This is a genomic window from Rhodopila globiformis, assembly GCF_002937115.1.
GTDB lineage: Bacteria > Pseudomonadota > Alphaproteobacteria > Acetobacterales > Acetobacteraceae > Rhodopila > Rhodopila globiformis.
The window spans coordinates 1-48,143 of the sequence record NZ_NHRY01000226.1 but is presented as its reverse complement, the minus strand read 5'-3'; the positions used below and the strand labels follow the sequence as shown (position 1 = coordinate 48,143).

The window sequence follows — 48,143 nt, the reverse complement described above, 5'->3', positions numbered from 1 at the left end:
ACCAGCGCGACATGGCGTCCATCACGTCACCGGATTATCCCGGCGAGCGGCTGGTGGTCTGCCGCAATGCCGATCTCGCCGCCGAGCGCGCCCGCAAGCGCGAAGAGCTGTTGACGGCCACCGAGAAAGACCTCGCCGCCATCAAGGCCAGGGTCGAGCGCACGCGCAAGCCGCTGCGCGGCACCGCCGAGATCGCGCTGGCCGTCGGCGAGGTCTTCAACGCGCACAAGATGCGCAAGCATTTCGATCTGACGATCACCGACGACGCCTTCAGCTTCGCCCGCAAGACTGCCGAGATCGCCGCGGAGGCGGCCACCGACGGGCTTTACGTCGTGCGCACCAGCCTGGCCGAGGCGACGCTGGGAGATGCCGATACGGTGCGTAGCTACAAGTCCCTGAGCCTGGTGGAGCAGGCGTTCCGCTGCGTCAAGACCGTCGATCTGCACGTCCGCCCGGTGTATCACTGGCTGGAGGGCCGGGTGCGGGCGCACGTGTTCCTGTGCATGCTGGCCTACTACCTGGAGTGGCACATGCGCCAGCGCCTGGCGCCGATGCTGTTCGACGACACCGATCCGGAAGAGGCCGAAGCCCTCCGCCGCAGCGTGGTGGCGCCGGCACAGCGGTCCAAGGTCGCGATCAAGAAGCAGACGACAGGCATGACACCGGATGGATTGCCGGTGCACAGCTTCCGCACGCTGCTGGCCGATCTGGCGACGCTGGCGCGCAACACCATCACCACCGCAATCAACCCGCTGTATCCGCTGACCGTGGTGACGCGGCCGACGCCGGTGCAGCAGAAGGCGTTCGATCTGCTGGGGCTCGCGGTGTAGCCAGTAGCAAGCGGCTGAAACGGCATTTTATACAATGCTATCAACGGTTTATGTAAAACTAAAGGCGGAAGCTCGGTATAAGAGCCGGTTTGAGTCAGTGTTTCATAGTCAAGCGGCACGAATTGGCATTGGATTGAGCAGTGCCTGAAAGCCGGACAGGATGGCGACGAAGGCCGGCCGCCCGGCTGAGACATCAAGCCGTCCGGCACGGTCGCGCAGCAGACCACCCCAGTGCGCCAACCAGCCGAAGCTGCGTTCGACCATCCCCGACCGCGGCATGCCGCAACAAGAAGCCCCCAATGCGGTGCCGTACCGGTTTCCAGCCGCACAGCAGGCGCACCACAATTCAAGGCCCGTCCGATCGAACAGGCTCTGAATGAGGAACCCAGCCAACCAGGATCCCGGACATTTCATCACTAAAAAGGAACATTCCTCCACCGTCACGGCCCACCCAAGAACCGGACTGCCCCGGCACGCCCCCGCCAGCCAGTAGACCGCACACGCACGAGTATGCTTAGCTTACCCATCAGTATCATCGGAAAGGACCGGTAATGGACGGCACCGTGCTCGAAATCCCCGAAATGGTCGGCATTCTCCTCTCGCCCGCCCGCACCGCGCAGGCCGCGACCCGTGCATGGCCCGAGGGCACCGTCATCGTCTCGGCCGACAGCCACATGCTGGAGACCGATTGCTGGGTGGACCGTTTCCCCGAGCACCTGAAGCACCGCGCGCCACGCATGGAATTCCGCGACGGCGGCTATCACATCACGGTCGCCGGCGAGGAAGTCGGCAAGCGCCCCGGCCGCACCTTCGACGCCGCGGCGCTGTGCATGGCGCTGGAATGCACCCCGGGCTTCACCAGCATCGAGGCGCGCCTGGCAGATCTCGACACCGAAGGCGTGGAAAAGGAACTGGTCTTCCCGCAGCGCCTGTTCAGCCTGTTCATCCTGGGCAAGCTGATGGACCGCGCGGAAACGTTCTCGGCCTATAACGAGCACATTGCGGAAATGTGCGCGAAGGGCAGGGGCCGCCTCTATCCGGTGATGGTGCCCAACTACTGGGACCCCGCCGAGGCCAAAGCCTCGGTCGAGCGCTGCCGGCAACTCGGCGCGCATGCGCTGATGATCCCGATCAAGCCGGGCAACGACGTCGACGGCGAGCCGATCTACTACAACGATGCGAAGATGGACAAGTTGTGGGAGGCGATCGCCGCCTCCGGCATCCCGCTGTGCTTCCACATCGGCGAGAATTTCCTGACCAGCGCGTCGGGCGCTGCAGGCTCCGCGGTGCTGGTGCAGATGCAGGGGTTCCGCCAGATCTGGGGCCCGCTGACGTTCGGCGGCGTGTTCGACCGCTTCCCCGCGCTGAAGGTCGTGTTCACCGAGGGCGGCATCAGCTGGGTCGCGTCCATGCTGCACGACGCCGACATGATCTACAACTCGTTTCCAACGGTGATGAATCCGCAGCTGCGGCACCCGCCGAGCTGGTACTGGTTCAACAACTGCTACGCCACCTTCATGACCGATCCGGCGGGGCTGGAACTGCTGCACCGCATCGGGCCGGACCGCGTGATGTGGTCGTCGGACTATCCGCACCAGGAATCGACCTTCGGCTACACAAGCAGCGCGATCCAGGCGGTGTTCGACGCGACGAGCGTCGGGAACGCGCAGAAGATCCTCGGCAAGACCGCGATCGAGGTGTTCAACCTGCGCTGACGCGCATCGGCGCCCGCTCCGCCCGCCGGGCACCGGAGCGGCGCCTGCATGACTCCGCCGCCGAACCCATATACACTCCTGTCAACCAACGGGGAGCACGCGAGACATGAGCGCGACACAGGAAACAGCCACCCTCGGTGGCGGATGCTTCTGGTGCCTGGAGGCGGTCTTCAAGGACCTGCGCGGCGTCACCGCGGTGATGTCGGGCTATGCCGGCGGCCACGTGGCGAATCCGGACTACCACGCGGTCTGCACCGGCCGCACCGGCCACGCCGAGGTGGTGCAGCTGACCTTCGATCCCGCGCAGGTCAGCTATGCCGACATCCTGCGGGTGTTCTTCACCATCCACGACCCCACCACCAAGGACCGCCAGGGTAACGACGTCGGGCCGCAGTACCGCTCGATCATCCTCACCCACTCCGACGCCCAGGCCGAGACGGCGCGGGCGGTGATGCGGGAGATCACCGACGAACAGCTCTGGCCCAACCGACTGGTGACCGAGATCGAGCCGCTGACCACGTTCTATCCGGCCGAGCCCGAGCACCACGACTACTTCGCCCGCAACCCCTACAGCGGCTACTGCCAAGTCGTCATCGCCCCGAAGGTGACGAAATTCCGCAAGCACTTCACCGACAAGCTGAAGCGCGAGGCGGCGGAATAGCCGCTCCATCCCCTTGGCGGCTTCCTGGCCCCGTGACAGGCTGGTGCGGCCAGGAAGCAGGGGGGTAACGAACATGGTCACCTTGGGCAGCGGCGACTATCGCTACGAGCCGGTGGAGGACTGGGCGAAGCTGCCGCCGGGCTGGTCGTTCCGGGAAATCGGCGGCATCGGCGCGGACAGCCGGGACAACGTCTATGTCTTCAACCGCGGCGAGCACCCGATGATCGTGTTCGACCGCGACGGCAATTTCCTGCGGTCCTGGGGCGAGGGCGTGTTCCCCCGCGCCCACGGCGTCCATGTCGGGCCGGACGACACGCTGTGGCTGACGGATGACGCCGATCACTCGGTGCGGCAGTGCACGCCGGAGGGCAAGGTGCTGCTGACGCTCGGCACGCCGGGGAAGCCGGCGCCGTACATGGGCGGCGAGCCGTTCCACCGCTGTACCCACACCGCGCTGTCGCCGCAGGGCGACATCTATGTCTCGGACGGCTACGGCAACGCGCGCGTGCACAAATACGCGCCGGACGGCCGGCTGGTGCTGTCCTGGGGCGGCTCTGGCAGCGACCCGGGCGAGTTCAACATCGCCCACAACGTCACCTGCGACGCCGACGGCTGGGTCTATGTCGCGGACCGCGAGAACCACCGGGTGCAGGTGTTCGACGGCAACGGCAGGTATGAGACGCAGTGGAACAACCTGCACCGTCCGTGCGGCCTGTTCATGCCGCCGGGGAAATGTCCGATCTGTTACATCGGCGAACTGGGGCCGGTGATGGCGGTGAACCGCGACGCGCCGAACCTCGGCCCGCGCGTGTCCATCGTCGATCACACCGGGCAGCGCCTGTCGCGCCTCGGCGGGCTGTGCGCCGGGCTTGGCGTCGACCAGTTCATGGCCCCGCACGGCCTGTGCGTGGACAGCCGCGGCGACCTGTATGTCGGCGAGGTGTCCTGGACGCAGTGGCCGCAACTGTTCCCGCAGGACCCGATCCCGGCGGGCCTGCGCTCGCTGCGCAAGTTCCGGCTGCTGGCGTAGCGCTACGGTCGCATCCGCGCGGCCACGGTCATCCACGTGGCCTTGCCGTCCTGCGGCCGCTGACGCAGGCGTGTCGGCAACCTCGCATGCCCTCCCACAGTTCTGCCCCTGTGCACGACCCAGCCTGGGAGGAGTCCCATGATTATCAGCGCAATCGCCCGCCCGATACTGGCGGCCTTGGTGCTCGGCATCATTGCCGCCCTGGGCATCTGGACGCAGGAGGCCTGGCTGGCACCCAGCCTTGGCTCGGCCGTGTTCACCCAGGTCCTGACGCCGTCCGAGGCCAGCGCCAGGCCATACAACCTCGCCGTCGGCCAGTTCCTGGGTGCCGCCGCCGGGTTTGCCGCCGTGTTTGCCACCGGGGCTGCCGGCATGCCGCATTTCATGAGCGGCCAGCCCCTGGTCATCTGGCGCCTGGCGGCCGTGATCATCGCGACCTTGTTCGCGGCCGTGCTGCAGCTTCTCTTCCGGGCGATCACACCGGCGGGTGGCGCAACGGCGCTCGTCGTCGCCGTCGGCGCCGAGCCCACCAGGTGGATCGGTGTGCTTCACCTGTCCGTGGGCATCCTGCTGGTGACCGTACTGGGCGAGGCCGTGCGGCAGGTCATGGTGCGCCTGCAGTACAGGGACCAGCGGGCCGGGTGAAGCGCGTGCCGCTTTGGCCGAAGCGCTTCAGCTTGTGCAGGACATGGGTTGCCTGCCTTCATACCGGGCGCCGGTGAGCCCGACCGTTGGGCGGCTGCGTCCCAACGTGATGGCGCTCGTCGGGCCGCCATCCAGGCCTTATGCCAACCGGCATAGCGTTTGACCGCCGGGTGTCGGCGCCGCCCCGTCATGGCCGGGCTCATTCGCACAGGCGCTGACTTAGCGGGGCCAGCCCGCTAAGTCAGCGCCTATGCGGCTCGTCCGCGCCAGGAGCACCTGCGTCAATCCCCTGCCTGCACGTCCATCGCGACGTTGAATGAGCCTCGGGCAGGGGCTGCGATACCGGTTCCGGCTCTTGCGCGGCCTTGCGGGCCTCCGCCGCGGCCGCCGGGGTGCGGCAGAACAACGGGGCCACCACGCCCGCCTGCGGGATAGCGCGCAGCATCGGCTCCGGCGCGCCCAGCCGCCACGGTCGCACATGCGGCCACAGCTTCAGGTACACCAGGCCGCTGCCCGGCTTCGGCCGCAGCGTGATGTCGCCGGTGCCGGCCCGATGGACGCGCACCGACAGTTCCGCCACGCGATGCAGCGGGATCGACAGCGTCGCCGGCAGCGCCGTCACCGACTGCACCGAGATCGGCGTGTCGTTCAGCAGGTACAGGTCCCAGCTGGCATCGGGGAAGAACCTGCGCACGTTGTCGCCCGACTCGCGCCAGTTCTCCTGCCTGGCGACGATCGCACATTCCGGCGGCGGCGCGCTGGGGAAACAGGTCTCCGCCGGCACCGGCTGCCCGCGGTGGCAGGTGAAGCAGGTGACGCCGCTGTCCTTCACGTGGCTGCGCCAGTCGGCGTTGACGTGGCGCACCATGCGCAGCATCAGCCGCGCCACCTGCTTCTGCGGCTTGGCGTCCGAGGCGTCGTTGCCGGCGACGTGGCAGAAGGCGCAGCCCTGGTGCGGCGACACCCACTGCGTGATCGCCTGCTGCAGCCGCATGAACTCCGCGGCGCTGAGGTCGGTCAGCACCTGGACGTTCTGGTAGGTTGCAGTGGTCGGGGCGCCGCCCGCGGCTGCCGGCGGCAGCGGCGCCGGCACGGCCTGCGCCACCGGCTCCGGCATCTGTCCGCGGCCGAACTGGATCATCGAGGCCGGCGGCGCGGCAAGCTGCCGGCTGGGCATCGGCGGATAGGTCCAGTCCGGCAGGACCACGAACATCGCGCCGAGGATGATGACGAGGGCGCCGATGATGATCGTTGCCCGGCTCATCACGGCGCGTCCAGGGACAGGGTCTTGTGGAAGCCCGGCGGCAGCGTCGCCGGCAGGCCGGGCACCGGGGGATACGCCGGCGCGATGCCCTGCTTCACGCCCCACAGGTACCAGTTGTCCACCAACGTGCCGGTGATCAGGATGCCGATGCCGCCGGTCAACGTGGTCAGGATGGCGAACCAGTAGATCCAGCGGTGGATCGATTCGAAGTTGGCGTTGAAACCCATGGTCCAGCGCCAGAACAGCGCCGCCCGCTCCATCGCCGTGCCGCGATCGGCGATCTCGTGCGTCTCGCGCTCGCCGCCGAAGCGCGCCACCGCCAGGATGGTGCCGGCGTGCATGGCGAACAGCAGCGTCGAGCCGTACAGGAACACGATCGACAGCATGTGGAACGGATTGTAGAAGATGTTGCCGTACCGCAGCGAGAACGTTGCCGTCCAGTTCAGGTGCGGGATGATGCCGAACGGCACCGCCTCGGCCCAGCTTCCCATCGCCAGCGGCCGGAAGAAGCCCAGCACCAGGTACAGCCAGATCGCCGAGGCGAACGCCCAGGCCACGTGCGTGCCCATGCCGACGGCCACGGCGCGGTTGTACATCCGCACCCACCACAGCAGGATCGACACGGTCAGGAAAAAGCCCGCCAGCATCCACCAGCCGCCCTCGTGCAGCGGCGGGAACGGGTACAGGCCGTATTTGGCCGGCGGCGGCTCCAGCGCCAGGAACGGCAGCATCTTGATGAAGCGGACCGGGTTCCAGTTCACCGACGCCCACATGTTCAGGCCGATGATCTCGAACGCAATGAAACCGCATATCACCGACAGGATGCCGGAAATCCCCAGGTAGGTCGGCCCCACCTGGCTTTCGCCGATGCGGCCCAGCAGGCGGGAGTGGAAAATGCGCTTGGTGCGGCGGTCGGAGCCGAACCGGACGGGAATGCCGGGCTCCAGCGGGCCGTGCATCTCGATCGAGGTGTACAACGTGTGGAAGCGTGCCATGTGCCTGTCCCCCTCAGCTGAAACCGTGGGGGCCCCAGATCGGGATGTTGAGCCACCAGCCCCACCAGTACGGCCAGCCGCGGGTCCAGAACGGGCCAGAAATGATCATGCACAGCGCGCTCCAGATCCCGGCGTTGATCGCCAGGAAGTAGCCCAGGCGGTGGATGCCGAGTTCACCGATGGAATAGGCGATGGTGTCACGGAAATACACGCTTTCATGGCCGCCATACTTCAGCGGCTGGCCGCGCCCGGGATTGGCGGCGGCCAGGATTTCACCGCCGTGCAGCGCCAGTCCGAAAGTCGTGGCAAAGAAGAACGACACCGCCACCATGTGAAATGGATTGTAATGGAAATGCAGATACTGGTAGCCGACGTTCGATACCCAGTCGAGATGGGCCATGATGCCGTAGGGAAATCCGTAGCCCCAGGCGCCCAACAGCAGCGGGCGGATCACCACCAGCGAGGCATAGGCGAAGATCGCGGCGCTGAAGGCGGCGGGCAGGTGCAGCCCGATGCCCAGCTTGCGGGCGATTTCCACCTGCCGCAGCGCCCAGGAACAGAACGCGCCGAGCGCGCAGATGGTGATAACCTGCCACAGCCCGCCTTCCCGCAGCGGCGCCCATCCGAAGCCGTAGCTTATCGGCGGCGGACTGATCGTGATCCGGAACAGGATCCAGGTCCCGCCAAGGGCCGCGCCATAAATGACCAGTGCGGTTCCGAAACCGGCAAAGATTGCGGTGGTAACGCCGAAGAATCCGACATAGAAGGGGCCGATTCACCAATCGAACAGTTCGCCGCCGATAAGGGTTCCGCCTCGAACGCAATATTTTTCTTCGTATGACAGCATCGCCATGCTGCATCTCCTCGCGAAGTTGCGAATGCGACCAGTCCGTCTACCAGACAACGTGATGACATGAACTGCAAGATGTCCACTGGCATTGACGTGTGGCGTCAACCGGACAGGACACGATATGCTGAGCACAGGCCGCAGGATGCGTCAGCTTTGCGGGCTCGCAACATTAACCGCCGTCGCCGCGCTGCCCCTGTCGGGCGCCGGGGCCCGGCCGGGCACGGTGTACTGGACAGCCTATCTCCGTTCCGGCCCGGGAGTGAAATACGCCGTCATCGACGAGGTGTCGCCGCAGAGCCGGGTGGACGTCCAGGACTGCGCCCGGGGCTGGTGCAAGGTGACCGCCCGTCACGCCAACGGCTATGTCGAGGCGGCGCTGCTGTCGGCCCCGGACATCCACGCCGTGCCGCACCAGGCCGGGCCGAAGGCGACCTGCGTCGACGCGGTGCTCAACGGCCTGCCCCGCGGCGACGACGTCCGCTTCTGCGCCCGATGAGCAACCGTGCGGCCCCATGGCCATGAGCGACCGGCAGGCCCGGCCACCGGGCGCCCCTCGGCGGCGCTCGCGATCGGCCCGCCGGCTGTCGCCGCGGTGCTGGTGGCCGGCTCGCTCCTTGGAGTGTTCCTCGCCCCACACGACGCGGCGCATCGGTCCGCGCCGCCCGGGCCGGTCGCCCAACAGCGCCTGCTGCGCTTCGCCGATCGGCCGGACGAAGCGGTGGTCGTGACGGACGCAAGCGACGGCCGCGTGGTCGCGGTCATCACCGGCGCGAGCGGCTTCCTGCGCGGCACGCTCAGTGGCCTGGCGCGCATCCGCATGACGCAAGGACTGGGTCCCGCCATTCCGTTCAGGCTGACCTCCTATGTCAACCGCCGGTTGACGCTCAGCGACCCCGCGACCGGCCAGACGATCGAGCTTGAGGCGTTCGGCGCCACGAACGAGGCTGTCTTCGCGCGGCTGCTGGCTTCGGATGCGGCTTCCTCCGCCGATACGGGCGACGGCGCGGAGGCCGGACCCACGCCCGGCGCGACGCGGTAGCAACGACCGCCGCCGGCGCGGCATCGATCCGGCGGCAAACGGAACCGGACGCTCAGAAGCGGTCAGGAAATTACTGCGCTATTGGGTGTGGGGCACCGTCCTCTCCCATAGGCGCCAGTTCAGGCGGCCAGCGGCACGGCCGTTGCTACCCCGTCATGACGCGGAGGGGCCGGTGTCTTGCACCCAATGATGCGGTTATTCGCAACCAGGCCCTCAGCCCACCCCCGGCTCCCGCCCTCGCTTCAGCGCCGGGTGCACCGTCTTGTTGATGATCCGCAGGTCCTTGCCGATGACATGGGCGATGTCGCCGACGATCAGCGGATCCGGCCCGGTGACGATGGACGGGTCCTTGCCGTCATAGGGCAGCATCGCCAGCAGATGCTGCATGGCGTTCAGCCGGGCACGCTTCTTGTCGTCCGACTTGACGATGGTCCAGGGCGCGTCGGCGGTGTCGGTGTAGAAGAACATCGCCTCCTTCGCCTCGGTGTAGTCGTCCCACTTGTCCAACGAGGCGCGGTCTATCGGCGACAGCTTCCACTGCTTCAGCGGGTCCCGCTCGCGCTCGCCGAAGCGCCGCCGCTGTTCCTCGCGGCTGACCGAGAACCAGAACTTCACCAGCGTGATGCCGGAGCGGACCAGCATCCGCTCGACCTCCGGGCACTGGCGCATGAACTCCAGGTAGTCGCTCGGCGTGCAGAAGCCCATGACGCGCTCGACCCCGGCGCGGTTGTACCAGGAGCGGTCGAACAGCACGAGTTCCCCGGACGCCGGCAGGTGCGCGATGTAGCGCTGGAAATACCACTGCGTCTGCTCCCGCTCGGTCGGCTTCTGCAGCGCGATGATGCGGGCGGTACGGGGGTTCATGTGCTCGGTGAAGCGCTTGATGGTGCCGCCCTTGCCGGCGGCGTCGCGGCCCTCGAACAGCACGACGACGCGCTGCCCGGTCTGCTCGATCCAACGCTGCGCCTTCAGCAGCTCGCGCTGCAGCTCGAGCATGTGCGCCTCGTACGGCGCGGTGCGCATCTTGACCCGGTAAGGATACTCGCCGGTCTCGAACAGGTGGCGGATGGCCGCCGGATCGTGCCGCATGGCCGCGAGGCTGTGCACCACGGACGCATCAGGCGGCGGCGCGGCCGGCGCGGGCGACGGTTCGGCGAGGCTGACGCCGGTCGCCTCGGCCGGTTCGGTATCGGTTTCCGCCAGGTCAGACTGCTTGGGCATCGTCAACTCCCGTATCGGGCGGCGCCCGGGATGGGCGCGGATCAGGCGGCTCCGGCTTCCAGCGGATAGTCGCGCACCGGATCGATGCCGGCGGTCTCCAGGAACTTGCGCAGCGCCACGACCTCGTCCTTCGACAGGGCGTGATGCGGCTCGTGGAAGCCGTGCGTGTGGCCGTTCAGCCTGACCACGACGTGGCGATGGCCGCCATGCGTGACCTCGCCGCCCAGCGACTCGATCAGGGACAAGACCACCCTGGGATCGATGTTGCCGCTGACCGGGTGGGCGAACAGGGCGTGCAGGGTGTGGCGTTGCTTGTGGTTCATCCGATTGTGACTCCTAGGCTGGAGGCATGTGGGGCGGATCACCGCCCAATCTCCTTGATTCAGGTCAAACTACCATACTTGAGCGTGAAGCCACGCCGATTCGGCGCGCCGCTGCCGGGCCGGGAGCGCGTCTGTGCCCCAACCGGCCGGCGGCCAACGCCGGGTCCGTTGTCACTTTGCCGCCATGACAATGCATCAACGGTTCTTGTTGCGGATGTTTAATCGGCGCGCAGATTGTAACAGTGTGTATCGCCGCTTTTGACGGTGATCCATGCGGAAGCGAATCGCGTAGCAGGGACTGTGAGCGCAACCTGTCTGCCGTCCGGGCCTCTGCGCCGCCGGTACGTCGCCGCCACGCGCGGCCGCAACCGGCGGCATTTGGTGCGGCCTGTCGCGTGCCGTATAGCAGTACTCGACATGGCTCAGGGGACTCCGATCCCAGACGATCATGCTGCCCTGCTCCAGGCCATCGCGCGGCATCGCGAACGCGCTGCCTTTGCCGTGCTGTTCCGCGTCTTCGCGCCGCGGGTGAAGGCCTGGATGATCCGCAGCGGCGCCGCCGACACCGTCGCCGAGGAGCTGGCGCAGGAGACCCTGCTGGCCGTCTGGCAGAAGGCGGACCAGTTCGATCCCGGGCGCGCCGGGGTCTCCGCCTGGATCTTCACCATTGCCCGCAACCAGCGGATCGACGCGCTGCGGCGCGAGCGGTATCCCGGCACCCTGCTGCCCGATCCCGACTCTGGCGGCGCGGCCGAACCAGTGCCACCCGAAAGCGCGGTGGCCATGGCCGAGCAGGAGGCGCGGATCCGCGCGGCCCTGGCCGGCCTGCCGGCGGAGCAGGCGGCGGTGGTCCGCAAGGCCTACTTCGAGGACAAGGCGCATGCCGAGATCGAGCAGGAACTGTGCATCCCGCTGGGCACGGTGAAGTCCCGGCTGCGGCTGGCGATCACCCAGCTGCGCGCGGCGCTGGCCGATCGGCCATGATCACGCGGCATCCGAGCGATGGCTGCCTGCTCGCCTATGCCGCCGGCACGCTGCCGGAGGCCCTGGCCATCGTCGTCGCCACGCATGCCGGCCGCTGCGCCTGCTGCCGCCGGACCCTGCTGGCCTGCGAGGCGACCGGCGGCGCGCTGCTGGAAGCCCTGCCGCCGGCGCCGCTGTCGGATCATGCGCTGGAGACGGTGCTGGCGCGCATCGGCGAACCCGTGGCCGGCGTGCCGCCGGTCCTGAACCCGGACCTGCCGGCGCCGCTGGACCGCATCGCGCTGGGCCGGTGGTGGCCGATTGGCCCGGGCATCCGGTGGCGGTGGCTGCGGGCGGAGGGGGCGGCCTGGGCAGGGCTGATCCTGGCCCAGCCGGGCCGCAGTCTGCCGCCGCACGCCCATGACGGGCGGGAACTGACCTGCGTGCTGTCCGGCGCCTTTGCCGACGGCGAGGGCGTGTACCAGGCCGGCGACGTCGCCGAACCGGATGGCGACCACGATCCGCCACCCGCGGTGGTGGCGAGGCGCCGTGCCTGTGCGTGCTGGCCTCGGAGGGGATACGGCTGCGCGGCGCGTTGGGCGTGGCGCAGCGGATGCTTGGGCTGTGAGGATGGGGCGGCATTCACGATAGAGCCGCCATCCCGCGGGGAGCGACCGGCGGCCTGTCCGGATCATGCCACGGTGGTTGATACTTACCCGGCATGATCTCCGGCGCCATGGGACCGGCTCTGTCGTCAAAACGACAGATGATGCATTGTGTTGCGATATAGCTGCGAACCTGGAGCGGGCCGAGGTTCCGTGAAGCGGGGCGTATCAGCAATAACGCGGCAGGCAGCCATGCTGCGGAGGCGTGAATTTCCCGCATTCGACGACTTCGACGTTCCACCAGCCGGCGACCGGGTGCGGCCTGGACCATATGGTTGCAGCTCCGTGTCAGGAAGAATCCACGGGTCGATGCCCGTCCAAAGCGACCGCTGGTTGCCTGGATCCCTGCTCTGCGCACTCTGCGCTCCGCTCTGCGCGCTCTGCGTTGAAAATGCGGTGTCGCAACAAAGAACGGCGTTGCCAGTAAGCCGCCTGATCCGAAACGACGGTGGCGCCCCGGCCACCGCGTTTCAACGCAGAGCGCAGAGTGCGCAGAGCAGGATAGGTTGCGACCTGCGGTCGCGGCCGGCCGGCGGCATTCCGCGTCAACCGGAACGTTCCGCCTGTGTGGCGGGCGCGTTCAGATCAGATCCGCGACAATATCCCCCGCCGCGGCCCAACGACGTAGATCATCTGCACCAGGATGATGAACCCGATGCTCCACCAGGTGCTGACGAAGCACAATGCCGCCCCGAACGCATACAGCGCCTGGGCGATATAGATCCGCTGCTCCACTGATCGGCTGATGGACGCTGCAACCTCCGGTTCCACCAGCCTGGCCCGCATCGCGTAACGCCAACTTGCAGCGAGCAGCGCGCCCAGCAGCAGGATGTCAAGCCAGTACAGCAGAAGTGCCGCACGCAGCGTTATGAACTCCGCCATCAGCGAGGTCGAGAACGGCATCAGCGACACCGCGAACAGGAACAGCAGGTGGATCCACGTCACATGCCGGTTGCAGCGCGCGAAGTGACTGAGTTGGGTCTGCTGTCCGACCCAGAAGATCCCCAGCGTCAGGAAGCTCATCAGATAAACCAACACCCGCGGCGCCAGCGCGCTCAGCGCCGCCAGCAGCGCCCCGTCAGTGGCGATCCCCTCGCGCGCCGGCAGCTTCAGGTCCAGCACCAGCAGCGTCATCGCCACCGCGAACAGCCCGTCGCTGAGCGCGGCCAGCCGCTCCACGCTGTCGCCGGCGATCAGATTGTATCGCGTCCCCATCGGCATTCACCTCCATCGTTCCGGCCGCAGCCCTTGAGCAATCCGCCGGACGGGCGGATGATCGCCCGGAACGGCTCCAAGAGGAATCACGAGAGGAAACACGCATGCCCGAAAGCCCGGCTGACCAGGCAGCGCTCGCCGCCAGCCAGACCCGCCTGCCGCTGAACGGCATCACGGTGCTCGACCTGACGCTGGCGCGCGCCGGCCCCACGGCGGTGCGGCATTTCGCCGACTGGGGCGCCGACGTCATCCGCATCGAGCCGCCGCCGGGCGAGGGCGAGGACGTCGCCGGCCGCCGCCACGGCTTCGACTTCCAGAACCTGCACCGCAACAAGCGCGCCATCACCCTGAACCTCAAGACGCGCGAGGGCCACGAAGCCTTCATGCGCCTGGCGCAAAAGGCCGACGTGATCCTGGAGAACATGCGCGCCAATGTGAAGCATCGTCTGAAAGTATCCTATGACGACGTCCGGGCGATCAATCCGCGCATCGTCTATGGCAGCATCTCCGGCTTCGGCCAGGACGGCCCGTACGGCGCGCGCGCCGGCGTGGACCAGATCGCCCAGGGCATGGGCGGGCTGATGTCGATCACCGGCGAGCCGGGGCGCGGCCCGATGCGCGTCGGCATTCCGGTGGATGACCTGACCGCCGGCAACCTGTTGGCGCTGGGCTGCATGATGGCGCTGTTCGACCGCGAGCGCACCGGCGTCGGCCGCTGGGTCACCACGTCGCTGCTGGAGGCGCAGGTGTTCATGCTCGACTTCCAGGCCAGCCGCTGGCTGATGGAGGGTGAGGTGGCGGGGCAGGCGGGCAACGACCATCCGACCGGCATTCCCACCGGCGTGTTCCCCACCAGCGACGGCCACATCAACATCGCCGCCAGTTCCTCGCGCGTGTTCACCCGCTTCTGCGAGGCCATCGGCCGCCCCGGCTGGCTGCAGCGCGAGGACTGGAAAACCCAGGCAGGCCGCAGCAGGGACCGCAAGGCGATCAACGCGGCAATCGGCGAAATCACCGCAACGAAACCATCCGCCCACTGGATCGAGCTGTTCGAGGCGAACGGGATTCCGTGTGGACCGATCAACACGATTGACCAGGTGTTTGCGGATCCGCAGGTGAGGCATCTCGGAATGGCAACGAAAATGCACAGCCCCCATGTCGGCGACACCGAGGTCGTTGCGTCGGCCATCAACATCTCCGGCTTCTCCAAGGCGATCCGCAGCTACCCGCCGGATGCCGGGGAGCACACCGGCGAAATCCTGAAAAGCGTCGGCTACAGCGACGCGGAACTGAACGACATGCGGCAGAAGGGAGTCATCTGAATGTTGCCTAATCATGCGGCCACCACCGCCTTCGCCGGCGGGAAGATGCTGGCGGCCAGGGATGACGGCGTCGGGCTGATCACCTTCAACCAGCCGGAAAAGCGCAACGCCATGTCGATGGAGATGTGGACTGGCCTGGGCGAGATCCTCGATGAATTCGCCGCGGACAGCGGCGTCAGCGTGGTGGTCCTGACCGGCGCCGGCGACAAGGCGTTCGTGTCCGGCGCCGACATCAGCCAGTTCGAGAAGAACCGCAACAGCGCCGAATCGCAGGCGGAATACGACCGCGCCACCAGCGCCGGACGCGACAAGTTTCATGCGTTCCAAAAGCCCATCATCGCGCGGATACGCGGGTATTGCATGGGCGGCGGGCTGGCGATCGCGATGGCGGCGGACCTGCGCATCGCCTCGGCCGGCAGCCAGTTCGGCATTCCGGCGGCGCGGCTGTCGATCGCCTATGCGCCGGAGTCGGTGAAGCGGCTGATCGACCTCGTCGGCCCGGCGCACGCGCGGATGATCCTCTACACCGCGAAACGGATCGACGCGGCGGAAGCGGAACGGATCGGCCTGATCAACCGGATGACGACCGAGGAGGCGCTGGACGACGTGGTGCTGGACATCGCCCGCACCATTGCCGACAACGCGCCGCTGTCGGTCGCGGCGTCGAAGCTGACGATCAACGAGATGCTGAAGGACGAGAGCCAGCGCGACATGGACGCGGTCCGGCGCATGAGCGAGATCTGCTTCAACAGCGCCGACTACAAGGAAGGCCGGACGGCGTTCATGGAAAAGCGCCAGCCGCGGTTTGTGGGGCGGTAGCCACCTGCGTCATGGCGGAGCGAGGTCCTCGTCCCCCCGTCATGGCCGGGCGTGTCCCTACGCAATGCACACATCCTGGAAACGAGTCGGAAATGACCGTAAAATCAAGTGCTTGCCTGGGCGCCAAGAGCGTTCCCCCATCGTCATGGCCCGGCTTGTCCGGGCCACCTGTCGCGGCACACGTGCTGGAATAGGTGGCCCGGACGAGCCGGGCCATGACGAAAGGGAAACGCCGCGGCGGACCGTTTCCGAGATGTGTGCATCCCGTAGGGCGTGTCCCGGCCATCCACCCCCCGCTGTCGAAGCGCAGATGGCCGGGACACGCCCGGCCATGACGGAGAGGGAACGGCCCTAGCGCCAGGAAAGGAAACGCGATGTTCGAACTCCCCGAAGAACACCGGATGCTGCAGGATCTGGTGGCGAAATTCATCGACCGCGACGTCATGCCGCTGGAGAAAGCCACCCTCGAACGCGAAATGTCCGGTCAGAAATCCTCGCTCCCGCCCGAGGACGAAGCGAAACTCCTCGCCAGGTGCAAGGACCTCGGCCTGTGGGGCCTCGACGTGCCGGAGGAATACGGCGGCGCCAACCTGCCCTACGCCGCGCTGATGGGCGTGTATGAAGAGCAAGGCCGCACCTGCGTCCCCTTCACCTTCCCGCCCGACAGCCCCAACCTGCACATGCTGATCGCCGTCGCCAACGACGAGCAGAAGAAGAAATACCTCGAACCCTACGCAAGCGGCGAGGCCCACTCCGCCATCGCCATCTCCGAGCCCGGCGCCGGCGGCGACCCGGCCGGCATGGCCACCCGCGCCGTGAAGGACGGCGACGACTGGGTGATCAACGGGCGGAAAATCTGGGTGAGCCGCGTGCCCGCCGCCGATTTCATGATCCTCATGGCCCGCACTGGCGAGGGCAAGAGGCACGAGGGCATCACCGCCTTCATCGTCGAGCGCGGTACCAAGGGCTTCATCATCGAGCGCGAGATCCCCATGCTCGGCGGCCAGCGCACCTACGAGCTTGTCTTCGAGGACTGCCGCATCCCCGCCAGCCAGCTTCTGGGCACGGAAGGCAAGGGCTTCGCGCCGATGCAGCTCCGCCTCACCGTCCGCCGCCTGCAAATCGGCGCGTGGTGCATCGGCATCTCCCGCCGCGCGCTCGACATGATGATCGAGCACGTCAAGCAGCGCGTCACCTTCGGCCAGCGCCTGGCCGATCGGCAGGCGATCCAGTGGTGGGTGGCGGACGCGGCGATGAAGATCCACGCCTGCCGCCTGATGGTGTATGACGCCGCCACCAAGGCCGATGCGGGCAAGGACGTGCGCACCGAAGCCTCGATGGTGAAGCTGTACGGAACGGAAATGGCAACCGAAATCGTCGACCACGCGATGCAGGCCTTCGGCGCCATGGGCGTCGCGAAGGAACTGCCGCTGCAACTGTTCGCGCAGAAGGTGCGCACCATGCGCGTCTATGAAGGCCCGTCCGAAGTGCACCGCATGGCGATCGCCCGCCGCATCATCGGCAAGTGACCCAGCCCCGCATCAAGGCCGGCCTTTGGGTCGCCTCGGCGCTCCGCCTGGGTAACGCCGACGGCCGGTTCGGCGCCGTGCTGCGCAAGGGCGACCCCGACGCCGGCGGCGTGCTGGTGGTGCTGCGCGGGCGGGAGGGCCTGTCGGTGCTCTCCCAGGTCCGCACCGCCGACGGCGAACTGGCCTGGATGCGCGCCACCGGTTCGGCGCCGGTGGACCAGGAGGCGGCCGACGCCTACGTCGCGCGGCAGCTGAAATACGACGCCGACCTGTGGGTGCTGGAGTTCGAGGCGCCGGACCTGCTGCCGCCGTTCGAGGCTAATATCGTCTGAGAGGGGGTTTGAGTGGGTTGGGCCTGGCGGTTGGGAGCGGCGGCGGCCCGGGATGGTGTCTCGCCGGCGGGGACAGCGTGGTTGATGGGGTATTTTTGTTCGCACAGAGACGAACGGAGCACCGTTGAGGGCCGCGGAGGATCAGGGGGACGTCGCGCGGGTTGGTGCGGTTGTTGCCGTCGTGGCCGGCCGGGCGAAACGGGCACGTCTGACTTGTGTTTCATTCCAAATAGATACGGTATCATCACAATATCAGAATAAGCTTGAACCCGCGGTTTGCGATGTGCTTTCCCAGCCAGCGCTATGATGTAAGGCGTTGGAATGCGAACCATGAGGCACTCATTGGCAGCCTCCGTCGTGCTGGCTACCGCAATTATCGCGCATACTCCATCCCGGGCGGCGACGTCGCTGCTCGGCCCGGCGGAGACGCAGGCCATGGCTCAACCTGCCGCGCCGCCGGGTGCCGGCGACGCCCAGACCAGCCTCGCGGTGCTGCATGCCCTGATGCGGCGGGAGGTGCCCCACCAGCTGACGCTGTCCGCAGGGCACCGGCAGCGCATTCTGGACCTGGCATGGGACCTGCTCCAGCAGGTGCCCGACGCCGGGCTGGATCGGCCGCAGGCCCTGCTGGTGGTGGACCGGAACCCGGCGGTCCAGGCCCTGCTCGTCGTCGGCGCGATCCCCGGCAAACCGTGGGAGGTCGTCGGCGCCACCCATGTCTCGACCGGCAAGCCCGGCCGCAAGGAGCACTTCGTCACCCCCGTCGGCGTCTTCCGCAACACCGCCGACATCCTCGGCTACCGCGCCGAGGGCACCAAGAACGAGAACGGCGTGCGTGGCCTGGGCGTGAAGGGTATGCGGGTGTGGGATTTCGGCTGGCAGCAGACCGACGACTGGCGCGCGCCGGGCGCCCGGATCGACATCCGCATGGAAATGCACGCCACCGACCCGGACCTGCTGGAGCAGCGCATCGGCCGGCCGGACAGCGAGGGATGCATCCGCATCCCGGCGGCGATGAACCGCTTCCTCGACCGCTACGGCGTCATCGATGCCGATCTGGAGGCCGCGGCGAAGATGGATCCCCGGTTCGCCGCCTTGCTCGCGCCTGACCGCATGCCCACCCCCATCGCCGGGACGCTTCTGGTTGTCGTCGATTCATCGGCCGGAGGACGCGACCCGGCCGTGCTGCCGGTATCGAGGCAGGCCCGTGCCGCGTCGCCGTTGCAGGCGTCGCGGTAAGAACCCGGGGCCGAACAGCCGATCGGCCGCGGTCGGCGCACCGGCCCCTCCGCGTCATGGTGGGCCTGCACCGGCCTTCCCCTCGTCGTGGTGGGCGGAGGCCCACCATCCACGCCTGCGGTATCGATCATGGCAAAGGCGTGGACAGCCGGCCTGCGGCCACCGTGACGGCGTCGTGCCGGCTGACGGTGATGAACGTCGCGAAAGACCCTGGGGCGTTTGCCCTGGCCGTGGTTGGCAACGGCTGGGGGCTGAATCCGCAACGGGTGGCACTTGCCAGGGTTATTCGGAACCGCTCGTGCTTGTTCATCTGTCCGCGATTCTCACCACGGGGGAAGATGAAGGATCACGAAGCGCCACGGAGACCGGACCTTGCCGGCCTGTCGGGGCCTGGCCAGGCGTTATCGGGCTGCCGATCGCGGTGCAGCGCATCGATCAGTCCGGGTCTGCGCGGATGTGTCCATGCCGCAGCCTTAAGCACGGCTTGCGCGGCTTCATTGTCTGACTCGTTCACGCCCCTTCGTGGCCCTTCCTGGTCCTCCGCCGTCCTCCGTGTTGAAAATCGGTCGGCGATCCAGGCTCCGCCGCCGCCTTCGACCCGCCCGGTGCGGCTCGCCGGGAAACGCCGCCCCACTGCGCCATCACGGAACGCCCTGCGGCCTGCCAGCCTCCAGCGCCGTCGCATGCGGACATTTATCTTTGGAAACAAGATTACCCTTGTTGGCTCGGCCGCCGCGCCGCTACGGTCTGCGCGCGGGCGGTTCGGCGTCGAAAGGACACCGGCCGTTGCACAGCGTGGACGGCCGCTCCCGGCGCCTGGCCGGTGAATCCGCATCGTCGCCCGCAGAATGCGGGGGCGAGGACGTCCTGAGCGAAGTTGCGGTGGCGCTGCTGTGCTGCACGCCCGGTCCTGGATGCCGCCATGGATGTCGTCGCCCGGCTGTGCTGTCTCCGCCGGACCCTGTTGATACGGACGTGTGCGCTGGCCGGGCTCGTCCTGGCCGGCGTTGCCTCGTTGCTGTTCGGCCTGAGAACCCTGGCGCAGACCTGGCGCGACCGGGCCGATCCGATCGCGGCACTCGCGGCCGCCATGCGCCACGTCCACGACTGCAACGCCGCGGTCCGGATTCCGGGCACCACGCCCCCCGACCAGCTGGGCAACATGGCCCGCGCGCTGGCAGTGTTCCGCGACAACCTCGTCGCCCGCCAAGCCAGCGAGACGGCGCTGCACCGGGCGAATGCCGTCTTCGGCACGGCGCTGCACGGCATGATGCAGGGGATGATCGTCTGGGGTGCCGACCACCAGGTGCAGTTCGTCAACCGCCGCTACTTCGCGGTCCACGACCTGCCGCACGGGTGCGTTGAACCGGGGATGGACCTGTGCGAGGTCGTCAAGATCCACTGCGCCCACGGCATCCACCCGGGTGAGACCGAGGCACAGGCATACCGCAAGCTGTACGGGTTGATCACCAGCCGGACGCCGCTGCAGCAGGAACTCGAGGTCCGGTCCGGCATCATTTGCCAGATCTCGCTCCAGCCGACGCCGGGCGGCGGCTGCGTGGTCACCTTCGAGGACGTCACCGAGAAGCGCCTGAACGAGCGGCGCATCGCCCACCTGGCGCGCCACGACACCCTGACCGGCCTGGCCAACGGCGGCAGCTTCAACCAGGTCATCGCCGCCGTCGTTTCGCCCACGACGCCAGCGCGCCGGTTGCCGTCCTGTGCCTCGACCTCGACCGCTTCAAGGCGGTGAACGACACGCTGGGCCACGCCGCCGGCGACGACCTGCTGCGCCAGGTCGCCGATCGGCTGCGCGGCTGCATGCGCGCGGACGACCTGGTCGCGCGGCTCGGCGGCGACGAGTTCGCCGTGCTGATGCCGGCGGCGGCCAGGCCCGGGCCTCGGCGCTGGCGGCGCGGATCATCGAGCAGGTCAGCGCCCCCTACGACGTGGCCGGGCACGGCCTCGTCATCGGCGTCAGCGTCGGCATCGCGCTGCTGGAGGCGGACCAGAGTCCCGAGGATCTGCTCAAGCAGGCCGACATCGCTCTGTATGACGCCAAGGCGGAGCGCGGAACCTGGCGGGTGTTCACCCCCGGCATGGACGAACACCTGCGCCACCGCCGGGCGCTGGAAACCGCTCTGGCCGCCGCGCTGCAGGACGGGGGGGTTCACGCTGCACTACCAGCCGCTGCTCAACCTGGCGGGCAACCGCATCACCGGGTTCGAGGCTTTGTTGCGCTGGCGGCAGCCGGACGGCACGCTGGTGCCGCCGGCCGGCTTCATCCCCGTCGCCGCGCAGAGCGGCCTGATCGTCGCTATCGGCGCGTGGGTGCTGCGCACCGCCTGCGCCGAGGCCGCTGGCTGGCCGATGCGGAAGGCTGCACCGAGGCGCAGGGATACTTCATCAGCCCGCCGCGGCCGGCGTCGGAGATCGCCGGCATGCTGACGCGCCGGACGGCGGCCGGCCCGGGGACCGACAGGCGATGGGTCCCGTGCTGGTCCGCCATCGCGGGTGACCAGGCCGGCGGCGGCACCGGCGCGGAAAAAGCCGCGTAACGCCGATCGGCCCCGGGGGCGTTGCGCGCAAGCGCTCCGGCATCTCCGGCACCAGGCAATCCAGCGCGGCGGCTTCCCGCCGGCAGGGCCGAACCCGTACGTCCGCCGCGTCGCCGATCAGGCACGATAGCGGCATCGGCGGCCCGGCGCGCCAGCCGCACGCCCGGCGCATCGACAGCACCGAACATGGGACGCCCGTTCCTTCGAGGCGCCCCGCAATCCTGCGATTTCGTTCAGCTGCGGTCTCCGGCCAGCCCGTGCCGGGCCCGAGGACGGGCAGCCGCGCCGCGCGGCCGCCTGACGGCTTGTCTTATACGAAAATCAACGCCAGGACGGCGAAATATGTTGCAGTTAAAAACTAAATTCGTATATGACACATTCAGGCTTTCATTATGGCAATTCAAGCGGATACGTCACCAATGCCAACGAAACGATTCATCCTGATCATCGCAGACGATCTGGCGCTGCGTCAGGCGCTGGTCGAACACCTGTCAGAGAACGAGGCGTGCAAACCGGTCGAGGTGGGCACGCTGGCCGATGCCTTGCATTATCTTGAACAGCAACCGGCGCGGACGGACCTCGTGCTGCTCGATCTCGGCCTGTCCGGCGGCGATGGGCTGGCCTTCTGCGCGCTGCTGCGGCGGCAGGGCCATGAGATGCCCATCATCATGCTGGCCGGCGCGAGCAGCGAGGCCGACATTGCGCGGGGACTGCAGAACGGCGCCAGTGACTATGTCTGCAAGCCCTTCCGCATCGCAGACCTGGGGGTCCGCATCCGCGCCCGGCTGTGCGCCGGTGCGAATGCCACGCCTGGCCGGACCTGACATCGGGCACCGCCTGCCGGCCTGTCCTGTCCCGGTGCGAATGAACAGCTGCCGAAGCGCGAGGATGACGTCCACTACCTGGAGTGCCGCGAAGGCCGGGCGCCGGTTCGCGTTGAAGATACGGCCCTGATTGCCCTGAATGCCAGGCCACAAGTTGCGACGGGAACAGCCCAGCCGCGTTCGATCTGCCGCGATCGCGGGCCGCCGCAATTCCTTCTCTGCGGGCTCTGCGCCCCGCTCTGCGCGCTCTGCGTTTTAAAAATGCGGTGCCGCAACAAAGAGCGGCGTTGCCGGTGAGCCGGCCAACCCGAAACGCAGGTGGCGCGCCGGCCACCGCGATCCAACGCAGAGATCGCAGACTGGGGCGCAGAGCCCGCAGAGAAGGGATCCGGATCGCGTGCCGCCGCGATGGCTGTGCCGCGATGGCTGTGCGTTGATCACCGTGCCTTGTCTGTCATGGCCGGGATAGCAAGCACGCGGATGCGTAACCGGCCGTGGAACTGCCGCACCGTAACGAATCCGGGTGCGGACCGCAAGATTTCAGTTACACTCAAGAAATAACAATCAGATCGTGCCGACAAACGCCTCCCGCGCGAGGTCGAGCAGGATCTGGTCCATCGGCCGCGCCATGCCGTCCGCGGCGTCGATCCGCACCACCCGCGCCGGCACGCCGGCCACTGTCGCGCGCGCCGGCACCGGGCGCAGCACCACCGATCCGGCCGCCACCCGCGCGTTGTCGCCGACGGCGATGTTGCCGAGGATCTTCGCCCCCGCGCCGACGATGACGCCGGAGCCGATTTTCGGGTGCCGCTCGGCCGCCTGAATGCCGGTGCCGCCCAGCGTCACGTCCTGCTGGATGGTCACGTCGTCGCCCACCACCGCGGTCTCGCCCACCACCAGCCCGGTGGCGTGGTCGAGAAAGATGCCCCGGCCGAACCGCGCCGCCGGGTGGATGTCGGTCTGGAAGATCTCCGAGGCGCGGCTTTGCAGGTACTCGCAGAAGTCGCGCTCGCCATTCAGCCACAGCCAGTGGGTCAGCCGGTGCGCCTGGATGGCGTGGAAGCCCTTGAAATACAGGAACGGCTCGATGAACCGCTCGCAGGCCGGATCGAACTCGTACACCGCGATGATGTCGGTGCGCAACGCCGCGGCGATCTCGGGGTCCGCCTCCAGCGCGCGGTTGAAGGCCTGGACGATCAGCGGCAGGGTGACGACGTCGTTGCGCAACCGCGCCGCCACCCGGTGGATCGCCGCGGCTTCGAAGCTGTGCTGGTTGAGAACCGAGTCGAGGAACAGCGGCGCCAGGATGGGGGCGCGTTCCAGCGCGTCCTCGGCCTCGCGCCGCAGACGCGCCCACAGCACTTCGGTGAACGCCTGCACCGCGCCGGGGCAGCGCGCCACCAGGGTCTGGTGCCCGAGCGGCTGGCTGGCGGTTCGGCGCGGGCGCGCCCGGGCGGCCATGATGGCCCGGCGCCGCGACATTGGTCCGGCCGCATCGGCCTCATCGGCAAGTGGTTGCACCATGGCAGCGACGCAATGCCCTCCGTGTTTGTAATCGGCCATAATGCAGCATACCCTGTGCCTCGGGCGCAAGGATTACCCGGACGGCCCGGGCACTGGAACGGCAGGAGGATGCCCGGGGCCGGGCGCTTTGTCTGCAGCGGCGGCTTGCTTGAGGCTGTCGTGCTGAACGGGATCGGGCTGGGGCGTTTTCGCCACCGCAATCAGGCGGACACGCAGCCGCTGCCCTGTCGTCATGGCGGCCGCGACCGCCCGCCGGAGATTTGGCGCCCATTCCCCCGGACCTTGGCGGGCCGAACGGCGGAGGACGTTTGCGGCAAGCGGTGCGACTGTTGCGGGGTCGAAGGCGGCGGCAATGGCAGCAGGTGGTGCCGTTCTTCGCCTTCCCGCCGGAGGTGCGGCGGATCATCGACACCACCAATGCCATCGAGAGCCTCAACAGCAAACTGCGTTCCTCAGTCCGCAGCCGGGGCACTTCCCCTCCGAGCCTGAAAATCAATCGACTTTTGGCCGGAGTCGAGGTTGCTAACCTACTGTAAAATATGGTATTATTATTGAGAGTCGTCCAGAAAACCGATTGATTTTCGGGCTCTCCGACGAGGCGGCAACGAAATTGTTGTATTTGGTCTTGCGCGATGTCAGCAAAAACTGGAAGATGCCCAGCGTGAGTGGACCGCTGCCAAGACGCAGTTCGCCATCCTGTTCGGCGACCGGTTCAGCCTCGCATAGAAGGTCCTGGTGAAACCCGACCTTCACACAAAAATCCTGACAGGCTCTGGCGCGCTGGCAGCCAACGACAGGGACTCCGCAAGGGGAGGTCCTCACTCAGCCCACAATGGTGCAAAACATGCTCAGTGGCGGGGTTTGGTAATCCCGGGTCCGCGGGTGCTGGTGTCACGCGCAGCACCACGGTGACGTCCTCTCGATCGATCTCGACGCGCTTGACCAGCAGCCGGATCAGGTCGCGTTGCGTGGACCAGTCCACCGCCGCCATCCGCTGCCACACCCGGCGGGCAAAGTCTTCCAGCCGGCCTATGATCAGCGACAGTGCCGCGCGCTGCGCCACCTCGTTTCGTGCCCGAACTGCCTGCTCCTCCCATCCCCGCAGCCGCTGGCGCAGCCCGGCGGCGCGGGGCTCGAACTCGGCCGGCTCTTGTCGGGTTCCGGGGTGGTCGGGTGAGGCGTTCCACGGCCCCGAAATCCAACCGGAACCGTGTTGAAAAGGGCCACGACACTGCCCTGTCGGACGACGTGCGCCCCCGCTGCGGCAACAGCCCTGCTGCATTTGCGTTCATCTGCGTTCATCTGCGGTTCCATTTCTGCTTTGGCGCAGCACGTAGGCGTCGCAACATCCCTCCCGCCGCCACGCTGATTCAAGAACCGCAGATGAACGCAAATGGGCCGGTGGTGAACTGGACCTCCGAACGTGCTGTCGGCCGCGCGCCGATCGTTGCCAGGGCGCTCGGTTGCGGTTTCCAAGGGTCCTGCCGGGTTCCGAATGGGCGGTGAAGCGTCTCAGACCGGGCCGATGCGGATTGCACGGCCGACACGCCATCAACGGCGCTCCCGCGAAGCCGACCACAGGCAATGGACCAATGCCTTCTTCGCGAAATTGGACCTGTTCACCCTTCAGACAGCCCACAAGGACGCGAGACACTCCCCGGCCCCTATCGGGGAAGAAACCACCTCATGCCGGCAGGGTCGCCTTGCTGGCATGAGGGCGCCGCCGCACCGGCCGGGTCTCCGGCATGGCAACCAGGAGCAGCAGCACGGCCGTGGTTCCGACCGCGGCCAGGAACAGGAACGTCTCGGATGGGCCATAGCGCTCGGCGATCCAGCCGGCGACCGCGGTGCTGAAGGTCGCTCCCAGGCCGGCGGCCAGGCCGAGGGCGCCGATGGCAAGGTTGAGGTAGCCGGTGCGCTTGGTGCAGTCGGCGGCGATCAGCGGCAGCATCACGCCGAACATCGCCGCGCTGACGCCGTCCAGCGCCTGGTAAGCCAGCAGAGGCACCGCGCCCGGCAGGGTGGCGAACAGCAAGGCCCGCAGCGGCACCGCGGCAAAGCCGATCAGCAGCACCAGGCGGCGTCCGTGGGTCTGCGCCAGGCGGCCGGTGCGCGGGGCCAGCAGCGCGGTGATGACCTGCGGCACGACGATGGTCGCCGATATGATCAGCCCGCTCGCCTCGTGACGCTGCGTCAGGGTGCTGACGGCGATCGGCAGCAACGCGGCATTGGCAAGCTGGAACAGCGCCGCGGCCACGGCGAAGACGTGCAGCGCCGGCTCGGACAGGATCTGCCAGGGCCGGTGCTCGCGCTCGCGCGGGTGGCGCATCGCCGGATGGTCGTCGGCGTCCCCGACGCAGTCGGCGGCACGGATCATCAGCAGGGACAGCAGCGCCGGAACGGTCAGCGCCGCGGTGACGAAGAACACCGCGCGCTCGGAAAACCAAACGGCGGCAGCGCCGAGCAGGGCGGCCGAGGCGGCATTGCCGAGCGAAGCCCAGCGCGTGTTGATGCCCAGGCGCTCGCCGAAGCTGTCATGGCCGCACACGCACAAGGTCACGGCGGCGATCGCCGGGGTCACCACGCAGCTGGCCAGCGAATGCGCCACCTGCGCGCCCCAGATCAGCGGCCGCGTCGGGGGCAGACATAACATCAGCGCACTGACTCCCAGGCCGAGCAGGCCCCAGGCGGTGACAATCCGCTTGCGATGGATCTGGTCGACCACCAGGCCGCCCGGCAACTGCCCGACCAGGGCGGCGAAGGTGCCGATGCTCAGCGCCAGGCCGAGCGCGACGGGATTCCAGCCGGACTGCGTCAGCCAGACGACGATGAACGGCCCGAAGCCGGCCTGAACCGCCGCGGTGAAGAAGTTCAGCCCGTTCAGGCCCAGTCTGCTCCGCATCGCACCGCCCGGAGAAGTGACGCGCTGCGCCGCCTGTGACGCCGGCGCAGGCATGGACTCGCAAAGGGGGCGCGCCTCCCGTGAGCATACTATCTGATGCGACCAGGGAAGAGAGGCAACCTTTATTGGTTACCGGACGACGAAACCGGGCGGCGGACAGGTCACCATACGCGCTAACTTAGTGCGGCGTGAGGTACAGTTGTTCCCACCCCGTCATGGTGGGCGCAGGCCCACCATCCACGCCTTTTGCCGGTATCAGCACCGCAAGGCATAGATGGCGGCCGTACGGCCGCCGTGACGCGGAGGGGCCGGTGCGCCGGCTCCGGTGGATCGGTTATTTTGGCTCAGGCGCTTATGCCGCGACAGGTGGCCCGGACAAGCCGGACCATGACGAAAAGGCGACAGCCCGCCCAAATTAATGCCAATGCCGGCTTGTCCGGGCCATGACGCAGTAGCAACCATCGCGCCACAGGGGCTTGACTGAACGCCTGCGCGGCCGGTCCTCCGCCGTGGCAGGGGACCAGGCGCGTAGGACAAACCCTGTACTGGCGTCAGCCGTTGACGACCTGCAGGCGGGGCACCGGCGCCATGAGCGACTCGTAGACGTCCACGTAGTCCTCGGCCATGCGGCGCGCGGTGAAGCGGCGGTCGAACGTGGCGCGTACCCTGGCACGGTCCAGCGTGTCGATCTTGCCCACAGCGGCGACGGCTTCGTCGATGTCGTTGACGATGAAGCCGGTGACGCCCGGATCGATGACTTCCGGCACCGAGCCGCAGTTGAAGGCAATGACCGGCGTGCCGCAGGCCATGGACTCGATCATCACCAGGCCGAACGGCTCGGGCCAGTTGATCGGGAAGATCAGGGCATGTGCGCCGGAGAGGAAGTCCGGCTTCTGCGCATCATTGATTTCGCCGATGAACTCGACATCCGGGTTGCCCTGGATCAGCGGCTTGATCTGGCTGTCGTAGTAAGCCTTGTCGGCGTTGTCGACCTTGGCCGCGATCTTGAGCTTCATGCCGGCCTTGCCAGCGATCCGGATGGCGCGGTCCACACCCTTTTCCGGCGAGATGCGGCCGAGGAAGGCGGCGTATTCCTGCTTCACCGGCTGCGGCGTCAGCAGGTTCGCCGGCATGCCGTGCAGCACGGTGCGCGTCCAGTTCAGGTGCGGTATCGGCCGGCGCTGGCTGTCGGAGATCGAGACGTACGGCGCATCCTTGAACGTCGAGTAGGTTTCCACGAATTCCGGCAGGTCGAGGCGGCCGTGCAGGGTGGTCAGGAACGGCACCTTCTGGCGCATGAACAGTGACATCGGGAAGTAATCGATGTGGAAGTGCAGCACATCGAATTCGTCCTTGCGGCGATAAACCATCTCGACAAAGCGATAGTAGATCGCCACCCAGTCCTTGACGGTGGGATCAAGACGCAACGCCTGCTCGCGCATCGGCGCGAGGGTGGCGGAGGTCACGGAATCGCCGCTGGCGAACAGCGTAACATCATGGCCCATCGCGACCAGTTCCTCGGTCAGCGAGTAAACAACCCGCTCGGTGCCGCCGTACAGCTTGGGCGGTACGGCCTCGAACAGCGGCGAGATCTGAGCGATACGCATAAGTACAGTGCCCCAGTTTGATTATGGGTTTCAGGGTGTCATCCGCTTTTGTTCTTGTGATTGTTTCGGCACATCTTGTGCTTGACTTCACAGTCCATTGGCGTCTATCAAGTCCTGGTTATAATTTCTGAATGTGGCGAAAAGTCGGCGTGTTGGCCATGATGTTCGGGCACGATGTGTCCGGACGCAGCGGCCGCCAAAGATGACGAAGCCCCGTCCAGGGCGGTCCGGGTCCGCTTCCTCATCCCGGATATCAGGAGCCTGCCATCGTCATGGCGCACGTCATCGGGGCCGTCGCCCCATTTCCCCGGCGGCCAGCCGCCCATTCCCGTGAGCGCAATGCCGCGCCGGCGCCGCAGGCCGGCAACCTGCCGTCGCTGCGCGGGCGGCCGCTGGCGTTCCTGGCCTCCTATGTCCGGCGGCATCCGGCCGGGCACCTGACCGTGCTGCTGTCGGTGATCGTCGCCGTCACCTGCAGTGTCTCCACCCAGTACGGCATGAAGCACCTGATCGACATCGTCGCCGCCGGGCGGGACGCGGCCGGAACCCTGGTGTGGGGCGCCTTCGCCGTGCTGTGCGGCCTGGTGGCGGCCGACAACCTGTCCTGGCGCGTCGGCGGCTATGCCGCGCACCGCACCTTCGTCGCCGTCACCGGCGACATCCGGCGGGACCTGTTCACGCATTTGTCAGGACACTCGCCGACGTATTTCGCCGAGCGCCTGCCGGGCGCGCTGGCCAGCCGGGTCAGTGCCACCGCCACCGCCGCCTTTACCCTGGAAAACACCACCGTCTGGAACGTGCTGCCGCCGACGATCGCGGTGCTGCTGTCGATCGCCTTCATCGGCTCGGTCAACCTGCAGCTGGCCGGCTCGCTGCTGGCCATCGCGCTCGCTCTGGGCGCGCTGGTGTTCAGCATGGCGCGCAAGGGCGCGGGCCGGCATCGTGACTACGCCGAAAAGGCCGCCGCGGTGGACGGCGAGCTGGTCGACATCATCGGCAACTTCAACGTCGTGCGCGCGTTCGGCGCGACGTTCCGGGAGCAGGCGCGGCTCGGCGACCGGATGGATGCCGAAATGGCGGCGCGGCGGCACAGTCTCTATTATCTTGAGCACCTGCGGCTGGTGCACGCGGTGCTAACCGCGCTGCTGACCGCGGGCGCCGTCGGCTGGGGCATCGTTCTGTGGCAGAACGGGCAGGCGCAGGTCGGCGACCTGGTGCTGATCACCTCGCTGGCGTTCAACATCCTGCACGGGTCGCGCGACCTGGCGGTGGCGCTGGTCGACCTGACGCAGCATGTCGCCCGGCTGGACGAGGCGATCTCCACCCTGCTGACGCCGCACGACCTGGAAGACCTGCCGGACGCAGCCGACCTGCCTGCCAGCCGTGGCGAGGTGACGTTCGAGCAGGTGCGCTTCGCCTATCCGAACCGCTCGGCGGTGCTGAACGACTTCAACCTGGCGATCCGGCCGGGCGAGCGGGTGGGGCTGGTTGGTTTCTCCGGCGCCGGCAAGTCGACGGTGCTGTCGCTGCTGCAGCGTTTCTTCGACGTCAGCGGCGGGCGGGTGTCGATCGACGGGCACGACATCCGCGACGTGACGCAGGCGTCGCTGCGGGCGGTGATGGCAGTGGTGCCGCAGGACATCTCCTTGTTCCATCGCTCCGTGCTGGAGAACATCCGCTATGCCCGGCCGGACGCGACCGAGGCCGAGGTGATGGCGGCGGCCGAGATGGCGCATTGCCGCGACTTCATCGAGGCAATGCCCGAGGGCTTCGCCACCATGGTCGGCGACCGCGGGGTGAAACTGTCGGGCGGGCAGCGGCAGCGGCTGGCGATCGCCCGGGCGCTGCTGAAGAACGCGCCGATCCTGCTGCTGGACGAGGCCACCAGTGCGCTGGATACCGAGAGCGAGCAGGCGATCCAACAGGCGCTCGACCGCCTGATGGCCGGGCGGACGGTGATCGCGATCGCGCACCGGCTGTCGACGCTGCAAAGCTTCGACCGGATCATCGTCATGGACCAGGGGCGGATCGTCGACGATGGCGCGCCGGCGGTGCTGGCGGTGCGGCCGGGGCCGTACCGGGATCTGCTGCGGATGCAACAAATGGCGCCGGCGGAGGTTGCGGTGGCGGCGTAGCCGCCCCGACTGGCAGGGCGGGCCATGCAACGCGCCCCGTGCCGAAGGGTGGCCGGACCTTGCCGTTCTTTCTCCGTCATGGCCGGGCGTGTCCCGGCCATCTGCGCTTCGACGGCACGGGGTGGATGGCCGGGACACGCCCGGCCATGACGGTGAGGCAACGACCGTTCCTGTGTCCCACCGTTCGAACGCCAGCGGGACGGGCGTCGGCGATCCGGTTCAGAATATCAGCCGCAGGCCGAGATAATGTGAAAGCTGAGTCGTCGCCCCGACGTTCTGAATGCGGCGTCCAGCGGAAACGGCAGACAGCGCGGGATGCCTGGCCTTATCTGCCCTGCCGGCGCAGCCGCTTCACCCGGCGCTGCTGATAGACGGCGATGTCCTCCGCCATCGGCAGATCCTGATCGAACTCCAGGTGGGTGATCGAGGTGACGAACACGGCGTCCTTCCCGTCGGCCGCTTTGGGGAAGGACAGCTTGCACATGATCCCGCCTTCGTCGCCGGCGTTCCCCACCCAGGTGACCTCGCACTGTTTGGGGAGCGTGACGCCCGGCTTTTGTTCGCGAATGAGTTTCGCCAGGCGTGGGGTCAGGGTCGCGGGCAACGGCAGCGCGGCCTCCATCCTGGCCAGCAGGTCGGCGACCTGTTTCGGATTGTCGATCATCGGCGGAATCCAACCTTCCGGTTTATATGGCCATGTTATACCCGGCTTCCGGCCGATGCCGAGTCCGCCACCTTGCCGGTATTTCCGTCCGGCGTCTGTCTTTGCGCCCGACCGATACCTGGCGGCAAACGCCGCGCTGTTAAATTGCCTGCGCCCGTGCCGGCTCGGCCGTTACGGTTCCGCCGGCACGGCAGGCCAGACGCGCCGGTACCGTACGCCAGGCGCCGCGGCGAACCGGCCCGGGGGAACCCGGATGGGCCGATCTATTCGTGCAGCAGAGCGAAGCGCGTGCACCACCCCTGGGGCGAGACCTTGCCCGCCACGATGCCGCAGGTCTCTGGCGCCTGGAAGTAGGTGCAGAACAGGCACTTCTGCCAGTCCTTGGGTGTCGGCTGGTAGTGCACCGCCTCGGGCGAGAGCTTCGTCACGTGCGGCGGTTCGTCAGCGGCGGCGTCCCCGGCATGGACGACGGCGGCCGTGCCGGCAAGTCCCGCCAGCAGGATCCGCCGCCGCGTGGTGGCGTGTTGATGCAGTCCCGGCATGGCGAACGTCCCTCCCCTCGACGAACCGGCGCGCAGGCGGGGCAAGCTAATCACAGCAGCGGGCGGGAACGCCATAGGCGCGGGCGGCGCGACCGGTGGCGACCTGCCCGGCCGAGGTTCCCGGCGGAATTTTATTATTGATTCGAATGTTCGTATTTTCGCATTGACGAAAATATGGCGTGCTGGCAGGCTGCCCGGGTGTTGGCAAGGAAACCTCCGCATGGCCCGCATCGTCGTGCTCGGCAGCGGCTTCGCCGCGCTGACCGCCATCCGTACCCTGCGCCGGCAGGGCGTCGATGCCGAGATCGTGGTGGTCTCGCCCAGGGACACGCTGACCTACCTGCCCAGCCTGATCTGGGTGCCGCCCGGGCTGCGCTCGGCGGCGGACCTGACGCTGCCGCTGGCCGGATTCTTCGCCCGCCATCGCGCCACCTGGCACCAGGGCACGGTGCAGCGCGTCACCGACGGCGGCCGCCGGGTGATCACCGACACCGGGGAGATCGGCAACGACGTGCTGCTGGTGGCGAGCGGCGGACGCTTCCTGAAGCGCCTGCCGGGCATCGAGCACGCCCTGGTGCCGTGCGACGGCCTGCCACCCGCGCTGGCGATTCGCGACCGCCTGGACGCGATGGCGGGCGGCAGCATCGCCCTGGGCTTCGCCTCCAATCCCGCGGAACCGGGCGCCGTGCGCGGCGGGCCGATGTTCGAGTTCCTGTTCGGCCTGGACACGCTGCTGCGCCGGCAGAAGCGCCGCGACTCGTTCGAACTGGTGTTCTTCAATCCGTCGCAACAGCCGGGCCAGCGCCTGGGCCCGCGGGCGGTGACCGGCCTGCTGGCCGAGATGCGGCGCTGCGGCATCCGCACCCACCTGGGCCACAAGCTGGTGCGCTTCGAGGAACGCCAGGTGGTGACCGAGGGCGGCGCGTTCGACGCCGACATGATCCTGTTCCTGCCCGGCCTGACCGGCCCGGCCTGGCTGGAGGGCAGCGACCTGCCACGCTCCCCGGGCGGGTTCGTGCAGGCGGACGCCACCTGCCGCGTGCCGGGGCTGGAGCGGGTGTGGGTGGCCGGCGACGGCGGCAGCTATCCGGGGCCGGACTGGATGCCGAAACAGGCGCACCAGGCGGACCTGCAGGCGGTTACGGCGGCGCGCAACATCGCCGCGGAGCTGGCCGGGCGGCGGGCGACGGCGCGGTTCCGCTCGGAACTGATCTGCATCGTCGATACGCTGGACGCCGGCATGATGGTGTTCCGCAACCCGTGGCTGAACCTGACGCTGCCCCGGCTGCGGGCGCTGCACTGGGCGAAGCGGGGGTTCGAGCGGCATTACCTGCGGGAGTACCGGAGCGCGGCGGGGTAAAGGAAGGGAAGAGGAACGCTTCCAGCCGGGCCGGCGGCGGCGCCCCCAGCCAAACGCCGCCGGATCGCCCGGACCGGCGTGGCCCGGGCGTCCGGCTGGTGCCTCAGGCCAGGCTGAGCTTGACGTCCACGTTGTTGCGCGTGGCGTTGGAATAGGGGCAGATCTGGTGCGCCTCGTCGATCAGCTTCTGCGCCTCCGGCCGATCGAGGCCGGGCAGGCTGATGGCCATGTCGACGGTGATGCCGAAGCCGCCCTCGGAGCGGGGGCCGATGCCGACGGTGGTGGTGACGGTGGTGTCGGCCGGCACGCGGGTCTTGAGCGACGGCGCCACCGCCTTCATCGCGCCGAGGAAGCAGGCGGAGTAGCCGGCGGCGAACAGTTGCTCGGGATTGTTGCCGGCGCCGCCGGGGCCGCCGAGTTCCTTGGGGATCGCGAGCTTCACCTGGAACGTGCCGTCGTCGGTTTTGGCCGAGCCGTCGCGGCCTCCGGTCGCGCTCGCGGTGGTGCGGTATTTCACGTCGACGGGCATGATGGTCTCCTCGGGCGTTGGGGTTCGGGTGTCGTCGGCTGCGAGAATCGTTGGGACTCGCGGCCGGGGCGCCGCGGTGGGTTGCGGCGGGGGTGATTGGTAACGGATTTATGGGCGGAGGCAATGCGGGGGTGGTGCGTGGCCAGGGGACTGGCTGGAGGGCCGGGTGAGGGCGCATGTGCTTCTGTGCATGCTGGCCTACGACCTGGAATGGCACATGCGCCAGCGTCCGGCGCCGATGCTGTTTGGTGACACCGACGAGGACGAGGCAGAGGCTCTGCGCGGCAGCGTGGTGGCGCTGGCGCAGCGGTCCAAGGCTGCGGTCAGGAAGCAGACGACGGGTATGGACACTGGATGGACTGCCGGTGCACAGCTTCCGCACGCTGCTGGCCGATCTGGCGACACTGGCGCGCCATACCATCGTCACCGCGATCAATCCGAACTGTCCGCTGACCGTGGTGACGCGGCCGACGCCGGTGCAGAAGGCATTCGATCTGCCGGGCCTCGCAGCGTAGCCGGCAGCACGCAGCGGAAACGGAATTTTGTGCAATGTTATCAGCAGCTTATGTAAGAGTGAAGTAAGAAGATGGGGTTACCCCGGCGGACTGTCCCGGTGCAAGGCAATAACGAGAGGCGATCGACGTGATTACTTCGCAGCGCTGTGTGTCCGCGGCTCCTGCACCAGGTACCGCCGCAGCACCGCCATGTCCGGATCGCGTCCCAGACCCGCGCCGGCCGGCACCGGCACCGTGCCGTCCTTCGCCTCCAGCAGGTCGCCGTACGGGCTGGCCTCCAGATCGACGAACAGCCGCTCGAACGGCGCGTCCGGCGCCAGGGCGGCGTTGACGTGCAATGACGCCAGGTAGCCGGCGCCGAAATAGGCGTTGTGCGGCACCAGGCGCACGCCGAACGCCCGGGCCAGCGCGGCGACCTCGATCATCGCCGAGGGGCCGCCGATTTTGGTGACGCTCGGCTGGGCGATGTCCTGCGCCTCGGCCTCGAAGGCGGCGCGGAAGTCGTGCAGACCGGCGGCGTTCTCGCCGGCGGCGATCGGGATGCCGCCTTCCAGGCGCACCCGGGCCAGGCCTTCGTGGTCGCCGGGCGGCCAGACCGGTTCCTCCAGCCAGGCCAGGTCGAGTTCCGCCAGGTCCCGGGTCATGTCCAGCGCCTGCCAGATGGTCCAGGGGCAGTTGACGTCCACCATCAGCCGGACGCCGTCGCCCAGCGCCTTGCGGGCGGCGGCGATCGCCGGGGTGGTGATCTCGTGCAGCTTGACGTCGCGGTAGCCGCGCGAGGCGGCGCGCTCGCAGGCGGCGGCAACCTGCGCCGGATCGGGGTAGCGCAGCAGGCTGGCATAGGCGGCCAGGGTCTCGGCCGGCGCTCCGCCCAGCAGGCGCCACAGCGGCTGGTTCGCCGCCTTGCCGGCGATGTCCCACAGCGCGATGTCCAGCGCCGACAGGGCGAAGGCATGCGTGCCGTTGCGGCCATACAGGTGGAACGCCTGCGACAGGCGGTGCCGCAGGCCGCTGATGTCGCGCGCGTCCTGCCCCGGCAGCGCCGGCGCAAGCTGGGTATCCAGCACCGCCAGCGAGGCGGCCGAGCAGCCGTGGCCGAACGCCTCGCCCCAGCCGTCGATCCCGGCGTCGGTCAGGATGCGCAGCCAGACCGTGTTCATGCCCTGCCACTGCAGCCCGGCCATGGCCGCGGGCTTCGCGCCCATGTCGAACGGGATCCTGGTCCAGTAGGTCTCGACGCCGGTGATCTTCATGGCTTCCCTCCGCCTGTTTCGCGCGACTCTGCGCCGAGGGGCGGCAGAGCGCCAGCCCGCCAAGGCCCCTCGTCATGCCGGGCGGAGGCCCGCGGCATTCACGCCTTCCGCCGAAATCAGCCCGGAATGGCGTGGATGGTGGCCCTGCGGCCACCACGACGATTGGAGCGTCCGGGCGACACCTGGAGCGGCTGTTCCACGCCAGGCCCTGCATTTGAAGCAGCACCCGCCGGCGCCGCTGCGGCCGGGCGTCCGGACCGGAGAAGCTGGATTGCCACGGGGCCGGTACGATTATATGCCGGGTCCGGTATCGTGAATCGTCCAGACTCTCCCGGTGGTATCGGCTTTGCGCCATATGACCGCCCGGGTACACATTCCAGGACCATAACACCGGCTCAGCAGACAAGGGGCGCCCGCCATGCCGCAAACGGGACTGATGATGCGAAAATCCTTCGAGGCCATCATGCGGACCGGCGATGCCCACGGTCACCAGATGGTCAAGACCCTGGGGCCGGTCAGCATCACCTCGATGGGCATCGGCGCCATCATCGGCGCCGGCATCTTCGTGCTGACCGGCACGGCGGCGGCGAAGTTCGCCGGCCCGGCGATCATGCTGTCCTTCGTGCTGGGCGGCGTCGCCTGCACCTTCGTCGGGCTGTGCTATTCCGAGCTCGCGGCGATGATCCCGGTGGCCGGCAGTACCTACAGCTACACCTATGCGACACTGGGCGAGATCTTCGCCTGGATCATCGGCTGGGACCTGATCCTGGAATACGCCATGGGCGCCGCGACCGTGGCCGTCGGCTGGTCGGGCTACGTCACCAGCCTGCTGCACAATTTCGGCATTGCCATCCCGGGCACCCTGGCGGCGGCGCCGGGCACCGTGATCAAGCTGGCGGACGGCACGCAGACGACGGCCATCCTGAACCTGCCGGCGGTGGTGATCGTCGCCGCGCTGACCACCCTGCTGGTGCTCGGCACCAGGGAGTCCTCCCGGCTCAACAACGTCATGGTTGCGGTCAAGCTGACGGTGGTGGTGGCGTTCATTGCCCTGGGCGCCGGCTACGTGAACACGGCGCACTGGCATCCGCTGATCCCGGCCAACACCGGGACGTTCGGCGAGTACGGCTACAGCGGCATCCTGCGCGGCGCGGGTGTTGTGTTCTTCGCCTTCATCGGCTTCGACGCCGTCTCCACCGCCGCCCAGGAGGCCCGCCATCCCCAGCGCGACATGCCGATCGGCATTCTGGGGTCGCTGGTGATTTGCACGCTGCTGTACATCGCGGTCGCGGCGGTGCTGACCGGGCTGGTGCCGTACACCGCGCTGAATGTCCCCGACCCGATCGCCCGAGGAGTCGATGTCATCGGGCTGCCCTGGTTCTCGGTGCTGATCAAGTTCGGCGCGCTGACCGGGCTGACGACGGTGATCCTGGTGATGCTGTACGGCCAGAGCCGCATCTTCTACACCATGGCGTATGACGGGTTGCTGCCGCAGTTCTTCAACCGCATCCATCCCACCTACCGCACGCCGTATCTCAGCCAGATCCTGATTGGCACGGTCGTCGCCGTCGTCGCGGCGCTGGTGCCCATCGGCATCCTGGGCGAACTGGTCAGCATCGGCACGCTGTTCGCCTTCGTGCTGGTGTGCGGCGCGGTGATCTACCTGCGCCGCTCGGACGCGGACGTGTTCCGTCCGTTCCGCGCGCCGGGCGTGCCGGTCGTGCCGATCCTGGGGATCCTGTTCTGCCTGGTACTGATGGCGGGGCTGCCGGAAGACACCTGGCTGCGGCTGGTCGTGTGGCTGGTGGTCGGGATGGTGATCTATTTCGGGTATGGGATACGTCATTCGACGTTGCGGCGTTCGGGAGTGAAGGGACGCGGGAGGTGAGAAAAAAGGGCCGCTCTGGAACGAGGCGCGGCCATTCATGCCGGAATGGTTGGGGTCTTGCCCTACCGCATGCACAGATCTCGGCAACCGCGCCGTGCCGTGCCGCGAGCAGGACCGGTCCACCGCTGGAGTGACACCGCCGGCGACGCGGCTCCCATTCACGCTGCTGAAGGCCATTGCACCCGGTGACAAAGCGGCAATGCCGTCGGTCGGCCGCCTTGCCGGACCAGGCGTATGGCACCGCGTGACACCTCGGCCGGCGACGGAGCGGAACCCGCCGGGTCCGGCTCGGCGATCTCCCCGCCATCGCGCTTTCGCCCTTTCAGCAGGGCCGGGTTGCGGGCATAAGGCCCGCCCCATGCTCTCGACCCTTTCATCCCTGGCGCTGCCTGTCCTGCATCGGCTCGATCCCGAGCAGGCGCATAACCTGGCCTTGCGCGCCCTGTCGCTGCGATTGCCGCCCGCGGCGCCCGCCGCCGATCACCCGGCGCTCGGCGTAACCGTGCTCGGCCGGCGCTTCAGCAACCCGATCGGCCTCGCCGCCGGCTTCGACAAGAACGCCGTGGCCGGCGCGGCACTGATGCGGCTGGGCTTCGGCTTCGTCGAGACCGGCACCGTCACGCCGCGCCCGCAGCCGGGCAACCCAAGGCCGCGCCTGTTCCGCCTGACCGAGGACCAGGCGGTGATCAACCGCATGGGCTTCAACAACGACGGGCTTGCGGCTTACCTGCGCAACCTCGGCCGCCTGCAGGCCCGCACGGTCCCGCTGGGCGCCAACGTCGGCATCAACAAGCAGGGCGCCGAGCCGGTCCGCGATTACCCCGCGCTGATCCAGGCCGTCGCGCCGCTGGTGGACTATGCGGTGATCAACGTCTCCTCACCGAACACGCCCGGCCTGCGGGACCTGCAGTCCGAGGCGCAACTGCGCGCCATCCTCAAGGCCGTCGCCGGCGTCGCCAACCGGCCGCCGATCCTGGTCAAGATCGCCCCAGATCTGTCGCAGGACGGGCTGGCGGCGGTGGTGGAGACCTGCGTGGCGGAGGGCGCGCAGGGGCTGATCGTCGGCAACACCACGATTTCCCGACCGCCCGGCCTTGTCTCGCGCCATGCGCGGGAGAGCGGCGGGCTGTCGGGGCAGCCGCTGCTGGCGCTGTCCACCGCCATGCTGGCGCGGGCGTCGCTGCTGGCGCGCGGCCGGCTGGTGCTGATTGGCGTCGGCGGCATCTTCACCGGGCGCGACGCGCTGGCGAAGATCCAGGCCGGCGCCTCGCTGGTGCAGCTTTACACCAGCTTCATCTACCAGGGCCCGGCGCTGATCCCGCGGCTGAAGATGGAACTGCGCGCCGCCCTGCGTGACGGCGGGTTCAACAGCGTGCAGGATGCCGTCGGCACCCGGGCCAAGGAACTGGCGGAGCAGATCTGAATGGAACACCTGTCCGGCTTCGCCCCGCTGGCCGAGCGCTACAACGGCTTCGTCCTGGACCTGTGGGGCGTCATCCATGACGGCGTCAACGCCTTCCCGCACGCGGTCGAGTGCCTGAAGCAGTTGCGCGCCGCCGGCAAGCGCACCCTGCTGCTGTCGAACGTCCCCCGCCCGAACGGCGCGGTGCAGAGCATGATGCAGCGGATGGGCATCGCCGACGACCTCTACACCGGCATCCTGACCAGCGGCGAGGCGGTGCGCCAGGCGCTGCGCTCGCCGCCCGACCTGTGGTGGGCGGAACTGGGCACCCACGTCTATCACCTCGGGCCGGAGCGCGACCGCCCGGTGTTCGACGGCCTGCCGCTGCGGCTCGCCGGCACCCCGGCCGAGGCGGATTTCGTACTCAACACCGGCCCGGACGATCACCGCAACCCCAGCGACATGGCGGAGTTCGAGGCGGAACTGGCCGAATGCGCGCGCTACCGGCTGAAGATGATCTGCGCCAACCCCGACCTTGTGGTGATCCGCGGCGGCGTGCGCGTGCTGTGTGCGGGTGCCCTGGCGGTGCGCTACCAGGAACTCGGCGGCGACGTGCGCTCGCTGGGCAAGCCTGACCCGGCGATCTACCAGCCGGTGCTGGAGCAGCTTGGCCTGCCGCCCGAGCAGGTGCTGGCGGTCGGCGACTCGCTGCGCACCGACATTGCCGGCGCCGCGGGGGTCGATCTGGCGGCCTGCTGGGTGCTGGGTGGCGTTCACGGCGCGGAACTGGCGGATGGGGCGGGGGGCTTCGACACGGCCGGGGCGGAACGCGCCGCCCGCGACGCGGAGGTCGAGCCGGTCTGCACGGTGCCGTTCTTCGCGTGGTGAGGGGAGGTCGGACTGGCGCCGGCTGATTGCCCATCCGTCAGGGCCGGGCTTGTCCCCATGCGTATCACGAGAAGGGACCGGACGGAGCAGGGGCTTCTCTCCACCGTCATGGCCGGGCGTGTCCCGGCCATGACGATAGGGCGACGATCACGCCCTGGTCCCCTTTACGTCAGCGCCTGTGCCGCATACCCAACGGCCTACGCCGGGCATGACGAGGTGGCAGCGACGGCCTCCCGCTCCAACGCCTGCCTGACCTGTTCGATCACCCCGGCCCAGTCGCCGCGGCTGGTCTGGCGGAAAATCCGCATACTCGGGTACCAAGGCGTGTCGTCGCGATCGAGAAACCACCGCCAGCAGGCGTCGAACCGGCTGAGCATCCAGACCGGCTTGCCCAGCGCGCCGGCCAGGTGCGCCACCGCGGTGTCCACGGCGATCACCAGGTCCAGCCCCATGATCAGGTCCGCGGTATCCGCCCAGTCATCCAGCCGGTGGGCGACATCGTGCAATACCGCGCCCGGCGGTGGCGCCTGCATCTGCCGGGCCGGCGGGCCAAGCTGCAACGAGACGAAGCTGCACCCGGGCACCGAGAACAGCGGCGCCATGTCGGCCAGCCGCATCGAGCGCCGCTTGTCGATCGCCGCCGCATGCGGCTGCGCGGTCCGCGACTTGCCGGCCCAGACCAGGCCGATCCGCAGGCCGGGCAGGGGATCCAGGACGTCCGCCCAGGCGTCGGCGTCGGCGCGCAGATAGGTGGCGGGAGCGGGGATCGTCGCCATCTTGGTGTCGAAGGCGAACGGCAGGCTGAGCAGCGGGCAATGGTAGTCGAACGGGGGCAGGGGACCGTCTTCCTCGGTCAGCAGGTCCGCGACGCCGTCCAGGGTCGTCATCAGCCGGCGCAGCAGCTTCGGCACCACCAGCACGACGCGGCCGCCGGCGGCAGCGACCATCGGAGCGTAACGGCAGAACTGCAGCGTGTCGCCGAAGCCCTGTTCGGCGTACAGCAGCACCGTCTCGCCGTGCAGCGCCTGGCCGGTCCAGCGCGGCTGCGGCAGCGCCGGGGCGGGGTCCGACATTGCCTCGACCTCCCAGCGGGATTCGTAGGCCTGCCAACCTTCCTCCAGCCGCCCCTGGGTCAGCAGCGCCAGCGCCAGGTTGGCGCGCGCCTCGGCGGAACGGGGATTGATCGCCAGCGCCTCGCGGCAGCACAGCTCGGCCTCCGCCGGCCGCACCTGCTCCATCAGCGCCAGGGCGAGGTTGCTGTTGGCGTGGACGGGATCGACGCCCAGCGCCAGGGCGTGGCGGAACAGGGCCTCGGCCTCCTCGACATGGCCGCCAAGCTGCCGCACCGAGCCCAGGTTCAGCGTCGCGTTGGCGTGGCCGGGGGCCAGGCGCAGGGCGGCGCGGAAGCAGTTCTCGGCCTCGGCGAGGCGGCCCTGGCTGTAGTGGATCATGCCCAGGTTGTTGTGCGCGTCCGGCGTATCGGGGTCGAGGCGCAGCGCCTCGCGCTGACAGGCCTGGGCTTCGTCGCGGCGGCCGAGGGTGAAGGCCGTCAGGCCGAGGTTCATCCAGGCTTCCTTGCAGTCCGGATCGAGCGACAGGGCGGCGCGGTAGAACGGCTCGGCCTCCTTGACCAGTCCTTGGCGGTGGAGGGCGAAGCCGCGTTCGTGTTCGATGTGGGATTGGGCGAGGGTCATGCGACCTCAGGTTGTGGCATCCGGCAGGCGCGACAAGACCTCTTCGCGGAATTTTTTCATATCCGCAGCGGACTGCGCCGCGTCGCGGCCCTCGAAGTCGAAATCGAGCGCGGTGACGCCGATGGCGCGCAGCGCGGCGATGTCCTCGATCGTGTCAGCGACGGTGCCGGTGAACAACTTTCGGTTGCCATCGGTGGCGGGCGGGGCAGGCTGGCCGTGGCGCTTGACGCGGTAGGCGACGCCCATGGCGGCGGGATCGCGGCCGGCGGCGCGGGTCAGGTCACGCATCCGGGCGATGCCGGCGGTCAGGCGCGGCAGGGTGTCGAGCAGGTGGGCGTTGTTGCTGCCGATGGGATACCAGGCGTCGCCGATGCGGGCGGCGCGGCGCATCGAGGGGCCGCTCTCGCCGCCGACCCAGATGGGCGGATGCGGCTTCTGGACCGGCTTCGGATCGGCCAGCAGGCCGTCGATGTGGGTGTAGCGGCCGTGGAAGACGGGGCGGTCCTGCGTCCAGATGGCGCGCATCGCGTCGATGGTGTCGTCGGTGACCGCGCCGCGCTCGGCGAACGGCGTAGTGGCGACGGCGTCGAGTTCCGCCTTCAGCCAGCCGGCGCCGACGCCGACGGTCAGGCGGCCGCCGGACAGCACGTCGATGGTGGCGAGGGTCTTGGCGGCCAGCACGGCGGGGCGGTGCGGCACGACCATCACCGCCAGCACGATGCGGATCCGGCTGGTCTTCGCCGCCACCCAGGCGGCGGTGGCGAGTTGCTCCATCCGGTGCCCCGGGTCGGGGGTGTAGAATGCGCCGGTGGGGGAATACGGGTAGCCCGGCGTGCTGGTGTCGGGCAGGACGATGTGGTCGGTCAGCGTCAGGTAGTCGAAGCACAGGGCCTCGCCGAGTTGCGCGATGGCGGCGATGGTCCCGGGCGTGGCCATCGGGCCGCTGATCGGCAGGTTGAAGCCGATGTGCATGGTTCCTCCGCGTCCGTTCGTTGCCGGGAGCAAGCCGGGCGGCGGGATGCGTGTCAACCGAGGGGCGGAGGATGGGATGACGGCCGAAGCCGCCGCGAGATCCGGCCCGGGGGGTACCATAATGCCGAGGCGAACCAGCCGGGCGCAGACCGTTGCGACGTCGTCATGGCCGAGCGTGCCCCACAGGTATCAGGATAGGACAACGGCCAGAGAAGGATTTGGGGCCGCGGCCGTTCTCTCACCGTCATGGCCGGGCGTGTCCGGCCATCCACCCCCCACCGTCGCAGCGCAGATGGCCGGGACACGCCCTATCAGGTTCACAGATCGTGGAAACAATTCCGTAGCAGCGTCGATAGAGGACGGTTGGACGCGCTGTCGCCCGATCTGGTGCTCCGATTGTATCGTAATGAGCCGCAAAAACCCGACTTTGAAGACCATCGGACGATCGTTCGCACGATGTGTGAATTTGGTGGGGACACGCCCGGCCATGACGATAGGGAGAAGCCCTTGCTCCGCCGGACGCCATATCCTGATACGCATGGGGCGTGTCCCGGTCACGACGGGGGGAGGCGACCCTGCGCCGCACGCCCATCGGCGGCGGCTCGCGCCAGGGTTGCCTTTTCGGGCGCCGTGACCCAGGCCGCTGCCTGCCCATGTGGCATGACCACCGGTAGCGGGGTTGAATCCGTCCACCGCGGGCGGTGGACGGATGTGTCAGGTAATTGCGTGTGCAAGCATCGTGTTGAGGTCCAGGCTCGCCGCGCCGGAGATGGTTGCAATCGTCGTTCCAGGTCCGCCCGAGGTCGATGCAAGATTGATGGATGCGTCATTGGACGACGTCGTGACCGACATATAGTGCGATAACGTATCAGCCGAGCCGTTCCAGTCCGTGGCGGCAAGTGCCGATCGCAGATCAAGCTTGTCGCCCAGGTTGAGGATGTCGCTGGTGAACGTGGCGCCCTGCGTGCCGGAGGATGGCAGAACGAACGTGTTTCCGCCGCCCGTGTCGGTCACCGTGCTGCCGCCGCCGGTCAGGTCCACGGTGTCCTGCGAGCCACTGATGAACAGCATGCCGCCGGCCGGTCCGGACACCCAGGTGTTGCTCTGGTCCACCGAGACGGTGTTCCCCTGGTTCTGCGTATCGCCGCTGTTGTTCGCGCTGCCGCCGGAGCCCGTGGCCTGCGTGCCGCCGCTGTTGTTCGCACTGCCGCCGGAGCCCGTGGTCTGCGTGCCGCTGGATGGCGTGCTGCTCTGCGTGTCGCTGGACTGCGAGGTCGTGGCGCTGGAAGTGCCGGAGGACGACGTGCCACTGGGGTTGGGGATCGTTGCGCCTGTTGACATATCGACGTTGCCGGCAAACGTCAGGTTGCTGCCGCTGGGCGGGTAGAATGGGCCATAGGCGCCGCTGTAGTCGATATAGTTGTTGTCGACCGTTGCGCCGTTGATGGTGTTGCCCGGGTTCTGGATCACCGCGACCGAGTAGGACATTTCCAGCGAGGAACCGCCCTTGGCGATGATCGTGTTGTTGTCGATCGTCGTGTTGTTCAGCGTCGATCCGTTCTGCGCCTGCAACTGAACGCCCTGCTCGCCGCTGGCATTGGGCTGGTAGATGGTGTTGTAGGCCTCGACCGAGTTGTTGGAGGTGACTCCGACATACTGCACGGGGTCGGGATGCGAGCCGGGGCTGGTGCCGATGTTCTCGAACAGGTTGTTCTCGACATCCGTCGTCATCGTGCCCGAATTGAAGTCGATCCCGTCCTCCGGCGCGTTGAGGAAGGCGTTGTTCTTCGCCGTGAAGGTGCCCGATCCGTCGTAGCTGACCAGGCCCCAGACCGCGCTGCCGCCGCCGCTGCCGTCGATCGTGTTGCCCAGCACGCTGACATCGCCACTGCCCGCCGCCGCGTTGATCGGCACGTTGTTGTTGCCGCCGACGAGGAAATGGCTGTTCTCGATGGTGACGTTGCTGGCGCCGGACGCGATGTCGACGCCCCATCCGCCGCCGCCGCTGAAGTCGTAACCGTTCAGCGTGACGTTGCTGCCGCTGATGGTGATGGTGTGGCTTGCGGCATCGACCGACACGCCGGCCATGTTGATGGAGGACGGGTCCGCCAGGCCGGACGGGTCGCCCACGGCGTAATCGACGCCGGCGACCTGCCAGGACGGCCGGGCGGCATACCCGCTCAGGAGGCCGGACAGAGTCGAGGTGCCCGCGGCGGCGCTGCTCGCGCCGGAGGATGTTGTACCGCTCATGTATTATCCCTTGTACAGCAGAGAAGGCGTAGTATCGGCCCTGGGCGAGCCTATACCATTGCCATCATTATGATGTCTAAATGAACCCTAGATTGCTGATTGGGGTGACGAGTTAAGTTGCAAACGAAATCCGGCTGTCTCCAGTTCAAGGCGGCCGGACCATATATGCGGTCGTGCAGATGGCAACGTCTTTGAACAATCCGGCGGTCATCAGGTGGGCTTTTTGCAAAAGCGCGTTGTAGACGACCATGCTTTACAGGACGGATTTCCCAAACAAGCGAGGGTCCAGTGCGATATAAGAATGAATTTCGGCGGCGTTTGACTTTGGAGCAATCAAGTGATGACGCGGCGACGATGGTGCCGGATGGGTGGCTCCTGCCGGTGTTCGCGCGCGGCTCCGTCCGGCACGAAAAGGCACGCGGCAACGGCGTGTCGCGGCCCGGATGCGACGGCGGCGTGCGAACCGGACCAGGGGCGCCGTCATCCCATGCCGCTTCCCTGCCGCCGGGTGCCCAGCCGGGCAGGGTGCGAGCCGAGCGGCCGCGGCATGGGAACCGGCGGCCCGGCCGGACTGTGCCCGCATGCGAGGCGCAGGCAATCGCCGCCAGGCGGCGTGCGTCCCGCGGCGGCAATGTGCGTGTGACCGAAGCGCTGCGTGACCCGGCAGGCCGGAACCGGCTGTCCTGCCTTACGCGGTGTGCGCCCGCAGATCGTTGTTGGTCCGGTGATCCCCCGCCATCCAGCGGGCCAGTTCCGCGTGCGCATCGGCACGGCGGATCGCCTCGATCCTGGCGGCGTCCGGCGGATCCACGGTGAATTCCACGACCAGCCCGTCAGGCGAGGTGCAGTACATCGACCGGCAGTAGCCGTGGTCGGTTTCCCGCACGGGCTCGCCGGCCTGCTTCAGCCGCGCCACCAGTTCGTCATAGGTCGCGTCGTCCACCTTGAAGGCGACATGGTCGAAGGCGCCGATTTCCGCCGGCTTCTCCGCCTGGGTCTTGCGATAGACCTCGTCGTCCGCGAACGAGAAGAACGCCAGCGCGCCGCCGTCGCCCAGGCTGTAGAAGGTGTGGCAGAACGCCACGTCCCGGTTGACCCAGGTGTTGAAATGCTGCTCGCACCAGGTCGCGGCGAGCGGGATGCCCAGGATGTCCTCGAAGAAGTGGCGGTTCGCTTCCTGGTCTTTCACCACATAGGCGTGGTGATGCAGGCGCTGCGGCGGGCGGGACAACAGGCTGGCCATCGGTATCCTCCCATGGATTTTTCCGCAGCCTGCCGCAATTGCCGGGTGGCTACAAGGGTGGACGCCATAGGGGCTTGCGGGCGTATCAGGATGGGCGGGGGTGGAGAAGGGGGGGTGCGGGAACCAGTCGTCTCTCCATCGTCATGGCCGGGCGTGTACCGGCCATCCGCCCTCCACCGTCGGAGCGCAGATGGCCGGGACACGCCCGGCCATGACGGTGAAGCAACGGACCGGGCGCCAAGTCCTTCTCCAATCGCCGCTCTGTCCTGATAGCCAGGGACAAGCCCGGCCATGACGACAAAGAGATGACGTTGTTTCGCCCCCACCGCAGACAACGGCCGTCGGACCCCGCAACGGATCCGGCGACCGCAGCGTCACTCCGCCGCCTGCTTCTGCGTCGGGATGTCGGTCGAATACCGCAGGTGCACCGGCGCGTTCGCCTCCCACGGGTCCTTCAGCCCCAGGCCGGCGCCGAATTCCTTGATCGCCGGCATCACCTCCCTGCACATCAGCTGGATGCAGCGCCGGCGGTCCTCCTTGCTGACAGTGCCGTCGTTGCCCCACAGCGCCATGATGCCCGGGCGGGTGTTCTCGACGACGTATTTCAGCCGCTCGATCACTTGGTCCGGCGTGCCGGCGATGATCATCGTGTCGGCGACCTGCTGCTCGAAGGTCGGGTTGCCGCGCGGATTGATCGCCCGCCCCACAGCGAACTCGACGAAGCCGCGGCGGCCGGACGGCGAGAAATACCCCGCCGGATTGGCCCAGACCGGGTGCGCCAGCCCGGTGAACTCGCCCTGCATCCACATGAACTGCCGGGCGTTCTGCAGCGCCTTTTCCTCGGTATCCTGCACGTGCACGCGGATCAGGTAGCCGAAATTCTCCGGCCCGGGGGTGTAGCCGGCTTCCCGCGCGGCCTCGTCGTAAGTCTCGTGGATCTTCTTCGTCGCCTCGATCGAGGTGTTCAGCGCGATGTACGGATAGCGCTGCTGCGCCGTCCAGATCACCGTTTCCTTTGAAAGCACCCCCGGTATCCACACCCGCGGATACGGCTTCTGCAACGGCAGCGCCCACGGGTTCACCACCCGCTGCTGGTAGTGCGTGCCTTCCCAGCGGAACGGCCCGGGCGTAGTCCAGGTCTTCACCACCAGGTCGTGCGCTTCGACGAAGCGCTCGCGGTTGAACGCCGGGTTCACCCCGTTCGCCAGTTGCTCCTGCCCGCCGCCGCGCACGAAGCCGGACACCAGCCGTCCTTTCGAGATCATGTCGATCATCGACAGCTCTTCCGACAGCTGCACCGGATTCTCCGACAGCGGCAGCGGATTGCCCAGGATGACGATCTTCACGCGATGGGTCACCGCCGCCAGAATCGAGGCGAACATGTTGGTGCGGGCCTGCATGCAGAACGGCGCGTTGTGATGCTCGTTCAGCATGATTCCGTCGGCGCCGCATTCCTCGACCAGGGCGTATTCTTCCAGGTATTCGTTGTACAGCCGGCTGCCCTCGACCGGATTGTAGTAGCTGTTGGAGAAATTCAGTGCGGTGGCGCCGTAATCCAGGCCGGCCTTGGCGTCATAGGCCGCCATCGGCTGCTCGGTGAAATACATCATATGCATGGAAATGGCCTCCCTCAGGTCCGGGTCATGAAATCGATCGCCAGTTTCGCCACCGCATCGGGTTTCTCCATCTCGGCGAAATGGCCGCAGGCCGGAATGGTGGTGAACGTCGCCTCGCGCAGCGCCTTGGCATACGCCTGGCCAGCGCTGGTTGGCACGATCCGGTCGTCGTCGCCCCACACCACCAGCGCGGGGGCACGCACGCCGCCCAGCAGATGGGGCAGGGTCTGGCTGTACATGTACGGCTTCCAGGCGGTGCGGAAACTCATTTCGCGCGCGATGTCCCAGGCCTCCAGCTGGTCGGTGCTGACGTCGCCATACACCCGCTTGAACGCCGCCTCGTCATGGAAGCCGGCCTTCGGGTAATCGATATACGAAACGATCGCCTGGTCCGCGATGTCGCCCTCGGGCGGCTTGATCCCCATCGCGCCGATGAGCACCAGCCGGTGGTAGCTTGCCGGCGCCAGGCTGGCCATTTCGGCCGCGATCCATCCGCCGAAGCCCAGCCCCACCAGCGAGGCGCCCGGTTCGTTGAGGTCCGACAGCAGCCAGGCATACATCGCCGCGATGTCGCGCGGGTGCCGCAGCCATTGCGGCCGCTCCGACTTGCCCCAGCCGGGATGATGCGGGATCAGGACGTTGAACCGCGCCGCCAGCGCCTCGTAGAACGGCAGGCGATCGACGGTGCCGATATCGTGATGCAGCACCAGCACGGTGGGGCCGTCGCCGCCGCGGATCAGGTGCAGGTTGATGCCGGCGATTTGTTTGACCGTCTCGGTCCAGCTGACGCTCATTGGGTGGTTTCCTCTCGCACGGTTTTGCCGCCCGAGGATACTCACCGGTAGCCTGGACTGTCGAATCGTCTCCAACGATCCCGGTTATTAGGGCGTGTCGTCAATTGGAGCCAGCCGAGTGAGTCTGGGCTGCAACAGTGCGGCGGAATCGTTGATCAACAAGCGGCTTCCCGATTCCAGCAGCCCCGGTTCTTCGATGCATAGGCAGTCAGCTTTGGAGAGGCTGACCGATGCATCGACATGCCTTGCGCGACGACCAGTGGGAGCGGATCAAGGACCATTTGCCGGGCCGTCCGGGGTCCGTTGGCGTGACCGCTGCGAACAAC

At 67.9% G+C, this 48,143-nt stretch carries 43 protein-coding genes and 3 pseudogenes; 26 read left to right on the top strand and 20 right to left on the bottom strand.

The annotated features are described in order from the left end of the window. A partial coding sequence (locus CCS01_RS21830) for an IS1634 family transposase (RefSeq protein ID WP_456307615.1) occupies window positions 1-830 on the top strand: 830 nt, incomplete at its 5' end. A gap of 108 nt (window positions 831-938) precedes the next feature. On the opposite strand, the gene CCS01_RS33065 is transcribed toward CCS01_RS21830, so the two are convergent. Further along, window positions 939-1,274: a hypothetical protein gene (locus tag CCS01_RS33065; protein WP_146101889.1), complete on the bottom strand. Its 336-nt coding sequence runs from the start codon at window positions 1,272-1,274 to the stop codon at window positions 939-941. A gap of 107 nt (window positions 1,275-1,381) precedes the next feature. Between CCS01_RS33065 and CCS01_RS21825 the strand changes: the two genes are divergently transcribed. From CCS01_RS21825 to CCS01_RS21810, 4 genes are all read left to right on the top strand, one after another. Continuing rightward, window positions 1,382-2,545 (top strand): amidohydrolase family protein, encoded by a 1,164-nt coding sequence (locus tag CCS01_RS21825; RefSeq protein WP_104520875.1) that lies wholly within the window; start codon window positions 1,382-1,384, stop codon window positions 2,543-2,545. A 106-nt stretch (window positions 2,546-2,651) separates the two neighbouring features. Continuing rightward, window positions 2,652-3,206, top strand: a complete 555-nt coding sequence (gene msrA / locus CCS01_RS21820) for a peptide-methionine (S)-S-oxide reductase MsrA (protein WP_104520874.1) — start codon at window positions 2,652-2,654, stop codon at window positions 3,204-3,206. Window positions 3,207-3,279: 73 nt separating this feature from the next. Further along, window positions 3,280-4,236, top strand: coding sequence for a peptidyl-alpha-hydroxyglycine alpha-amidating lyase family protein (locus tag CCS01_RS21815; RefSeq protein ID WP_104520873.1), 957 nt, complete (start codon window positions 3,280-3,282; stop codon window positions 4,234-4,236). A gap of 138 nt (window positions 4,237-4,374) precedes the next feature. Beyond that, window positions 4,375-4,881, top strand: coding sequence for an HPP family protein (locus tag CCS01_RS21810; protein ID WP_104520872.1), 507 nt, complete (start codon window positions 4,375-4,377; stop codon window positions 4,879-4,881). A gap of 241 nt (window positions 4,882-5,122) precedes the next feature. Here the strand turns inward: CCS01_RS21810 and pufC are convergent, their stop codons facing one another. From pufC to pufL, 3 genes are read right to left on the bottom strand one after another with little or no spacing between them, the layout of a single operon-like run. Next, on the bottom strand, window positions 5,123-6,145 hold the full coding sequence (gene pufC, locus CCS01_RS21805) for a photosynthetic reaction center cytochrome PufC (RefSeq protein ID WP_104520871.1): 1,023 nt from the start codon (window positions 6,143-6,145) through the stop codon (window positions 5,123-5,125). Next, complete coding sequence (gene pufM / locus CCS01_RS21800) at window positions 6,145-7,140, bottom strand: photosynthetic reaction center subunit M (protein WP_104520870.1); 996 nt, start codon at window positions 7,138-7,140, stop codon at window positions 6,145-6,147. The genes pufC and pufM overlap by 1 nt, the downstream gene beginning before the upstream one ends. 13 nt (window positions 7,141-7,153) lie before the next feature. Beyond that, window positions 7,154-7,849, bottom strand: coding sequence for a photosynthetic reaction center subunit L (gene pufL / locus CCS01_RS21795; protein WP_456307616.1), 696 nt, complete (start codon window positions 7,847-7,849; stop codon window positions 7,154-7,156). Window positions 7,850-8,111: 262 nt separating this feature from the next. Between pufL and CCS01_RS21790 the strand changes: the two genes are divergently transcribed. Both CCS01_RS21790 and puhC read left to right on the top strand, forming a co-directional pair. Continuing rightward, window positions 8,112-8,486, top strand: a complete 375-nt coding sequence (locus tag CCS01_RS21790) for an SH3 domain-containing protein (RefSeq protein ID WP_104520869.1) — start codon at window positions 8,112-8,114, stop codon at window positions 8,484-8,486. A gap of 6 nt (window positions 8,487-8,492) precedes the next feature. Continuing rightward, entirely contained in the window at window positions 8,493-9,029 is a 537-nt protein-coding gene (gene puhC, locus CCS01_RS21785) for a photosynthetic complex assembly protein PuhC (RefSeq protein WP_104520868.1), read from the top strand. A gap of 213 nt (window positions 9,030-9,242) precedes the next feature. Here the strand turns inward: puhC and ppk2 are convergent, their stop codons facing one another. Together ppk2 and CCS01_RS21775 are read right to left on the bottom strand one after the other, a co-directional pair. Next, entirely contained in the window at window positions 9,243-10,250 is a 1,008-nt protein-coding gene (gene ppk2 / locus CCS01_RS21780; RefSeq protein ID WP_104520867.1) for a polyphosphate kinase 2, read from the bottom strand. 41 nt (window positions 10,251-10,291) lie between these two features. Next, complete coding sequence (locus tag CCS01_RS21775) at window positions 10,292-10,573, bottom strand: hypothetical protein (protein WP_104520866.1); 282 nt, start codon at window positions 10,571-10,573, stop codon at window positions 10,292-10,294. 417 nt (window positions 10,574-10,990) lie between these two features. On the opposite strand from CCS01_RS21775, the gene CCS01_RS21770 reads away from it, so the two are divergent. Together CCS01_RS21770 and CCS01_RS21765 are read left to right on the top strand one after the other, a co-directional pair. Continuing rightward, window positions 10,991-11,557 carry a sigma-70 family RNA polymerase sigma factor gene (locus CCS01_RS21770; RefSeq protein WP_104520865.1) on the top strand — a complete coding sequence of 189 codons (567 nt, stop codon included), beginning with the start codon at window positions 10,991-10,993 and terminating at the stop codon, window positions 11,555-11,557. Further along, window positions 11,554-12,261: a cupin domain-containing protein gene (locus CCS01_RS21765; protein WP_104520864.1), complete on the top strand. Its 708-nt coding sequence runs from the start codon at window positions 11,554-11,556 to the stop codon at window positions 12,259-12,261. Before CCS01_RS21770 ends, CCS01_RS21765 begins: the two co-directional genes overlap by 4 nt. A gap of 525 nt (window positions 12,262-12,786) precedes the next feature. Here the strand turns inward: CCS01_RS21765 and CCS01_RS21760 are convergent. Then, entirely contained in the window at window positions 12,787-13,416 is a 630-nt protein-coding gene (locus CCS01_RS21760; RefSeq protein WP_104520878.1) for a TMEM175 family protein, read from the bottom strand. 104 nt (window positions 13,417-13,520) lie between these two features. On the opposite strand from CCS01_RS21760, the gene CCS01_RS21755 reads away from it, so the two are divergent. The 9 genes and pseudogenes from CCS01_RS21755 to CCS01_RS21720 all read left to right on the top strand — a co-directional run bounded on the left by CCS01_RS21755 (window position 13,521) and on the right by CCS01_RS21720 (window position 22,039). Then, window positions 13,521-14,738, top strand: coding sequence for a CaiB/BaiF CoA transferase family protein (locus CCS01_RS21755; protein ID WP_104520863.1), 1,218 nt, complete (start codon window positions 13,521-13,523; stop codon window positions 14,736-14,738). Continuing rightward, window positions 14,739-15,557, top strand: a complete 819-nt coding sequence (locus CCS01_RS21750; RefSeq protein WP_104520862.1) for an enoyl-CoA hydratase — start codon at window positions 14,739-14,741, stop codon at window positions 15,555-15,557. 374 nt (window positions 15,558-15,931) lie between these two features. Continuing rightward, entirely contained in the window at window positions 15,932-17,086 is a 1,155-nt protein-coding gene (locus CCS01_RS21745; RefSeq protein ID WP_104520861.1) for an acyl-CoA dehydrogenase family protein, read from the top strand. Continuing rightward, complete coding sequence (locus tag CCS01_RS21740) at window positions 17,083-17,418, top strand: DUF1491 family protein (RefSeq protein WP_104520860.1); 336 nt, start codon at window positions 17,083-17,085, stop codon at window positions 17,416-17,418. The genes CCS01_RS21745 and CCS01_RS21740 overlap by 4 nt, the downstream gene beginning before the upstream one ends. A 435-nt stretch (window positions 17,419-17,853) precedes the next feature. After that, the gene (locus tag CCS01_RS21735) at window positions 17,854-18,657 is read left to right on the top strand and encodes a L,D-transpeptidase (protein ID WP_193540160.1); all 804 of its coding nucleotides are present in this window, start codon (window positions 17,854-17,856) and stop codon (window positions 18,655-18,657) included. A gap of 922 nt (window positions 18,658-19,579) precedes the next feature. Next, window positions 19,580-20,410 (top strand): PAS-domain containing protein, encoded by an 831-nt coding sequence (locus tag CCS01_RS21730; protein WP_104520859.1) that lies wholly within the window; start codon window positions 19,580-19,582, stop codon window positions 20,408-20,410. After that, window positions 20,377-20,669, top strand: a pseudogene (locus tag CCS01_RS36200) (diguanylate cyclase domain-containing protein); the annotation flags it as partial. The gene CCS01_RS21730 and the pseudogene CCS01_RS36200, both read left to right, overlap by 34 nt. A 40-nt stretch (window positions 20,670-20,709) precedes the next feature. Next, window positions 20,710-21,105: an EAL domain-containing protein gene (locus tag CCS01_RS36195; protein WP_408887501.1), complete on the top strand. Its 396-nt coding sequence runs from the start codon at window positions 20,710-20,712 to the stop codon at window positions 21,103-21,105. 529 nt (window positions 21,106-21,634) lie between these two features. Further along, window positions 21,635-22,039: a response regulator transcription factor gene (locus tag CCS01_RS21720; protein ID WP_158258533.1), complete on the top strand. Its 405-nt coding sequence runs from the start codon at window positions 21,635-21,637 to the stop codon at window positions 22,037-22,039. 564 nt (window positions 22,040-22,603) lie between these two features. Here CCS01_RS21720 and cysE read toward each other — a convergent pair. After that, window positions 22,604-23,563 carry a serine O-acetyltransferase gene (gene cysE, locus CCS01_RS21715; protein WP_239992346.1) on the bottom strand — a complete coding sequence of 320 codons (960 nt, stop codon included), beginning with the start codon at window positions 23,561-23,563 and terminating at the stop codon, window positions 22,604-22,606. A 344-nt stretch (window positions 23,564-23,907) separates the two neighbouring features. Between cysE and CCS01_RS36190 the strand changes: the two are divergent. Next, window positions 23,908-24,289 (top strand): annotated as a pseudogene (locus CCS01_RS36190) (transposase); the annotation flags it as partial. Window positions 24,290-25,247: 958 nt separating this feature from the next. On the opposite strand, the gene CCS01_RS21700 reads toward CCS01_RS36190, so the two are convergent. Continuing rightward, window positions 25,248-26,465 (bottom strand): MFS transporter, encoded by a 1,218-nt coding sequence (locus CCS01_RS21700; RefSeq protein ID WP_158258532.1) that lies wholly within the window; start codon window positions 26,463-26,465, stop codon window positions 25,248-25,250. A gap of 551 nt (window positions 26,466-27,016) precedes the next feature. Beyond that, window positions 27,017-28,072, bottom strand: coding sequence for a glycosyltransferase family 4 protein (locus CCS01_RS21695; RefSeq protein WP_104520855.1), 1,056 nt, complete (start codon window positions 28,070-28,072; stop codon window positions 27,017-27,019). A 272-nt stretch (window positions 28,073-28,344) separates the two neighbouring features. Between CCS01_RS21695 and CCS01_RS21690 the strand changes: the two genes are divergently transcribed. After that, window positions 28,345-30,207, top strand: coding sequence for an ABC transporter ATP-binding protein (locus CCS01_RS21690; RefSeq protein ID WP_104520854.1), 1,863 nt, complete (start codon window positions 28,345-28,347; stop codon window positions 30,205-30,207). 325 nt (window positions 30,208-30,532) lie between these two features. Here CCS01_RS21690 and CCS01_RS21685 read toward each other — a convergent pair whose 3' ends face one another. Both CCS01_RS21685 and CCS01_RS21680 read right to left on the bottom strand, forming a co-directional pair. Next, window positions 30,533-30,871: a hypothetical protein gene (locus CCS01_RS21685; RefSeq protein ID WP_104520853.1), complete on the bottom strand. Its 339-nt coding sequence runs from the start codon at window positions 30,869-30,871 to the stop codon at window positions 30,533-30,535. A 263-nt stretch (window positions 30,872-31,134) separates the two neighbouring features. Continuing rightward, window positions 31,135-31,413: a hypothetical protein gene (locus CCS01_RS21680; protein ID WP_104520852.1), complete on the bottom strand. Its 279-nt coding sequence runs from the start codon at window positions 31,411-31,413 to the stop codon at window positions 31,135-31,137. 220 nt (window positions 31,414-31,633) lie between these two features. On the opposite strand from CCS01_RS21680, the gene CCS01_RS21675 reads away from it, so the two are divergent. After that, window positions 31,634-32,773, top strand: coding sequence for an NAD(P)/FAD-dependent oxidoreductase (locus tag CCS01_RS21675; protein WP_104520851.1), 1,140 nt, complete (start codon window positions 31,634-31,636; stop codon window positions 32,771-32,773). 103 nt (window positions 32,774-32,876) lie between these two features. Here CCS01_RS21675 and CCS01_RS21670 read toward each other — a convergent pair whose 3' ends face one another. Further along, window positions 32,877-33,302, bottom strand: a complete 426-nt coding sequence (locus CCS01_RS21670) for an organic hydroperoxide resistance protein (protein ID WP_104520850.1) — start codon at window positions 33,300-33,302, stop codon at window positions 32,877-32,879. Between the two features lie 365 nt (window positions 33,303-33,667). Here CCS01_RS21670 and CCS01_RS33905 point away from each other — a divergent pair, with 365 nt between their 5' ends. Then, a complete protein-coding gene (locus tag CCS01_RS33905; RefSeq protein ID WP_158258531.1) occupies window positions 33,668-33,817 on the top strand; it encodes a hypothetical protein in 150 nt (49 codons plus the stop codon). 131 nt (window positions 33,818-33,948) lie between these two features. On the opposite strand, the gene CCS01_RS21665 is transcribed toward CCS01_RS33905, so the two are convergent. Beyond that, window positions 33,949-35,070, bottom strand: coding sequence for a mandelate racemase/muconate lactonizing enzyme family protein (locus CCS01_RS21665; protein ID WP_104520849.1), 1,122 nt, complete (start codon window positions 35,068-35,070; stop codon window positions 33,949-33,951). Between the two features lie 418 nt (window positions 35,071-35,488). Between CCS01_RS21665 and CCS01_RS21660 the strand changes: the two genes are divergently transcribed. The 3 genes from CCS01_RS21660 (at window position 35,489) to CCS01_RS21650 (ending at window position 39,248) form a co-directional block, all read left to right on the top strand. Continuing rightward, window positions 35,489-36,958 (top strand): amino acid permease, encoded by a 1,470-nt coding sequence (locus CCS01_RS21660; RefSeq protein WP_104520848.1) that lies wholly within the window; start codon window positions 35,489-35,491, stop codon window positions 36,956-36,958. A gap of 358 nt (window positions 36,959-37,316) precedes the next feature. Next, window positions 37,317-38,381, top strand: coding sequence for a quinone-dependent dihydroorotate dehydrogenase (locus CCS01_RS21655; RefSeq protein ID WP_104520847.1), 1,065 nt, complete (start codon window positions 37,317-37,319; stop codon window positions 38,379-38,381). Then, entirely contained in the window at window positions 38,382-39,248 is an 867-nt protein-coding gene (locus CCS01_RS21650) for a TIGR01459 family HAD-type hydrolase (protein WP_104520846.1), read from the top strand. It begins immediately after the preceding gene. 197 nt (window positions 39,249-39,445) lie between these two features. On the opposite strand, the gene CCS01_RS21645 is transcribed toward CCS01_RS21650, so the two are convergent. The 6 genes from CCS01_RS21645 to CCS01_RS21620 form a co-directional block, all read right to left on the bottom strand. Next, on the bottom strand, window positions 39,446-40,942 hold the full coding sequence (locus CCS01_RS21645) for a tetratricopeptide repeat protein (RefSeq protein WP_104520845.1): 1,497 nt from the start codon (window positions 40,940-40,942) through the stop codon (window positions 39,446-39,448). Window positions 40,943-40,948: 6 nt separating this feature from the next. Beyond that, window positions 40,949-41,914 (bottom strand): TIGR03619 family F420-dependent LLM class oxidoreductase, encoded by a 966-nt coding sequence (locus CCS01_RS21640; protein ID WP_158258530.1) that lies wholly within the window; start codon window positions 41,912-41,914, stop codon window positions 40,949-40,951. 714 nt (window positions 41,915-42,628) lie between these two features. Continuing rightward, window positions 42,629-44,164 (bottom strand): right-handed parallel beta-helix repeat-containing protein, encoded by a 1,536-nt coding sequence (locus CCS01_RS21635; RefSeq protein ID WP_104520843.1) that lies wholly within the window; start codon window positions 44,162-44,164, stop codon window positions 42,629-42,631. Between the two features lie 688 nt (window positions 44,165-44,852). Beyond that, window positions 44,853-45,407, bottom strand: coding sequence for a VOC family protein (locus CCS01_RS21630; RefSeq protein ID WP_104520842.1), 555 nt, complete (start codon window positions 45,405-45,407; stop codon window positions 44,853-44,855). Between the two features lie 374 nt (window positions 45,408-45,781). Next, window positions 45,782-47,023, bottom strand: a complete 1,242-nt coding sequence (locus tag CCS01_RS21625; protein WP_104520841.1) for an LLM class flavin-dependent oxidoreductase — start codon at window positions 47,021-47,023, stop codon at window positions 45,782-45,784. 14 nt (window positions 47,024-47,037) lie between these two features. Then, window positions 47,038-47,817 (bottom strand): alpha/beta fold hydrolase, encoded by a 780-nt coding sequence (locus CCS01_RS21620; protein WP_104520840.1) that lies wholly within the window; start codon window positions 47,815-47,817, stop codon window positions 47,038-47,040. 230 nt (window positions 47,818-48,047) lie between these two features. Here CCS01_RS21620 and CCS01_RS35430 point away from each other — a divergent pair. Further along, window positions 48,048-48,143, top strand: a pseudogene (locus CCS01_RS35430) (IS5/IS1182 family transposase); the annotation flags it as partial.

Coding starts and splice junctions, on each gene's coding strand:
- CCS01_RS21825 (WP_104520875.1), top strand. CDS start 1,382: ATGGACGGCACCGTGCTCGAAATCCCCGAAATGGTCGGCATTCTCCTC.
- msrA (WP_104520874.1), top strand. CDS start 2,652: ATGAGCGCGACACAGGAAACAGCCACCCTCGGTGGCGGATGCTTCTGG.
- CCS01_RS21815 (WP_104520873.1), top strand. CDS start 3,280: ATGGTCACCTTGGGCAGCGGCGACTATCGCTACGAGCCGGTGGAGGAC.
- CCS01_RS21810 (WP_104520872.1), top strand. CDS start 4,375: ATGATTATCAGCGCAATCGCCCGCCCGATACTGGCGGCCTTGGTGCTC.
- pufC (WP_104520871.1), bottom strand. CDS start 6,145: ATGAGCCGGGCAACGATCATCATCGGCGCCCTCGTCATCATCCTCGGC.
- pufM (WP_104520870.1), bottom strand. CDS start 7,140: ATGGCACGCTTCCACACGTTGTACACCTCGATCGAGATGCACGGCCCG.
- CCS01_RS21790 (WP_104520869.1), top strand. CDS start 8,112: ATGCTGAGCACAGGCCGCAGGATGCGTCAGCTTTGCGGGCTCGCAACA.
- ppk2 (WP_104520867.1), bottom strand. CDS start 10,250: ATGCCCAAGCAGTCTGACCTGGCGGAAACCGATACCGAACCGGCCGAG.
- CCS01_RS21775 (WP_104520866.1), bottom strand. CDS start 10,573: ATGAACCACAAGCAACGCCACACCCTGCACGCCCTGTTCGCCCACCCG.
- CCS01_RS21770 (WP_104520865.1), top strand. CDS start 10,991: ATGGCTCAGGGGACTCCGATCCCAGACGATCATGCTGCCCTGCTCCAG.
- CCS01_RS21765 (WP_104520864.1), top strand. CDS start 11,554: ATGATCACGCGGCATCCGAGCGATGGCTGCCTGCTCGCCTATGCCGCC.
- CCS01_RS21760 (WP_104520878.1), bottom strand. CDS start 13,416: ATGGGGACGCGATACAATCTGATCGCCGGCGACAGCGTGGAGCGGCTG.
- CCS01_RS21755 (WP_104520863.1), top strand. CDS start 13,521: ATGCCCGAAAGCCCGGCTGACCAGGCAGCGCTCGCCGCCAGCCAGACC.
- CCS01_RS21750 (WP_104520862.1), top strand. CDS start 14,739: ATGTTGCCTAATCATGCGGCCACCACCGCCTTCGCCGGCGGGAAGATG.
- CCS01_RS21745 (WP_104520861.1), top strand. CDS start 15,932: ATGTTCGAACTCCCCGAAGAACACCGGATGCTGCAGGATCTGGTGGCG.
- CCS01_RS21735 (WP_193540160.1), top strand. CDS start 17,854: ATGGCTCAACCTGCCGCGCCGCCGGGTGCCGGCGACGCCCAGACCAGC.
- CCS01_RS21730 (WP_104520859.1), top strand. CDS start 19,580: ATGGATGTCGTCGCCCGGCTGTGCTGTCTCCGCCGGACCCTGTTGATA.
- CCS01_RS36195 (WP_408887501.1), top strand. CDS start 20,710: ATGACGCCAAGGCGGAGCGCGGAACCTGGCGGGTGTTCACCCCCGGCA.
- CCS01_RS21720 (WP_158258533.1), top strand. CDS start 21,635: ATGCCAACGAAACGATTCATCCTGATCATCGCAGACGATCTGGCGCTG.
- cysE (WP_239992346.1), bottom strand. CDS start 23,563: ATGGTGCAACCACTTGCCGATGAGGCCGATGCGGCCGGACCAATGTCG.
- CCS01_RS21700 (WP_158258532.1), bottom strand. CDS start 26,465: ATGCGGAGCAGACTGGGCCTGAACGGGCTGAACTTCTTCACCGCGGCG.
- CCS01_RS21695 (WP_104520855.1), bottom strand. CDS start 28,072: ATGCGTATCGCTCAGATCTCGCCGCTGTTCGAGGCCGTACCGCCCAAG.
- CCS01_RS21690 (WP_104520854.1), top strand. CDS start 28,345: ATGGCGCACGTCATCGGGGCCGTCGCCCCATTTCCCCGGCGGCCAGCC.
- CCS01_RS21685 (WP_104520853.1), bottom strand. CDS start 30,871: ATGATCGACAATCCGAAACAGGTCGCCGACCTGCTGGCCAGGATGGAG.
- CCS01_RS21680 (WP_104520852.1), bottom strand. CDS start 31,413: ATGCCGGGACTGCATCAACACGCCACCACGCGGCGGCGGATCCTGCTG.
- CCS01_RS21675 (WP_104520851.1), top strand. CDS start 31,634: ATGGCCCGCATCGTCGTGCTCGGCAGCGGCTTCGCCGCGCTGACCGCC.
- CCS01_RS21670 (WP_104520850.1), bottom strand. CDS start 33,302: ATGCCCGTCGACGTGAAATACCGCACCACCGCGAGCGCGACCGGAGGC.
- CCS01_RS21665 (WP_104520849.1), bottom strand. CDS start 35,070: ATGAAGATCACCGGCGTCGAGACCTACTGGACCAGGATCCCGTTCGAC.
- CCS01_RS21660 (WP_104520848.1), top strand. CDS start 35,489: ATGCCGCAAACGGGACTGATGATGCGAAAATCCTTCGAGGCCATCATG.
- CCS01_RS21655 (WP_104520847.1), top strand. CDS start 37,317: ATGCTCTCGACCCTTTCATCCCTGGCGCTGCCTGTCCTGCATCGGCTC.
- CCS01_RS21650 (WP_104520846.1), top strand. CDS start 38,382: ATGGAACACCTGTCCGGCTTCGCCCCGCTGGCCGAGCGCTACAACGGC.
- CCS01_RS21645 (WP_104520845.1), bottom strand. CDS start 40,942: ATGACCCTCGCCCAATCCCACATCGAACACGAACGCGGCTTCGCCCTC.
- CCS01_RS21640 (WP_158258530.1), bottom strand. CDS start 41,914: ATGCACATCGGCTTCAACCTGCCGATCAGCGGCCCGATGGCCACGCCC.
- CCS01_RS21635 (WP_104520843.1), bottom strand. CDS start 44,164: ATGAGCGGTACAACATCCTCCGGCGCGAGCAGCGCCGCCGCGGGCACC.
- CCS01_RS21630 (WP_104520842.1), bottom strand. CDS start 45,407: ATGGCCAGCCTGTTGTCCCGCCCGCCGCAGCGCCTGCATCACCACGCC.
- CCS01_RS21625 (WP_104520841.1), bottom strand. CDS start 47,023: ATGCATATGATGTATTTCACCGAGCAGCCGATGGCGGCCTATGACGCC.
- CCS01_RS21620 (WP_104520840.1), bottom strand. CDS start 47,817: ATGAGCGTCAGCTGGACCGAGACGGTCAAACAAATCGCCGGCATCAAC.